The sequence below is a fragment of the Pseudomonas sp. LFS044 genome (genome assembly GCF_047978245.1).
Taxonomy (GTDB): Bacteria; Pseudomonadota; Gammaproteobacteria; order Pseudomonadales; family Pseudomonadaceae; genus Aquipseudomonas.
Map to the genome: position 1 here is coordinate 1 of NZ_JBFPFX010000011.1, position 56,045 is coordinate 56,045.

Consider the following 56,045-nt stretch of genomic DNA (forward strand, 5'->3'; position numbering starts at 1 on the left):
CCCACAGGTACAGCGCATGCCTTCAGGCCGGTGGTGTACCTGTAGGAGCCGGCTTGCCGGCGATAGGGCCGGTACAGGCGGCCCGAGTGTCAGACCAGGTGCAGATGGTTGTCCCAGAACCCGGACGGCAGCTCCATCGGCTGGCCGATCAGTTCTTGCTTGCGGCAATCATAGAAGCGGCAGCGCCCCTGCCCGGAAGTCACCACAAAGCCGTCCTTCACTGCGCCAACCCCCGCACAATCCGGCATCGGCGCATCGAGCTTCACCGCGCCACTGTCCAGGTCCCAGACAAACAGGCGATTGGCCCGCGGTGCGGTCAGTGCGACCAGGCGCAGGTCGCTGTGGATGGCAACGCTGGCAGTGTATTGCGCCATCGACTGCAATTGCCGCTCCGGTACCGGGAAGGCCTTGAAGGGCTCGCCCGGGCGCTTGATCGCCAGCAGCTCGGCTGTTTCATCGGCAGCGCCCATGAACTGCTGGCAGGCGGCGATGGTGCCGTCGCTACCCACGGCCAAGTGGCGCACGCTGTTCATCTGCTGAGCCAGGGTTTCCTTGCTCAGCAGCGTGCCGTCGCGCTGCATCAGCACCAAGCTTGGCTGCATGGCGTTGAGGTTCATTTCGACCCGGCTCTCGGCCTCGGTGCGGATCCCGCCGTTGGCCACGATCAGGGTTTCGCCATCCGGCAGCCATGCCACTTCATGCGGGCCGATGCCGTGGGTAGGAATCTCGCCGGTGTGCACCAGGCGTTCGCCTTCGAAGCGGTACACACCGAGCACGCCACGGCCTGGGTCGGTGGTGTCGTTCTCGGTGGCATACAGCCACTCACCGCCTTTATGGATTACCGCATGGCCGTAGAAGTGCCGGTCTGGCTGCGAGCTGACAGTCTGCAGCAGGCGCCCGTCGCGCAGGTCGACCAGGTAACTTTCGGTACCGGGGCGGCGGGCGACGAACAGGGCGATCGGCAGTTCGGGGTGGTTGATGATGGCGTGGCAACGCTGGGCCACCTGGGTGCTGAACACCTGGGTGCCGTCCAGGCGGAACCCGACCGCATAGTGCTTGCCGTCGCCATCGTCACGCGCCGACAGCAGCAAGGGTTCGCTGCCTTTGTTGCGGAACAGGCTCCAGCCCCCCAGGGTCAGGGCGCTGAGCAATACGCTACCGAGTTTGATGGCCTGGCGTCGCAGCATGATCAGTCACCGTCGTTGGCATTGAAGCCCAGCTGGATGTTCAACGCCTTGGCCAGTTCGCCTTCGTGCAGGCGGTGGACGACGTTGAGGCTGTCGTAGATCTGGTTGAGGGTTTGCTGGCCGGCGTCATCGGCCAGCAGCTCGCCCAGCGTCTTCTGGTTGTCGGCCAGCAGTTTCAGCGAGGTAGCGTAGGCGTCGTCGATCTTCTGCGCCAGGGCTTTCTGGTCGCTGCCCAGCAGGCCGCGCAGGCCCTGGTTGTCGACCCCTACCCAGACCGCCTGGGCAGCCTTGAGGGTGGCTTCCAGGCTCTTGATCGACGAATGGCTGCGCCAGGCTTCGGCCTGCAGCGGCTGCGGGATGCCCTTGCTCTGGCGGCCCATCGGCGCGCCAAGCTTCTTCTTCAGGGTATCCAGGGCAGTCACCTGGGAGCGCAGCAGGTCGGCGATGGCCTCGTGCGAGTCGGCGTAGCGCTGGTTGGGGAACTTGGTCATCTGCGAGAGCATGCCGTCGGTGCTGTTCCAGCCCTTGAGAATCTCTTCGGCCAGGGCTTTCTGGTGTTCACCGATGGCGACCAGCAGCGGGCAGTAGCGGGCTTTCTGCTCGGCAGTGGCGATGTCCGGCTTGCTGTCGAACAGGATGTACTCGTATGCCGAAAGGCCGCGTACCACGACGCTGGCTTTGCCCAGCGCGGCGGCGTCGACCGGCTTGTCACCGTTCACCAGCTGCTCGACCTGGCGGCCGACCAGGTTTTTCTTGTCGGGCCAGAACTGTACCTGCCAGGCGCGGTTGCCCTCGGCCAGCGGGCCGACCAGCAGCGGCTGCAGTTCAGCCCAGGCTTTTTGCGCGTTGAGGAAGTCGGCGCGGGCGGTGTCCAGGCTTTCCTTGCCTTCGCAGTAGGCCAGGGCGCTGACGGCCAGCTGACGGTCGGCTTCGACCCAGCGGCTGTAGGTCGGCAGGATCACCTGCTTGGCGATGGCGGCGGAGGTCACCGCCTGCGGGTCCTGCGGCGAGCAGGCACCGAGGGCGAGTGCGGCGAGGCTGGTGAACAACAGTTTGGGTCGGAACATGCCCGGCTCCTTGCGCGTTTAAAGTGAGTTCAGAAACGCCAGCAGCGCGGCGCGCTGCTCGGCATTGAAGGTCAATACATGGTCGCGCGCCGCCTGTGCTTCGCCGCCGTGCCAGAGCACGGCTTCGAGCAGGTTGCGGGCGCGGCCATCATGCAGATACTGGGTGTGGCCACTGACCGTTTCGGTCAGGCCGATGCCCCACAGCGGTGGCGTACGCCAATCCTGGCCATTGGCGGCGAATTCGGTGCGCTCATCGGCCAGGCCCGGGCCCATGTCGTGCAGCAGCAGGTCGCTGTAGGGGCGGATCACCTGGCCGGCCAGCTCGGGCTCGGTGGTGTCGGCGGCGGTGGTGAACTGTGGCGTGTGGCAGCCCTGGCAGCCGGCCTTGAAGAACAGGTTCTTGCCGGCCAGCACCTGCGGTGCGCCGACATCGCGCCGGGCGGGTACGCCGAGGTTGCGGGTATAGAAGGTCACCAGGCGCAGAATGTTGTCGCTGACTTCCTTTTCGCCGTCGGCGCCGTCGCCATTGGGTGCGGCCAGGCAGTCGCGCTGCGCCGCGGTGCAATCGTCCTTGGGCTGCAGGGTGCTGGTCAGGCCCATGTCACCGTTGAAGGCATGCACATTCTGCTGGTTGACGTTGGGCTGCCCGGCCTTCCAGCCGAAGCGGCCGACCACGGTGGTGCCCTGGGCGTCGTCCCAGACCCGGTTGGCCCGCCCGCGAATGCCGTCGCGGTTGCGATCGTCCGGGTCTTCGTTGGCGAGGATGTCGGCTTCGGGGATGGCTTCGAGCAGGCCCAGGCCGATCATCGGCGGGGCCACGCGCGCAGAGAAGCGCGTGTCGGGGTGCATCGGGCCGTAGCCGAGCTGGGTGATCTGCAGGTTCGGGCGGCGCAGTTCGACCTCGTGGCCATCCTTGAAGGCAACGGTTTGGTTGCTGTAGCTCACGCGTACCTTGCCTTCGGGTGCGACGCCGGGGACGGCCATGTCCTGCAGTTGGGTGCCGTAGACCGGCTCTGGGACCACGCCCAGGCGCTCGATCTCCTTGGCCAGGTAAGGCTGGTCGGGGATCGACAGGCGCACCAGCATCGACACGGCATTGCTGGCGCCTGGCTCTGGCGGATGGCCACGGCCATCGCGCACGTGGCAGTTCTGGCAGGCGTTGGTGTTGAACAGCGGGCCGAGCCCATCACGCGCGGTGGTGGTGGATGGCGCGATTACCCAAGGGTTGCGAAAGAAGCTGTTGCCGACGGCAAAGTCCAGGCGCCGCTCGGGCGACAGGTTGGCCGACGGCAGTGAAAAGGCGTTGCGGTCGCTGCGCTGGACGGTCGCCTGGCCACCGGACAGCGCTTCGCCGGGCTCGGCCTGGGTGAAACGCGGGGCGTCGTCACAGGCGGCGAGGGCGAGGGCCAGCAGCAGAGGGGAGAGTCGGGACAGCGACAAGGACATGCAAAATCCTGGGCGTGGGCGAAAAACCGGCGTGCAAGCTTAGCAAAGTGGGGGAGTTTGAATAAGAGCAATTTGCAATTGCTGGATGAAATCGGTGTCATTACCGGCCCCAACGGCGGCAATCCGTCTTTCATAGAACAAACGCTAGCTTACTGATTTGGCGGGGATCCTGTAGGAGCGGCTTCAGCCGCGAACACCGGCGAAGCCGGTGCCATCCACCGCGGCGCCTCCTTCGCGGCTTTGTTCTCTGCGCGACAACGCAGCCCGAAAGGCTGGGTAATCTCCCACAGTTACTCCCCGGTGCTCACGGCCGAAGGCGCCCGGGCAGAAAAAAGGCGACCCGAAGGTCGCCTCTTTCAGCACACCATGTTGCCAATCAGAACTCGTGATCGGCCGTGTCCGGGCTCAGGTTGGCAATGCCCAGCTTGCCCGCAGCCTGCTCGATCGCACCGGTCTGCTTGACCAGGGAGGCGATGGCATCACGCACGATCTGGTTGCCGGCCGCATTGTCGGCAGCGATCAGCTGGTCGTAGTGCTCGCCTTTGAGCGCGTGGTCGACGATCACCTGGATCTTCGCCTCGGTGGCTTCCAGGTCGGCCTTGAGGGTCGCGTCGGCGGCCGGGTCGGCCTTGGCCACCAGGGACGACAGGCTTGGGCCGGTCAGTTTGCTGCCGTCGGCGCGGGTGTACTCGCCCAAATAGACGTTGCGGATGCCCTTGGCGTCGTAGAAGTGCGAGTAGTGGGTGTTGTCGCTGAAGCAGTCCTGCTCGTCTTCCGGCGAGTTGGCTTCCAGCGAGACCTTCATGCGCTCGCCGGCCAGTTCGCCCAGCGACAGGCTGCCCATGCCGAACAGCATCTTGCGCAGGCCGTCGTTGACCGGCTCGGCTTCCAGGGTGGCGCGGTAGTTGTCGGCGACGTTCGGTGCCCAGTTGCCGACCATCTCTTCGAGGTCTTTGACCAGCAGCTCGGTGACCGACTTCAGGTAGGCGCGGCGGCGGTCGTTGTGGCCGCCGGTGGCACCTTTGCCTTCGAGGTAGTCGGAGGCTGGGCGGTTGCCCGCGCCAGGGCCGGTGCCGTTGAGGTCCTGGCCCCAGAGCAGGAACTCGATGGCGTGGTAGCCCGTGGCGACGTTGGCTTCGGAACCGCCCAGCTCGTTCAGGCTGGCCAGTTTCTCAGGGGTGATGTCCTTGACGTCGATTTTTTCTTCGCCCACCTGAATCTCGGTGTTGGCGATGATGTTGGCGCCGGCGGCCGGGTTGCCCAGGGCGTGCTCGTAGCTCTTGTCGACGTAGTCGATCAGGCCCTCGTCCAGGGGCCAGGCGTTCACCTGGCCTTCCCAGTCGTCGATGATGGTGTTGCCGAAGCGGAAGGCTTCGCTCTGCAGGTAAGGTACACGTGCGGCGGCCCAGGCAGCCTTGGCGGCTTTCAGGGTGTCGTCGTTGGGGGTTGCCAGGAACGCGTCGATGGCGGTCTGCAGGGTCTTGGCGGTGCTCAGCGAGTCGCTGTACACGGCGTAGACCATGTCGGCGTAATGCTTGACCACGGCCTTGCCGGCCGCTTCGTCGACAGCCCCGGGCGCCGCAGCGGTGGTGCTGGCGGCAGCAGGTGCCTGAGCTTGCGGAGCGGCAGCCTTGTCGTCCTTGCCTTCACCGCAACCGGCGAGAGCGATGGCGATGGCCAGCAGACTGGCGGAGGCCAGAGGCATTCGAATCATTATTGGTTTCCCTGCGTCGTGTGGTTGGACAGTGCGGCGTGGCACGTAAAACCGCCACATCATGCGAAAGATTTGCATTTGCTGTAAAGGGGCGACGGCGCAATTCATGTAAATGCAGGTCACGGCTTGTAACCCGCAACGGCAGGGGTCAGAAGGCGGAAACCTGATTGCGCTGCGCCTGGCGCAGGTAACTGGTCAGCTCGCGCGCCGACAGCGGCTTGCTGTAGTGGTAACCCTGACCTTCGTGGCAGCCCTGGGCGATGATGTAGGTTTCCTGTTCGGCGGTTTCCACGCCTTCGGCGATCACCTGCATGCCCAGGCTTTTGCCCAGCTGGATGATCGCCCGCACGATGGTGGCATCGTCGTCGTCGTCGAGCAGGTCCTGGACGAAGCTCTTGTCGATCTTGATCTTGTCCAGCGGCAGCGACTTCAGGTAACTCAGCGACGAGTAGCCGGTACCGAAGTCGTCGATGGCGATCATCGCCCCTGAGCGGCGCAGGCTCAGCAGGTGTTGCGCGGCGGTGCTGATGTCCTCCATCAGGCCGGTCTCGGTCACTTCCAGCTCCAGGCTGCGCGGGGGCAGGCGGTACGCCTGCAGCAGGTTGTTGACCACTCGCGGCAGTTCGTTGTGGTGCAACTGCACGGTGGACAGGTTGACCGCCATGCGCAGTTCGCTGAAGCCCAGGTCGTGCCATTCGCGCAGTTGCCGGCAGGCCTGGTCGAGCACCCATTCGCCGATGGTAATGATGTAGCCGTTCTGTTCGGCCAGCGGGATGAACTGGTCCGGCGGCACCATGCCCAGCTCCGGGTGCTGCCAGCGCAGCAACGCCTCGACCCCCACCACACGGTGGTCGCGGTAGCTGATCTGCGGCTGGTAGACGAGGTACAGCTGGTTGCGCGGCAGGGCTTCGCGCAGGTCCTTTTCCAGCTCGCGGCGGCGGCGCATCTCGCTATCGACGCTGGCGATGTAGAACTGGTAACGGTTGCGCGAGCGAGCTTTGGCCAGGGTCATGGTCTGCTCGGCCTTTTGCAGCAGCTTCTCGGTGCTGTCGCCGTCTTCGGGGAACAGGGTGATGCCGATGGTGGCGCGCAGGCGGATCTGCTGGTGGCCGAGGCCGAATGGCGCTTCCAGGTCGTCGAGGATGCTCTGGGCCAGCTCCGCGGCTTCGTAGGGCTGTTCGATGTTGGCCTGGACCAGGGCGAACTGATCGCCGCCCAGTCGCGCCAACGCGCCCAACCGGCCACTGTGGGCGCGCAGGCGGTCGGCCAAGGCCAGCAGCAACTGGTCGCCGACCTGGTAGCTGAACTGCTCGTTGATGCCTTTGAAATCGTCCAGCCCCACGCACAACACGGCGACGCGGTGCTGCAGCCGGCCGCCATCGACCAGGATCTTGTCCAACTGCGCCTGCAACTGCTGGCGGTTCGGCAGGCCGGTGAGAAAGTCATACTGGGCCATGCGCTGCAGGCTGTTCTCGGCTTCGTGGCGCAGGTGAGTATTGCGCTCGATCGAGGCCAGCAGCTGGTTGGCGGTGTTCACCCAGATGCCCAGCTCGTTCTTCTCATGGCCTTTGAGCAGGGGGATCTGGTGCTGGCTGGGGCGGTCGGGGTTGATCTGGGTGAGGTGCTCGATGATCTTCGACAGCGGCTTGGTCAGCAGCCAGTGGTAGACCAGGTACAGCACCAGGCCCATGGCCAGGGCGCGCAGCACGCCGGAAATGAAAATGATGATGGCGTTGACCAGAAAGCCTTCACCGTAGGCGGCCGTATCGAGGGTAATGCTCAGGTCACCGTAATACTCACTGTACGGGCCGCGGCCGACCAGCTGGGTGGTGTAGGTGCGTTCCTGGCCGAGGATCAGGTCGGTCAGCCAGCGCATGGGCGAGTCCTGCAGCGGGCGGGACTTTTCTGCCAGCATGGTTTCGTTGGGGTGGCCGATCGAGGCCTGGCGTACCGATTCATCCTGGAACAGGCCTTCCATCACCTGCATGCCCATTTCCCGGTCGAGGCTGTAGACCGCCTGGGTTGATGGGTCGCGGAACATGTCGAGGATGCGCTGGGCGTCATTGTTGACGGCCTGGCGGGTCTTGTAGGTGTCGTAGACGATCTGCGCGCAGCTGAGGACAACGCCGACCGCCAGCGCCGACAGGAGCACGACCCTGAGCAACTTGACCGATAAGCTGTTCCGCAATTCCAGCTTCAATGGGGTTTCCTTAATCCATGCGCATGGCATCATTTTGCCATTAACGTTGGCAATACACTATCGGCCGGTAGGGCTGTCCTGAGCAGTGTATCGGTTGCCTGACCCTGCAACTTGAGCGCGCTTAGCGAACTTCCAGACGTTTGATGTTAGCGCGCTATACGGGGTGAGCAAGAGGTGCGCGGAAAACTGTCGATTGGCCCCTTGAGGCATAAAAAAACCCGGCACATGGCCGGGTTTTGTTCAGGGCGTGAGTCATCAGGCCTTGAAGGTCTTGCCTTCGAACTGTTCGGCAACGAAGGCCCAGTTGACCAGGTTCCAGAATGCCTCGACGTACTTCGGACGCAGGTTGCGGTAGTCGATGTAGTAGGCGTGTTCCCAGACGTCGCAGGTCAGCAGCGGGGTGTCGCCGCTGGTCAGCGGGCAGCCGGCGCCAATGGTGCTGGCCAGGGCCAGGGAGCCGTCGGCTTTCTTCACCAGCCAGCCCCAGCCGGAACCGAAAGTGCCAACCGAAGTCTTGGTGAACTCTTCCTTGAACTTGTCGAAGGAACCGAACGCGGCGTTGATGGCTTCAGCCAGGGCACCGGTAGGCTGGCCACCGCCGTTTGGCGACAGGCAGTTCCAGTAGAAGGTGTGGTTCCAGACTTGAGCGGCGTTGTTGAAGATGCCGCCCGAAGAGCTCTTGACGATCTCTTCCAGGCTCTTGCCTTCGAATTCGGTGCCTGGGACCAGGTTGTTCAGGTTCACGACATAGGTGTTGTGGTGCTTGTCGTGGTGATACTCCAGGGTTTCCTTGGAGATGTGCGGCTGCAGGGCATCGTGGGCGTACGGCAGCGGCGGCAATTCAAAAGCCATGGTGGATCTCCTGATTCAGGTCTAGTTCGCGGTTTGCGCAGGGCCGATCACGGGCGGCCCTATGTGCGTCGGCGAGTTTGTACTCTTTGCGACGCAAGGGCTGGATCATAGCACCAGCCCCGGCGCATAACCACGCAACAAAGATAGGGAATAGAGGTTCCAGAGCGCTTGGCCGGCGCCGACGGGTGGGCGTCAATTGAAGATCAGCTGCGCCGCCACGGCGAACATCATCACCGCCACCATCAGGTCGAGCATCCTCCAGGTCGCCGGGCGGGCCAGCCAGGGCGCGAGCCACGCGGCACCGATCGCCAAGGTCGAAAACCACACCAGCGATGCACTGGCGGCCCCGGCCACATACGCCCCGGGCACGGTCTGCTGGGCACCGAGCGAACCGATCAGCAGCACGGTGTCGAGGTAGACATGCGGGTTGAGCAGGGTGACCGCCAGGGCGCTGAGCAGCACCGCACGGCGCGAGCGCATGCCTTGGCCTTGCTGGTGCTGCAGGCTCTGTTTGGAACAGGCGCTGCGCAGTGCCTTGGCGCCGTACCAGATCAGAAACACTGCGCCACCCCAGCGGGCGACCGCCAGCAAGGTCGGGTTATGCGCCAGCACCGTTGCCAGGCCGAACACCCCGGCAGCTACCAGCAGGGCGTCACAGACGATGCACAGCGCCGCCACCGGCAGGTGATGCTCACGGCGCAGGCTCTGTGCCAAAACAAAGGCGTTCTGTGCGCCGATGGCCATGATCAGGCCGAAGGCCACCAGCATGCCGTTTAGATAGCTTTGCCACATGGCAGGCTCCAGGGAAGGTTCAGAAGAAGATGCTGGCTATTGTGATGCTCTGCGCTGTATAAGAAAAACAAATAAAGCTGATCCCTCATTAGGAAAATCGATGTTCGACTACAAGCTGCTGGCTGCCCTTGCGGCGGTCATCGAGCAAGGTGGGTTCGAGCGGGCCGCGCAGGTACTCGGGCTTTCGCAATCGGCAATCTCGCAACGTATCAAGTTGCTCGAAGCGCGGGTTGGCCAGCCAGTACTGGTGCGCGCCACGCCACCGAGCCCCACCGAGGTCGGCCGGCAGTTGCTCAACCATGTGCAGCAGGTGCGGTTGCTTGAGCGCGACCTGCAGCGCCAGGTGCCGGCCCTGGACGAGGAGGGCCTGCCGGAGCGCCTGCGCATCGCCCTCAACGCCGACAGCCTGGCCACCTGGTGGGCGGCCGCGGTGGGCACGTTCTGCGCCGAGCAGCAGGTGCTCACCGACCTGGTGGTGGAAGACCAGGAAGTCGGCCTCAAACGCATGCGCGCTGGCGAGGTGGCGGCCTGCCTGTGCGGCAGCGAGCGGCCGGTGGCCGGTGCCCGCAGCCTGCCGCTTGGCGCCATGCGCTATCGGGCGCTGGCCAGCCCGGCGTTCATGGCGCGGTATTTTCCGCAGGGGTTCGATGCCAAGCGCCTGGCGCGTACACCGGCCATCGTGTATGGCCCGGATGATTTCCTGCAGCACCGTTACCTGGCGTCGCTGGGCATCGATGGCGGTTTCCTGCACCACCTGTGCCCGTCGTCCGAAGGCTTTTTGCGCATGACTGAAGCAGGCCTGGGCTGGGGCTTGGTGCCGGAGCTACAGGCCCGTGAACAGTTGGCGGATGGCAAACTGGTGGAAATATGTGCCGATACCCCTATCGATGTGCCGCTGTACTGGCATCATTGGCGCAATGGCGGGCATCTGCTCGCGCAACTGACCGAACACTTGCGGCACACGGCACGGCATTGGCTGGTGCCGTTGTAAAGGTGGCCGGCGTCTGTTGCATCTGAAATCTGAGGCGGGGTGTTACATGCAAATTCTGGTCACTGGCGCGAGCGGCTTCATTGGCGGGCGCTTTGCGCGCTTTGCCCTGGAGCAGGGCCTGGACGTGCGGGTCAGCGGCCGGCGCGCCGAGGGGGTCGAGCACCTGGTCAAGCGCGGCGCGCAATTCATCCCTGGCGACCTGGGTGACGCCGAACTGGCCCGGCGCCTGTGCCAGGGCGTCGATGCCGTGGTGCACTGCGCGGGTGCGGTGGGCAACTGGGGGCGCTATCAGGATTTCCACCAGGGCAATGTGGTGGTTACCGAGAACGTGGTCGAAGGGTGCCTGAAGGAGCACGTGCGCCGCCTGGTGCACCTGTCGTCGCCGTCGATCTACTTCAATGGCCGCTCACGCCTGGATATCCGCGAGGACCAGGTGCCACGGCGTTTTCACGATCACTATGGGCAGACCAAGTACCTCGCCGAACAAAAGGTATTCGGTGCCCAGGAGTTCGGCCTGGAAGTGCTGGCGCTGCGCCCGCGCTTCGTTACTGGTGCCGGCGATGCCAGTATCTTCCCGCGGCTGATGCAGATCCAGCGCAAGGGCCGTGTGGCGATCATCGGCAACGGCCTGAACAAGGTCGATTTCACCAGCGTGCACAACCTCAACGAGGCGCTGCTCAGCGCGCTGTTCGCTGAGGAACGTGCCTTGGGCCAGGCCTACAACATCAGCAACGGCCAGCCGTTGCCGTTATGGGACGTGGTCAACTACGTGATGCGCCAGATGCACCTGCCCCAGGTGACCCGCTACCGCTCCTACGGCCTGGCCTACAGCATGGCGGCGCTGAACGAGGCGGCCTGCATGCTCTGGCCCGGGCGACCGCAGCCGACCCTGTCGCGCCTGGGGATGCAGGTGATGAGCCGCGATTTCACCCTGGACATCAGCCGTGCCCGGCAGTACCTGGACTACCAGCCCAAGGTCAGCGTGTGGACAGCACTGGATGAATTTTGCGGTTGGTGGAAGCACCAGCCACTTGGCCAGTGAACCTGGGGCAGGGATGATGGTCATCAGTGCGCCGCGCGAGCGGTTTATACTCATGCCTTTTTGCTACTACCGCGGTTGAACCTACCCATGCGCAACGATGCCCACGACGATTTCGATGATGTGCCAGCTCTGCGGGCCGGTACCCCTGATGATGACGAACTGTTGCCGGCGCACGTGTCGCGCAGCCGGCAGAAGGCCGTCAGGCCCGCCAGCACCGGCCCTTTGTGGGCGCTGCTGGGCGCCGCTTTCATAGCCTTGGCCGGGCTTGGCTGGTGGAGCTTCCAGCAGATTTCGCTGATGGAGCAGCAACTGGTTGCCACCCAGGAAAGTTTTGCACGCATCAGCGAAGAAGCGGCGGGGCGCCTGCAGGCCATCAGCGGCAAGGTCGATGCCAGTGAGTCCTCGACCAGCACCGGCAGCGAGGCCCTGAAGCTGCAGATCCGCCAGCTGCAGGCCAGCCTGGCCGAGCAGGGCAAGCAACAGCAGGGCGTGGTCGGGCAGACAGGGGATCTGGGCAAGCGCCTGGAACAGGTGTTGGCCGATACGCGCGAGCAGCAAAAAGTTGTGACTGAACTGCAGACTCAGCTGCAGGCGCAGTTGAAGGCGGTGAACGGCGAACTGGCGGCGTTGAAGTCAGGCCAGGTGGATGGCGGCAAGCTGGACGGGCAGCTCAAGAGCCTGAGTGACGAGGTGGCGGCGCTGAAGAAGCAAGGCAACCAGAAAGCGGCCATCGAGAGCCTGGAACAGGACATGCTGGTGTTGAAGAGCCAGGCGGACAACCGCCCAGCTGCGGCGGCCGGTGGTGCTTCAGTGCAGGAATTCGATGCGTTCCGTGGGCAGACCACGCGTAACTTCAATACGCTGCAGAGCCAGATCCAGAACCTGCAGCAGCAGATCAACGCCCGGCCTTGAGGCCGCAGGGGAGGGCTTTGCCCTCCTTACGCGACACCAGGTCGCGCCTACAGATGACCGCGAGCGTCTACAGGCATGGCCGGGTGTTCGATCACAGCCGTGGGTAGTCGATGTACCCCACCGGCCCTTTGGCGTAGAAGGTTTCCGGATGGGCCTGGTTCAATGGTGCATCGGCCGCCAGCCGGGCCGGCAGGTCCGGGTTTGCAATGAACGGCACGCCAAATGCCACCGCATCCGCCTTGCCACTGGCCAATGCAGCGTTGGCGCTGGCTTTGTCGAACCGTTCGTTGACGATGTACGGGCCACCGAACGCTGCCTTGATCAGCGGACCGATGCTGTCGTCGGCCTCTTTCTCCCGCGAACAGATGAACGCGATGCCGCGCTTGCCCAGTTCCTGCGCCACATAGGTGAAGGTTTCGGCACGGTTGGCGTCGCCCATGTCATGGGAGTCGGCACGCGGCGCCAGGTGCACGCCCACACGGCCTGCGCCCCAAACCTCGATGGCCGCGTCGGTCACTTCCAGCAGCAGGCGTGCACGGTTCTCCAGCGAGCCACCATAGCGGTCGGTACGCTGGTTGGTGCTGCTCTGCAGGAACTGGTCGAGCAGATAGCCGTTGGCACCATGGATCTCCACGCCGTCGAAGCCGGCGGCCTTGGCATTCTCGGCGCCACTGCGGTAAGCCTCGACGATGTCGGCGATTTCTTCGCTTTCCAGGGCGCGCGGGGTCGGGTACTCGGTGATCGGGCGCACCAGGCTGACATGGCCCTTGGGCTGGATGGCGCTGGGTGCCACAGGCAACTCGCCATTCAGGTAGCTGGGGTGCGAGATGCGGCCAACGTGCCACAGCTGCAGGAAGATCCGCCCGCCAGCGCCATGCACGGCCTTGGTGACATTGTTCCAGCCGCGGACTTGCTGGTCGTTCCAGATGCCAGGCGTGTCCGGGTAGCCGACACCCATGGCGGTAACCGACGTCGCTTCGCTGAGAATCAGCCCGGCGCTGGCGCGCTGCACGTAATACTCGGCCATCAGCGCGTTGGGCACCCGGCCTTCATCGGCGCGGCAGCGGGTCAGCGGGGCCATGATGATGCGGTTGGGCAGTTGCACGTCACCCAGTGTGATCGGATCGAAAAGCGTGGTCATAACGGTTACCTGCCTTGTCAAAGTGCTTGGCGCAGTTGTTCGAGGAACGCTTGAATGGTGGCTTCGTTGCGTTTGAAGAAGTGCCACTGGCCGACCTTCTGGCTGTTGATCAACCCGGCGCGCTGCAAGGTGGCCAGGTGGGCAGAGACGGTCGACTGCGACAGGCCGCAGCGCTGGTCGATCTGCCCGGCACACACGCCGTTTTCGGTGCTGTGATGCTGGGCGGGGAAGTGCGCTGCAGGGTCTTTCAGCCAGTTGAGGATTTCTCGTCGGACCGGGTGGGCCAGGGCTTTTATTATTTCGTCGAGATCAAGAGGCATGATGTGGGCTCATGGTGTAGCGGTATATCGCGATAGGACGAAATATAGATCGGTCCTTCACGATATAGAAATATGAAGTGGTTCTGAGCTGATCACGAATCGCTATATCGCGTTATAACGATATACGCAGGCGCAGTGCTAGACTGCGCTCATGAACTACCTCGCACACCTGCACCTTGGCGGCCCCGCGCCGCAACAACTGCTCGGCAGCCTGTATGGCGATTTCGTCAAAGGCTCGCTGGAAGGGCGTTTTCCGCCCGCGCTGGAGGCGGCGATCCGCCTGCACCGGCACATCGACAGCTACACCGATCGTCACCCGCTGGTGCTGGCGGCACTGGCGCGTTTTCCGCGCGAGCGGCGGCGCTTTGCCGGGATCGTGCTGGATGTGTTCTTCGATCATTGCCTGGCGCGGCATTGGGGCGACTATGCCGAACAGCCGCTGGAGCAATTCACCGGGTCGTTTTACCGCGTGTTGCTGGCAGAGCCTGAATTGCCAGGCAGGTTGGCGCGGATTGCGCCGTTCATGGCGGCAGATGACTGGCTGGGGGCGTATGGCGACTTCGCTACGCTTGAGCAGGTGTTCAATGGCATTGGCCGGCGCTTGTCGCGGCCAGAGGGCATGGTGGGGGTGATGGGCGAGCTGGAGCGGTTGTATGAGCCGTTGCTGGCGGATTTTCGCGAGTTTTATCCGCAACTGCAGGTGTTTGCCACTGAGCAGAGGTCGGCGGGCTAGACCCCAGCGTGTAGGAGCGGGCTTGCCCGCGAAGAGCCCGCCCAGACACTGGAAATCTCAAGCCGCCCGCGCCTGCCGGCGCCGCCCCCCCTCGACCTCTTCAACCCCGAACAACGCCGTTTGAATGGCCTGCTGTGCCTGAAGCGCCAACATCGCGCGCTCCTTGCCGGCGCTGCTGATCGGCTGCAACAGGTGAATGCAGACTTCGCCCCGCGGCTCGGCAAACAGCCGCATCAGGTGTGACACCAGGTCATCGTCACCAATGAACGGCGCAATCGGGTCAGCCTCGCCATTGCGCAGGTATTGAATGGCCACCGGCTGCACCGCTGCGCCCTGATCGATGGCACCGGCCAGCAAGCGCCCATGAAAGGTGCGCACCTGGCGCCCGTCGGTGGTGGTGCCTTCGGGGAAGATCAACAACGGCCGGGCATCACCCAGTTGTTCGCTTATCTGTTCGCGCAAGCGCTGGCTGTCGCCGCCGCCGCGGCGGATGAACAGCGTGCCCGCCTTCTCCGCCAGCCAGCCGGCCACCGGCCAGTGGCGCACCTCAGCCTTGGACAGGAACGACAGCGGCCGCAGCATGCCGAGTAGCGGGATATCGGCCCAGGACACGTGGTTGCTGACCCACAGCATGGGCCGCTTGGGCAGCTCGCCAATCACCTGCACCTCGAAGGGCAGGGCGGCGACCAGGCGTTTCATGAACAAGCACGCCCAGCGTTGACGGCGTTCGAGGGGGGCGTTGACGCCCAGGCGCTCGCCGACGGCGATCACGCTGGCCATGAGCATGCCGAACAGCAGCACCAGCAACAGCCTGGCAAGGCGGGCGACCACCCGCAGCCTGGGCATCAGACCGCCGCCTTGAAGTGGCGGGCGTAGCGCGGGCAGAGGTCGTCGCGCTTGAGCAGGATGAACACGTCGGCAACCTGGAAGTCCTTGTCCCAACACGGCTCGCCACAAATCTTCGCACCCAGGCGCATGTACGCCTTGAGCAACGGCGGCATCTCGGCGATGACGTTGGTGGGCAGGGCCAGGGTTGGCAGCGGGTTTTTTGGTTCGGCGCGCAGGTGCTCGGTGCACAGGTAGCGCTCGCGCAGGCGTTGCATGATGGCGTGGGCCTGGACGCCGCCATCCTGCATGGGGATGCTCGCGCAGCCCATCAGGTAGCTGTAGCGGCCCTCGTTGAGTACTTCGGCCAGTTCGCCCCAGAGCACGGCGATGGTGCCACCGTTACGGTAAGCGGGGGCCACGCAGGTGCGGCCGAGTTCGAGTATCGGGCCTTGCAGTTGCAGCAGGCCGTGCAGGCTGAACTCTTCTTCGCTGTAGAAACGCCCCAGGCTGCTGGCAGCCTGGTGGTCGAGCAGGCGGGTGGTGGCGACCAGTTCGCCGGTGCTCAGGTCGCGTACGCCGATGTGCTGGCAGTGGACGTCATAGTCATCCATGTCCAGGCCCTGTTCGGCGCCTTTGAGCTTGGCCTTGAATTCTGCGCTGAACACGTTGAAGCGCAGGGCCTGTGCTTCCTTCAGGGCTGCGGCCCCGACCAGGCGTTCGGCTTGCAGACGGCGTTCAGTGCTGTTGTCGCCAGAGCGAGCGATCCGAGTCATTGCGAGTCTCCATAAGCCAGCCATGAAGGGTTGCGGCCGGTCGGCTTTGTTGTGCAAAGTCAGCCTAGGTAGGCGCGGTGTCACCCCTGTGAATCTTTGGTGATGCTTGCGTGACACCCCCGACAAGCGCCTATCAAAGGAGCGCCCCATGGCTTGGCTACAACGACTCAACGACCCCCTCCGCCAGCCCCTGGCCGGCACCCTGGGCGAGACCTATGCCGCGCAGCTCGAGCACCTCGGCGCCGTCGCGCCCTTCGAGCTGGCGGTGTTGGGCGGGCGCGCCATGGCCACGCCGGGCCTCGCCTTTCTGATCGGCTACCAGGCGGCCCTGCGTGCGCTCTGGCCCAGCGCGCCGGCCAGCCTCGGCGCGCTGTGCGCCACCGAGCGGCGCAGCGTGCGCCCGGCGGACATGCAGACACGCCTGGAGGGTTTGCGCCTCACCGGCAGCAAGGATTTCGTCACCGCCGGGCTCGACGCCGAATGGCTGCTGGTGGCGGCGCGCAGCGAAGGGCAGGGTGAAGCGCCACGGCTCAACTTGGCGGTGGTGTATCCGGGAGAGGCGGGTGTGACCCTCGAGGCATTGCCGACCCTGCCACTGATGCCTGAGGTGGGCCATGGTCGGCTGCTGCTGCAGCACGCTGCCTGCGAGCTGTTGGCGGGGGACGGCTGGGACGCCTACGTCAGGCCGTTCCGCTCGCTCGAAGACTTGTATGTGCTCGCAGCCATGACCGCCTGGCTGTATGGCGTGGGGCAGGAGTGTGACTGGCCGCAGCCGCTGCGATTGCGTCTGATCGCTTTGCTGGCGGGCTGTGCCGAGGCCAGCCGCCAGTGTGCCGACAGCGTCGGTTGTCATTTGCTGCTGGGCGGGTTGTTTGCGCAGTTTGAGGAGCTGAAAGGGGCCATCGACAAGGCGCTGATGGCGGGGCCGGAGCAGTGGGCGCAGCTTTGGCAGCGCGATCAGGGGGTCATGGCGCTGGCTACCGCTGCCCGGGAAAAACGCCTGGCAAAAGCCTGGAGCGCCGCCGGATTGTCATGAGCGTTTGCCAGGATTGAGGGCACTATTGAAATTTGGGGGCGCTCACCATGAAGGCATGCTTGCTGGCCCTGGCGTTGGCCGTCAGCTCGGCCAGGGCAGGGAGCTGGCCGATACCGGACTGGCAGGTCGACCCCGTCAGCGTCGATTGGCAGGCCGTCGACAGCTATGCCTTCCCCGAACGCAGCGCCAGCCAGCGCAACGGTATCCGCAGTGACGCCCTGCTGATCATCCGTGATGGCCGCATCCTGCATGAGCGCTACGTCGCCCCCACCACCGCGAGCACTGCCCACCTCACCTGGTCGGTGAGCAAGAGTGTGCTGGCCACGGTACTGGGTGTGGCTCAGGGCGAGGGACGCTTCCAGCTGCACGACCCCGTAGCACGCTTTTACCCGCCGATGCAGGCGCACCCCGATGTGCGCCTGGCCGATCTGCTGCACTGGGCCAGTGGCCTGGCGTGGCAGGAGGACTACGAATACGCGCCGGTGAAATCCTCGGTGGTCGCCATGCTCTACACCCGTGGGCGCAACGACATGGCAGGCTATACCGCCGCGCAACGTGCTACGCAAAAACCCGGCCAGCAATTTCTCTATTCCAGTGGCGACAGCAATATCCTGGCCGCCGCGTTGCGCGGCATGCTCGCAGCCGACGCCTATGCCGAATATCCCTGGCAGGCCCTGTTCACGCCGCTGGGTATCGACAGCGCCGTCTGGGAGCGTGACGCCAGCGGCACCTTTGTCGGTTCCTCCTACCTTTACCTCAAGGCGCGCGACCTGGCGCGTATCGGCCTGTTGATGCAGCGTGAAGGGCGCTGGCGTGAACGGCAGGTGCTGCCGGCGAGCTGGGTCAGCTTCAACCGTACGCCGTTCAGCCAGGCGCGGCCCACGCCCGGCCAGGCCAACCCAGGCGGCCACTGGTGGCTGAACCTGCCACTGGCGGGCAGCGGGCTGCCTTGGCCCGATGCGCCGGCGGACACCTATGCCGCCCTCGGCCACTGGGGCCAGGCGCTGTACATACTGCCCAGACACAGGCTGGTCATCGTCCGCTACGGCGATGATCGCGACGGTAGCTACAGCCATAACGAATTGCTCAAGCGCGTGCTGGCGGCGTTGCCCAAGGAGGGCGCATGAAGCGCCTTGCATGGCTGGTGGCTGTTGCCTTGCTGGGGTGGGCCTAGCTCGAGCGCCAGGCATTGGCGGATTTTCCGGGCATCCTTTCGGCCTATTCGGTCAAGGAGTATTGCTCGTGCCGGTTTGTCATGGGCTTCGACCAGGCGTATTGCCGGGGTTATGTGAAGCAGTGGCTGCCCTTGAGCTCGCTGGAGGAGGACCGCCAGCAGCGCCTGGTCAGGGCCGCCGGCCTGGGCCAGCACAATGCGGCGGCGTGGCAGTCTGCCCAGGCCGGCTGCCGCTTGCTGCCATGAAGGCGGGCGGGTAAGGTTGGCGGTCTGGTTTCACGAGATCTGTCATGTTCAAGCTGCCGCGTCTTTTGCCCGCTCTACTGCTGGCTTTATGCCTGCCCGCCCACGCCAATTGGCACCTCGATGGCGAGTCTTCACGCCTGTCATTCATCACCGGCAAGAACGGCGATACGGCCGAGGTCCATCGTTTTCTGGTGCTGCATGGCAGCGTCGACCGCAAAGGCATGGCGGGGCTGCGTATCGAGATGGACTCGGTAAGCAGCGGTATTCCGCTGCGTGACGAGCGCATGCGTGACGACCTGTTCGAAGTCGCCCGCTTTGCCGAGGCGACGGTCAAGGCCCAGCTCGACCTGCGACCGATCAACGACCTCGCCGATGGTGCACAGATTGAATTGCGCCTGCCGCTGACCGTCACCCTGCACGGCCAGTCGCACAGCTACAACGTCTTGCTGCTGGCCACCCGCCTGGATGCACGGCGCTTCCAGGTGGTAACGCTCGAACCATTGATATTGCGCGCCCAGGACTTCGGCCTGCTGCCCGGCCTGGAAACCTTGCGCACGTTCGCCAAGCTCAAGTCCATCAACCCGACGGTACCGGTCAATGCGGTGCTGATCTTCAACGCGCGCTGACATGCCGGGGCCGGTCTTCCCCTGGCGGGATGGCAATCAGTTCGAGCTGCTGGTCGACGGGCCTGAATTCTTTCCGCGTATGCTGCAGGGCATCGAGCACGCGCAGACGCAAGTTGACCTGGAGCTGTACCTGGTCGAGGCCGGTGCCTGCGCCGAGGCGGTGGTCGAGGCGCTGGAGCAGACAGCCAGGCGCGGTGTGCGCGTGCGTTGCCTGTTCGATGATTATGGCTCGCTTGCTTTCAATTCGGCCTTGCGCCAACGCCTGCTGGACGCCGGCGTGCACCTGCGCTGGTACAACCGCCTGCGCTGGCGCCGCGGCCTGCGCAACCTGTACCGCGACCATCGCAAGTTGCTGCTGGTGGACGAGCGTTGGGCGGTGGTCGGCGGTACCGGTGTCACCGACGAGTTCTGGACGCCGGGTGAGGCGACCAGCGAGTGGCACGAGGTGATGGTGCAGATGCAGGGCCCGGTGGTGGGCGACTGGCAACTGCTGTTCGATCGCCAGTGGCAGGCCAACAACCGCCGCACCGCCTGGCGCCCGCCTGAAGGATTCGGCCTGCCACGCCTGCCGAGGATCCCGGCGCAAGGGCAGGGCATGGGCCGTGTAGCCTATGCCGACGCCCGCCAGCACCGGGACATCCTGCATTCGCTGGTGCGTGCGCTCAACAGCGGCAAGCAACGCGTGTGGTTGGCCACGCCGTATTTTCTGCCGACCTGGAGCGTGCGCCGTTCATTGCGCCGGGCTGCGGGCAAAGGCGTCGACGTGCGCCTGCTGCTCACCGGCCCACGCACCGACCACCCTTCGGTGCGTTATGCGGGCCACCGTTACTACCCCCGATTGCTGCGCGCGGGTGTGCGGATCTATGAATACCAGCCATGCTTCCTGCACCTGAAGATGGCGCTGGTGGACGACTGGGTCAGCGTCGGTTCGTGCAATTTCGACCACTGGAACCTGCGCTTCAACCTGGAGGCCAACGTCGAGGCGCTGGACCCGCCGCTGACGGCAGCCGTCAGGGCCAGCTTCGAACGGGACTTCGCCTTGAGCGAAGAAGTCGACCTTGACCACTGGAACGCCCGGCCGTTGTGGCGCCGGGTCAAGCAGCGGGTATGGGGCTGGCTGGACCGGCTGGTGGTCAACCTGCTCGACCGTCGCGACTGAAGCAGACTATCGTGCAATGGCTGTTCCCTATCACCGAAGGAGTGGATGCGATGACGGCGAAGAAGATTCTCATGCTGGTGGGCGACTACGTCGAGGACTACGAGGCGATGGTGCCGTTCCAGGCCTTGACCATGGTTGGCCATACGGTACACGCGGTGTGCCCGGAGAAAATCGCCGGGCAGACCGTGCGCACGGCAATCCATGATTTCGAGGGCGAGCAGACCTACAGCGAGAAGCCTGGGCACAACTTTGCGTTGAACCATGACTTCGTCCAGGTCCGGCCCGAAAGTTACGACGCGTTGCTCATCCCGGGTGGGCGGGCGCCAGAATACCTGCGCCTGGATGAGCGGGTGCTGGCGCTGGTCAGGGCCTTCGACCAGGCGGGCAAGCCGATTGCGGCGGTGTGCCATGGGGCGCAACTGCTGGCGGCGGCCGGGGTGCTGGAAGGGCGCGAATGCAGTGCGTACCCGGCGTGTGCACCGGAGGTGCGGCTGGCCGGCGGGACGTTCATCGACATCGCGGTGGACCAGGCGCATGTCGATGGCAACCTGGTGACGGCGCCAGCGTGGCCGGCGCATCCTGCCTGGTTGGCGGCTTTCCTGAAGGTGCTTGGGACGCGTATCGCCTGATCTACTCGGCCCGTGGTGTCACTCCACTTGCTCGACCCAGTCATTGAGGTTGTAGTAATTGGTCACCCGGGCAATCTTCCCGCAGTGGATGTAGAAGAACGCCCCCGCCGGCAGCACATAGGTCTGCCCATTGGCGGCCGGCAAACCTTCGTCATCGGCCACATATTCGCCATGCACGGTGAACTCCGCCGCCGCCCGGCTGCCATCGGCGTTCTGCATCACCACGATGTCGGCCAGGCGCTCGCGGTAGCAGCGGTTCATCTTGCCCATGAATGCAGCGAACTTCGCCTTGCCCATCTGCCGCTCGCCTTGGTTGATGTCATGGATCACGTCCTCGCTGAGCAAGGCCAGAAAGCTCGGCATGTCACCGGCATTGAAGGCGGCGTAGTAAGCATTTACCAGTTCGGTAGCGGTCATGGAACAATACCTGTCGTGTAGGGAAAAGGCGCAGCGTTGGTTCGGATGATAGGGTTTCCCCTCAAGCCCGGCTTAGCCGAGCGCGTCATCCACATCGACAAAACGACCGCCAAGCATGGAAATCCGCCTGTTGCACGGCGCCGCTATCGCGCCTTACATCGATGACCTCGCTCGCCTGCGCCTTGCTGTACTGAGCGAGTTTCCCTACTTGTACGACGGCAACCCGGACTACGACGCCGACTACCTGGCCAGCTTTGTCCATTCCGCGCGCAGCCTGGTTGTGTTGGCCCTGGACGATGGCCGGGTGGTCGGAGCCTCGACCGCCTTGCCGCTGATGGATGGCACCCCCGCGTTCCGTCAGTTGTTCAGGGCTCAGGGTCGCGACCCTGCCAGCGTCTATTTCTTTGGGGAGTCGCTTGTGCTGCCGCAGTACCGTGGGCAGGGCCTGGGGGTGCGCTTTTTTATCGAGCGTGAATCCTATGCGCACACGCTTGCCGAGTTCGATTACTGCGTTTTCTGCGCCGTCGAGCGACCCGGCGCGCACCCCAGGCGCCCCCCCGACTACAAGCCCTTGCAGGGTTTCTGGCGCAACCGGGGTTTTCTGCACGAACCGTCGTTGCGCACCACCTGTGCCTGGCGAGACCTGGGTGAACAAGCAGCGTCCGAGAAGATCATGTCGTTTTGGCTGAAAGAGCTGATGACATGAAAAGGTCGGCAGCGCGGCGCTACCGGGGGCAATCGGCCAGGCTCCGTGTACCCAACATTGGCAGGGGATCAGAGGCACGCCCCAGCTGACGGTTTTCAGCCCCAGGTTTCATACCTCGTTTTCGCCGACATGGTATTTCAGCGCGTGGCCGCCATCGCTGACGAGAAACTCGACGTAGTACTCGTTGCCGTGCTGGTCAAGTAGCAACCACGCACTGGGGGCCTCATTGAGCGAGTTGTAATGCCTTACGTAAAAGCGCCTGTAGTACTGATGAATGATCATGTGGTTGGGTCGTTCTACAAACGCTTCGCCTGAATCAGGGGAGATCGCTTCGAAGTCGTCCCCCACGCCCAGGGCTGTCACTTTCGATTCCTGGCTGTAGTCGTTGGTCAGCTCGAATGAGATAAGGGCGTCGTCATGATTGTGCCGCTCATAGAAAGGTGTGTTCGAAGGCGTCACCAGTGCGGTGCTCTCGACCAGGATGAGCTTGGGATCGGCAAAACCAAAGTAGCTGACCGTCTCTTTGACCTCGTCGTCCCAGTGGCTATTCGCATTGGGCGACTTGTAGGTGAAGGAGGCGCCCGGTTCAAGGTGGAACGCCTTGTCATGCGGGGGCGGTGGTGTGATGGACTCAATGACCACCGATGAGACGAAGGGGCTGGTGTTGGTTATGGCGTAACTGCTCTCATCCTTGAACATCATTGCGTAGATCTGGGTGAGCGTACCGCCAGGGCGTTTGGATGTGACGTAGAAGATACGGCGAATGCTGTTTGCGGTTTTTTCGGTGAGCGCGCTGGGGACGCCCCCGTACGCAGCATGATAAACAAACCGCTTATCTCGCTCCTTGTACGCGAACAGGTCGGGGTGATCCAGCAGGCGGGGTTCGCCGTCTTCATCAATCAGCACCAGCGACAGGCTATCGAGGCTCTCCTCGCTGATGGTTTCCCCTTTGCGCGGCTCCAGGGTGACAGTCACCTCGACTTGCTGCCGGCCATTGGCATACAGGCGGTTGGAGCTGGAGGTGATATCAAGGCGAAAGCGGGTGAGCCAATGATTGTCGATCTTTAAGGCGTTCATTTCGAGACACTCTTTGATGGAGGAGTGTCCAGTGAAATGGATTCTGATCGCTGCCTGACGGTATATAAATGAATCAGATCAGCGATTGCAGGGACGCTGCAGCACCAGCGGATGACGGTGTGTTCGCCAATGTCCTGCGGAAAAAAACACCCTGCGAAAGCGTAGCCATCGCAGGGTGTTGGTTTGAAGCGCTGGCAACCGATCCATCGAGAAACGGTTTCTCTTGCCTCAATGCTGCTTCACTTCACTTCCACTGCCAGGCTCTCGGCAATCTTGCTCTGCCACAGGGCAGGGCCAGTGATGTGCACCGACTCACCGTTGCTGTCTACGGCGACGGTAACCGGCATGTCCTTGACCTCGAACTCGTAGATCGCTTCCATGCCCAGCTCGGCGAAGGCCAGGACCTTCGACTTGCGGATGGCCTGGGCCACCAGGTAGGCAGCGCCACCAACGGCCATCAGGTACACGGCCTTGTTGTCCTTGATCGCTTCGATGGCGGTCGGGCCACGCTCGGACTTGCCGATCATGCCCAGCAGGCCGGTTTGCTCAAGGATCTGGCGGGTGAACTTGTCCATGCGGGTAGCGGTGGTCGGGCCGGCAGGGCCTACCACTTCGTCACCGACCGGGTCGACCGGGCCTACGTAGTAGATGAAGCGGCCTTTCAGGTCCACCGGCAACGCTTCGCCACGGTTGAGCATTTCGACCATGCGCTTGTGCGCGGCATCGCGGCCGGTGAGCATCTTGCCGTTGAGCAGGATGGTTTCGCCCGGTTTCCAGCTGGCGACTTCTTCCGGGGTGATGTCGTCGAGGTTGACGCGGCGGGCACTGGGGCCGGCTTCCCAGACGATTTCCGGGTAGGCGTCCAGCGACGGCGCTTCCAGTTCGGCCGGACCGGAGCCATCGAGCACGAAGTGAGCGTGACGGGTGGCGGCGCAGTTGGGGATCATGCACACCGGCAGCGACGCGGCGTGGGTCGGGTAGTCCATGATCTTGACGTCGAGCACGGTGGTCAGGCCACCCAGGCCCTGGGCACCGATGCCCAGCTGGTTGACCTTCTCGAACAGCTCCAGGCGGATTTCTTCCAGGCGGTTCTGCGGGCCACGGGCTTTCAGTTCGTGGATGTCGATGGATTCCATCAACACTTCCTTGGCCATGACGGCGGCCTTCTCGGCGGTACCGCCGATGCCAATGCCGAGCATGCCAGGCGGGCACCAGCCAGCGCCCATGGTCGGAACGGTCTTCAGCACCCAGTCGACAATCGAGTCGGACGGGTTGAGCATGGCCATCTTCGACTTGTTCTCCGAGCCGCCGCCTTTGGCTGCGACATCGACCTCGACCTTGTCGCCAGGGACGATGGAGTAGTGGATCACCGCCGGAGTGTTGTCCTTGGTGTTCTTGCGGGCACCGGCCGGGTCGGCCAGGATCGAAGCACGCAGCACGTTTTCAGGCAGGTTGTAGGCGCGACGCACACCTTCGTTGATCATGTCGTCGACGCTCAGGGTGGCGCCGTCCCAGCGTACGTCCATGCCCACGCGCACGAACACGGTAACGATACCGGTGTCCTGGCAGATTGGGCGGTGGCCGGTGGCGCACATGCGCGAGTTGATCAGGATCTGGGCGATGGAATCGCGCGCAGCAGGCGACTCTTCACGCAGATAGGCCTCGTGCATGGCCTGGATGAAATCGACGGGGTGGTAGTACGAGATGAATTGCAGGGCGTCGGCGACGCTCTGAATCAGGTCGTCTTGCTTGATCACGGTCATGCAGCGCGCTCCTCTTAAAGACGGGAACATTCATAAAGACGCTCGACGGTGCCGACCAGCATGTCGAAACGCCTTGCAAGGCGCCGGCAGGTCAGGCCGGCGGAAAAAGGCGCGGCAGTATAGCGCGCATCTGTGCCGGGCACACCTTCGGCCGGTCTGGACCATGGTCGGCCGCGGGCAGGCACTGTTCTTGCTGTCTGGCTGAAGAGATAGGATGCTTGAGGGGGCCGCAAGGCAGCCCCGTCAAGATAAAGAGCCAGGAGAGATAGCTGACAATGCCCGAAATTTGCGTGGGCGAGCGCCGCTGGGCGGTGCCGACCGGCAGCAACCTGCTCGATGCCTTGAACGAGGCCGGGTTGAATGTGCCCTATAGTTGCCGCGCCGGTAGCTGCCATGCCTGCCTGGTGCATTGCCTGGACGGGCTGCCTGCGGACGCCTTGCCCGAGGCATTGGCGCTGGAGAAACACGCCCAGGGCTGGCGACTGGCTTGCCAGTGCCGGGTAGTGGGTGACCTGCGTGTGGCAGTGTTCGACCCGCAGCAAGATGGCATTCCCGCACAGGTTTGCGCACTGGACTGGTTCGGTGACGTGCTGCGCCTGCGCCTGCGGTCAGAGCGCGTACTGCGTTATCAGGCAGGTCAGCATGTGCTGCTGTGGAACGGTTCGCTCGCCCGGCCTTATTCACTGGCAAGCCTGCCGGGCGAAGACGACTTTCTCGAATTTCATATCGACTGCCAGCGCCCTGGTGTGTTTTGCGACAAGGCCCGCTGCCTTGAGGTCGGCGACGTGCTGCACCTGGGTGAGCTGCGGGGTGGGGCGCTGCATTACGAGCTGGACTGGCAAGCGCGGCCGCTGTGGTTGCTGGCTGCAGGTACCGGCCTGGCGCCGTTATGGGGCATCCTGCGCGAAGCGCTGCGTCAAGGCCATGAGGCTGACATCCGGGTCCTGCACGTGGCCGCGACGGCGCAGCAGCACTACCTGACGGGGCCCCTGGCCGCTTTGGCCGGGCAGCACCGGAATGTCAGCGTGGAGTGGATCGTTGCCGACCAGCTGCAAGCCTGGCTGCAAGGCTTGCGCCTGTCGTCCCGGCACACCGTGGCCTTGGCGTGTGGTGCGCCGGCGCGGGTCGAGCAGTTTGCGCGGCGCTTGTTCATTGCCGGGTTGCCGCGAAATCAATTGTTTGCCGATCCATTCGTCGACCGGGCGCCGCAGTGATACCAGCAGGCTATTGAGGGAAATACAGCCTGCCAGTCGCCAGCTCCTTGTCGGGGGCCGCGGAAAACGGCCCGGTGTGGCCCATCAGCTGGCGCCATGTGGATATCTGCTGCCTGGGCAGATTGCTGGTCTGACTCGTCACTTCAAGTGATTGCATGAAACCTGCGTGATGCACCCAGATGGGTTTGTCATAGCCGTGTACCGGCCGCTGCAGCACATTGGCAATGCGCTGTGCTGCACCACTCTTGCCGCCATAACAGGCCAGCAGGACGATGGGTTCGTTGTCGGCCATGCCGGCGAGGCGCGGTGCTATTTCCCGCAGGGCAACACGTACGGCATCTTCCACCTGGCCTGCGCCGTTCATCAATTGGCCAGCTTTGCTGCCGTGGGTTTCGAAGGCGCGGATGCCTTGCCCCAGGAAGTTGTAATGCATGGCAACGTCGTTGGCCACACCGTTGGCCGAGTAGATCACGGCGGTGTTTTGTACCTGCCGGGTGGCGGGCGTCATCGGGCTGGCGAATGCCCGCTTGGCATTGGCTCGGCCAGGTGAGCGGAGCGCTTTGCTGGCGACTTTGGCCGAGCCGGGCGCCATGCCGATAACGGCGCTGGCCAGGCCAGTACCCAGTGATATCCAGCCCAGTACGCTGGCGGCCTTTTCATCCGCGCCACTGGCTTGCATGGCCATGCTGGCGATGCCGGTGCTCAGGGAAATGGCGTTCAGTGCGGCATTGCCGATGGCCAGCGCTGCACTGCCGGTCAGCGCGCTGCCGCCATACAGGGCGACAACGGCGGGCACGGCGGCGCCTAGCGTGCTGATCGCGGCCGCTGCGCCAACCGCCAGGCCCACGCCTGCGATTGTCCAGCCGACCCAGCTGTGGCCATCGGGGTCGATGCGGTTGACGGGGTCACCGGCGCAGTACGCGTAGGCATTGAGCCCACCACGGTCGAATGGGCTGTCACTGTCGGGGCTGAGGAAGGTCATCAGCACGGGGTCGTATGGACGGTAGCCGGCAGGGATGTACCAGCCGGTCAGAGGTTCGCGGCGCAGCCCGGCAAAGCCGAACGGAACTTGCTGGTCGTTGTCGGGCTCGGCGCCATGCGGGCTGTAGGGGTGCTGGCGCAGTTGCTCGTCGGCGTGCAAGCGTACGCTGCCCTGGCCATCGCAGCCAATCAGGCGGGTAGTGCACTCGCCATCAACCTTGCAGCGCAAGGCAAACACTCCGGCGCCTTCGCCGATCAGTCCCAGGCGCTGCTCACCGTGCTGTTCGTGGGTCAGCTGGCCGGCGCTGTAGAAGCTGCGTACCCGGCTACTGTCCAGTTCACGTTGGCAGAGGTTACCGCTGGCGTCGTAGTGATACTGGCAGCTAGACCCGCTGTGTTCGACGCGTACCAGGCGGTCGAGGCTGTTCCAGGTCAAGTTGCGGCCCAGGCTGTCGGCGATGAGTCGGCCGCAGGCGTCGTAAGTCAGTTCGATCTGGGCCGGCCAGCTTGGGTGGGTATGGGTAATCGTGCTGATCTGGGTAGGGTCGTGCGCAGCGTAGCGGAACTCAGCTTCGTCCTGGCTGCCGTCGGCGAAGGTGCTGACGACTCGCTGATAACCGTCCAGCGGGTTGAGGATGTAGCGCTGTTCGACGATGGGGTTGCCGAACGGATCGAGTGGCGCCCCCTCGGGGCTGGCGCGGTAGCGTACCAGGCGGCCCCGCAGGTCGTAGTCGAAATACTCTTCGGCGCCGTCGACGCTGCGCTGGATCACCTGATCGAGGGCGGAATAGGCCAGGGTCAGGGTGATGCTTCGCTCCCCGGCGGCATCGCTTACGGTGTAGACGCTGCGCTGTTCGCGGCCCATGGTGTCGTAGCTGATCCACCTGGTCAGGCGCCGTGCGCGGGCCGGGTCGTGGGTAGTAATGCTAAGCGGGCGGGAGAGGGCGTCGTAGCTGAACTCGGTTTGTATGCCGTCAACCTCGAGGCGCTGCAGGCGCCCGAACCGGTCGAGATGGCGGTGGTGTTCTACCCCCGCAGCGTCGATGAAACCCACTGGCAACCCGTTGAGCGAATGGCGCCAATGGGTGCTGTGCTCGACCTGGTCGACGTTCCAGCCATCGCGCAGGGGCAGCCCGGAAGGCGTGCGTTGCCAGCTGAGGCTGCCGAGCCCGCCGCTGGCACCGGTCGGAATGCCGAGCGTCGTGTGATAGGTCAGCTGCTGCTCGGCTTCGCCCTCGGCTGCGGTGCCCAGCAGGGCATTGCCCAGCAGAGGTTCGTAGCGGTAGGTCACGCGCTGGCCGTCGGCCAAGGTGTTGGCGACGGGCGGCAGTTGGGCTGGCCGGTAGTGGTAGTGGGTGGTGCGCCCGGCAACCTGAACCGAACGTTGCCGGCCAAGGCCATCGAAGGTCTGACGGCCGAGTATCCAAGTGGTATCGCTCATGCGTGTGCCTCCCCGGTGTCCAAGCTGACGGCAATGCTTTGCGGGTGATGGCCATCACTGTGCTCGGCGAAGGTCCAGGTCACCACGGTATTGTCCGGCAGGCGCTTTTCGATGATGCGTGAGTAGGCGTCATGGCGCATGCGCGTGACGATGTCGGGTGAACCTTCGACCTGGATGCGCTGCTCGATGACCCGGTCGAGGCCGTCGCGAAGCAGTAACAAGGTGCGGGTGCGTTGCCCGCGCGTATCATAATCCTGCTGTTCCACCAGGCTGCCTGCGGCGTTGCGCAAGGTTACCTGGCGCGGCCCCATGAGCTTGCCTGCCGCTTGCCACTGTTCGCTGCGGCGGGTGATGGGGTCGTGACGCAGATGCTGCTCGATGCCTTCCAGGCTGGTGACCTGGCAGGCCTGGCCCCAGTCGTCGTAGCGGGTGGTACGGGTCAGGGTTAGCAGGTTGTCGGCCTTGAACCAGTCCAGCGAGGTCTGGCTGACCAGGCGGCCGAGCGCATCGTATTGGTTGCGGCTGGTTTCGTGGAATACGCCTGGGCTGTTGTCGAGGTCCTCGAGCTGGACGCTCACAACTCGGCCTTCGCCATCGAGCCATTGGCGCTGTCGGCGGCCGGTGATATCGACCTGCTCGATCAATACCGGGTTGTATTGATCGCTCGGCCTGGCTTGTCTGGCGAACGGGTCGTTGAGGTGATAACGGGCTAGACGCTCGGTCTGATAAGTGCTGTCTGCGGCAGCCCTGGTACGCACCACCCGGCCTAGTCGGTCATATTCATAACGGGTGATGGCACCACTGTCGTGCCGCTCCCAGAGGGTCTGGCCGGTGAGCAGCGATTGCGCATGAGCTGTGCACGAGCGGTTTTCTTCATCGTTCTCGAAGCCCTGGAGGGACACTTCGGTGACCAGTTCATGCTCTGTGGCACTGTAGCTGTAAAAGATGGTCGTGCACTTGCCGCCAATTGTGACGACGCTCTTTTCTTCCCGGCCATAGGTGGCACCTGCAGTGGTCAGATAGAACTGCCGGGTGTGTTCGATCACCCGGCCCTCCGGGCCTTCAAGCTGCTCGCTGGCCACCAGCACGTGTGGCAATGCGCCTTCGATCAGCGACGGCAGCGCCTGGTAGGTATAGGTGGTGCTCAGGACAGGCGCCGCGCCCTTGGCAATGATGGGAACAACGGTCTTCTTCCTGAGCAAGCGCACTCGGCCGAGAGCGTCTGCGGGGCAGCCTTCGGCACCTTCTGCCGGGTAATACTCGTAGCGTTCCTGAACGCCGCTGGGGAAAAGCACGCGCAGTGGGTTGCCAAAGTCATCATAGGCATAGCGGGTGCTCTCGCTGCGGCTTTCGCCGGGGCGGGAATGATCCAGATAGGTGACCGATACTTCGTGGGGCAGCTGGCACCAGGCCGGTTGCTCCTCCCAGCTGAGCGCCGGGTCGACGCCGTACAGCGTCCGCTCACGTGTTTCGCATTGCCCCCGGCGGGTCACTTCACTTACCTGCAGGTGGAAACGGTCCCAGGTGCGCTCGACTGTGCCCAGAACTCTACCTTGGCCATCGGTCTGTTCTTCCACCACCTGGTACAGGTAGTCGCTGTTGACCTGGTAGAGGTTGTCCCGCCCGCTCTGCCATTCGAACGCCTGGTCACTGCCATAGCCCAGGTGGTTGTGATCCCCTATCCACTGGTAGCTGCGCTGGAGTTCACTGCCCGGGCCAGCGCTGGTATGGGTCCAGGACATGACGCGTGGCAGGAAGGCCAGAGGGCCGCCCTCGGGCATGCGCAGGCCTTCGCTGTTCTGGGACCAGTGGACGATGTCGCGGGCACCGAGTGGGCCGACAAAGCTGCGTGGCAACAGAAGCTGCCCTTGACCTGGCAGGTTCAGGGCGTCGTACTCTATTTCGAACGGCTGGTCGATGTCAGGCAGGTACAGGTGGCTCAGGCACTCATTGCTCATCAACACACGCACAGTAGCGGCCTGGGCCGTTTGAGGATTGAGCACGAAACGCAGTTCACTGGCTTCGTTTTCCAGGGCCAGCAACGTACGGGTTTCATCGCGGATCCTCGCCAGCATCGATATGCCGTCGCTGAAGGGTCGCCAGTCGAAATACAGGCGGCGCCCTTCGGGGGAACGCATCTCCTCAAGCAAGTAGCGGGCGCTGTCGTCCTGTTGGCGAAGAATCTCGCTTTCGCCGGTTTGCTTGTCCACCCGCAGTGCGCCATCGGCTTGCCGGGTCACCGTGAAGGTAGGCAGTTTCTGATCGAAGAACACCAGCCGGCCCCCGCTACCTGGGTCGGAATTCATCAGGTCGATTGCAAAATGCTCGCCTGAAGCCAGGCTCAGGCGCGGTCTATCCTGATCAAGGTTGATCTCCGACAGCCCCAGGTTCCAGCCCAGGCCATAGCCACGGTTACTGGAGGAGGCCAGGGTGCTGAAGGCCAGTGTCACGCTCAGCGCAGGCCCGCACAGCTGGTTGGCGGGGGGCAGTGGCAGGGCTATGGCCAGGGAGAACTGGCCCGTTCGGTTGTCGACGGCGGTCTTGAAGCAATCAATAAAGTTGCCGGCTTGGGAGTGTAGGGGAGCGTCACTCATGATCAGGTTCTCGTCATCGAGGTGAAGAGAACCCATTCAACGACACGCGGCGCATGAGCTGGCGATAGATAAGTCTTTGAGCGCAGGCGTCGCTTTAAAAAAAAGCCCCGACAGAAACTGTACGGGGCTTTTGCACCATGCGATCAGCGATCAACCGACCAGCGGATCACCGACATGCAGGATTTTCATGCCGTTGGTGCCACCGATGGTGTGGTAGCTGTCACCTTTGGTCAGGATGACCCAGTCGCCTTGCTCCACCAGCCCACGCTTGAGCAGTTCGTCGACCGCCGCCTGGCTCACCTTGTCGGCCGGCAGCGATGCCGGGTCGAAAGCGATCGGGTAGACGCCGCGGAACATCGCGGTACGGGCCTGGGTGGCGCGGTGCGGGGTCAGTGCGTAGATCGGCACGTGCGAACGCAGGCGCGACATGATCAGCGGGGTGTAGCCACTTTCGGTGAGGGCGATGATCGCCTTGACGCCGGGGAAGTGGTTGGCGGTGTACATGGCCGCCAGGGCGATGCTTTCGTCGCAGCGCTCGAAGGTGGTGTGCAGGCGGTGGCTGGACTTCTGGTTGGTCGGGTGCTTTTCGGCACCTTGGCAAATACGCGCCATGGCCTGTACGGCTTCGATCGGGTAGGAACCGGCGGCACTTTCGGCCGACAGCATCACCGCATCGGTGTTGTCGAGCACGGCGTTGGCCACGTCGGACACTTCGGCGCGGGTCGGCATCGGGTTCTGGATCATCGACTCCATCATCTGGGTCGCCACGATCACCGCTTTGTTGTTGCGGCGGGCGTGCTGGATGATCTTCTTCTGGATGCCGATCAGCTCGGCGTCGCCGATTTCCACGCCCAGGTCGCCACGGGCAACCATGACTGCGTCGGAGGCGGCGATCAGGCCGTCGAGGGTCTCGTCGTCGGCAACGGCTTCGGCGCGCTCGATCTTGGCCACCAGCCAGGCGCTGCCGCCGGACTCGTCACGCAGCTTGCGGGCGTATTCCATGTCCTTGGCGTCACGCGGGAACGACACGGCCAGGTAGTCCAGGTCCATTTCCGCGGCCAGCTTGATGTCGGCCTTGTCTTTTTCGGTCAGGGCCGGAGCGGTCAGGCCGCCACCTTTGCGGTTGATGCCTTTGTGGTCCGACAGGGGGCCACCGACGATCACCACGCAGTGCAGGGCATCAGCGGTGGCGGTCTCGACGCGCATGACCACGCGGCCATCGTCGAGCAGCAGTTCGTCGCCGACGCCGCAGTCCTTGACCAGGTCCGGGTAGTCGATACCGACGATGTCCTGGTTGCCTTCGGTCAGCGGGTGAGCGGTGGAGAAGGTGAACGTGTCACCGACTTTCAGTTCGATGCGCTTGTTGCTGAATTTGGCGATGCGGATCTTCGGACCCTGCAGGTCGCCCAGCAGTGCGACGTGGCGACCATTCTTGGCAGCGATCTCACGGATCAGGCGGGCGCGCGCCTTGTGCTCGTCCGGGGTGCCGTGGGAGAAGTTCAGGCGTGCCACATCCAGGCCGGCGAGGATCAGTTGTTCGATCACTTCCGGCGAGTTGCTGGCGGGGCCAAGGGTGGCGACGATTTTGGTACGGCGGATGGTCATGCACAGACTCCTATAGTGAAGCGCAGCGAAAGGCTACTCCTGAATCGCGCTGTAGTCATTGTTCCGTTGCACTACCTGCAAGCAGTGCAGGGTGGCATTTGAACGGGCGGGGTATCCTTGCAAAAGCCTGTGAAGATTTGGCGGCAAAGGCCGATACACTGGCATCAAAGGAGATCCCCCATGCGAGCCCTGATCGTTTTAGCCTTGGCGGCCAGCGCCGTCGGCTGCACCCGTTGGTCCATGGACCACCATTTGAACAACGCCTACCGCGCCTACGACCGTGGCGACTGCCAGCAGGTCATGCTCGAGCTGTCGCAGGTCGACCGTACCAGCCGCGCGCGGCCGTTCATCCATCCGGAAGTGTCACTGCTGCGGGGCCAGTGCCTGGAGCGCCAGCAACTGTTCGTCGATGCTGCGCAAACCTACGAATACCTGATCCAGCAATACCCGCGCAACGAATACGCCTACCGGGCCAAGGCGCGGCTGCAGACACTGCAGCAGCTGGGCCACTACCGCGGTGGCGAGGCGGCCGTGGCCATCCCGGTGAAGGCCTCTCCTTGGCGTTAATACCAAGGTATCGTTTATTTCACGGGATTTGCCGCCGACGCTGCGCTAACCTGTAACTTAGCTGTTACAACAACCGCCAGTACCTCGCATTCCTGGCATCGGGTACGGACTGCACTGTGACCATGTTCAACCAGCGTCATATCGAACGCCATCAGTTGCCTTGTGTTCTCAAGGTCTTCAACCGTTTTACCGATCAGCCGATCGGGCAGTTGGGTAATGCCTCTGAAGATGGCCTGATGTTGATAAGCCAGCTACCTGTGCTGGTCGGGCCCGATTTCGAGCTGCAATTGCGCCTGCCGCTGGCCGGTGGCGGTTTTCAGTTCATCAACCTGACCGCCAGTTGCCTGTGGTGCCGCGAGGATCAGACCCCAGGGCATTACGACTCGGGGTTCATGCTGCTGCAAGCCCCGCGCGAGTACGACGAATTCGTCCGCTCGCTGCGTGACTATTTCAGTTTCCACCCAGCCAACGCTTCCGTCTGAGGGCAGGTCCGCTAGAATCGGGGCGACCTTGAATCAGGACGCTCCCGTGACCTCCAGCATCTTCTGGCACGACTACGAAACCACTGGCATCAACCCACGCTGCGATCGGCCGCTGCAGGTCGCAGGCCTGCGCACCGACTTCGACCTCAACGAGATCGACGAGCCGATCAGTCTTTATTGCCGCCCCTCCGACGATATCCTGCCGCACCCGGCAGCCTGCCTGGTAACCGGCATCACGCCCCAGCAATTGGCCAACCAAGGGCTGTGCGAAGCCGAATTCATGACGCGAGTGCATGAGCAACTGGCGCGCCCTGGAACCTGCGGGGCGGGTTACAACACGCTGCGTTTTGACGACGAAGTTACCCGTTACAGCTTGTACCGCAACTTCTTCGACCCCTACGCCCGTGAGTGGCAGGGCGGCAACAGCCGCTGGGACTTGATCGATGTGGTACGCACGGCGTATGCCCTGCGCCCGGAAGGCATCCAATGGCCGCAACAGGACGGGCGCACCAGCCTGCGCCTGGAACTGTTGAGCAAAGCCAATGGCATTGACCATGGGCATGCACACGAGGCACTTTCCGACGTGCGGGCCACCATCGCATTGGCCCGCCTGATACGAGAGAAACAACCGAAGTTGTTCGAGTGGCTGTTCCAGTTGCGCAGCAAGCACAAAGTGATGGAGCAGATCCGTTTGTTGCAGCCGATGGTTCATATATCGGGGCGCTTCTCGGCGGCGCGCAATTACCTGGGCGTGGTCTTGCCGTTGGCCTGGCACCCGCGTAATCGCAATGCACTGATTGTGTGCGACCTGCATCAGGAAACCCTACCGTTGATAAGGGAAAGTGCCGAGCTACTTCGTGAACGCTTGTACACGCGCCATGAGGAATTAGCTGAAGGGCAATTACCCGTGCCATTGAAGTTGCTGCAGATCAATCGCTGCCCGGTGGTGGCGCCGCTTTCGGTTTTACGCCCGGCGGATCAGCAACGCCTCGGCATCGATTTGCCACTGCTGCAATCACGCGGTGAGGCGTTGGCCAATCAACAAGAAGAATGGCAACACAAGCTGGAGCACATCTACAGCAAGGATGACTTCACCCCAAGTGAAGATCCGGAACAACAGTTGTATGACGGTTTTCTGGGGGACCGTGACCGGCGCTTGTGCGAGCAAGTGCGCACGCTGGACCCTGCACAGTTGGGGCAGGGGCATTGGATGTTCGATGACCCGCGCATGCCCGAGTTGTTGTTCCGTTACCGGGCCCGTAACTTCCCCGAGACCTTGAACAGTGAAGAGCGTCAGCGCTGGTATGGCTTCTGCCAGCAACGCCTGAGTGACCCGCAGTGGGGCGCACCGAACACGCTAGGGGACTTCGAGCAGGCCCGGCAGAGCGCCTGGGCCAGCGCCGACGAGGCGGGGCGGCGGGTACTGGATGCCTGGCAGGCCCATGCGCGGCAATTGGCTGAGCAATTTGCAATCGGCGCTTGAGTGTTGATGCATGCGCAAACAAGAACGCCGGCATTGAGCCGGCGTTCTTGTTACAAGCAGTAGCAGCAGGGCTGCGGACAATCAGTCCAGCAGAGTCGCCCAGCTTTCAACCACATCACCACCCCACTTGGCTTTCCATTCTTTCAGGGTTTTGTGGTTGCCGCCTTTGGTTTCGATTACTTCACCGTTGTGCGGGTTCTTGTATTGCTTGACCTTGCGCGCACGCTTGGTGGCGGTGGCCTTGACTGCGCCACGTGGGGCTTTGCTCAGTTTCGACTCTGGGTCGAGCAGGGCAATGACATCACGCAGCGACTTGGAGTATTCGCCCATCAGCGTGCGCAGTTTGCCTTCGAACTCCAGTTCTTTTTTCAGCTTGTCATCCTGCGACAGGTTGGCCAGGCGGGCCTGAAGTTCCTTGATGGCTTCTTCGGTGGCGCGGTACTCGTTGATCAGAGACATGGAGTGTTCCTTGATGCATGTTCAGAGAATGTGTGGGGCAATAATAGACAGGCGAAAGTCTCAAGTAAACATATTAATCAATTGATCAAGTGTTAATACGGCTGTGACAAAATATCTCAAGGTTAAGAAAAATTTACATAAGCCCTGCAGTTCGTCATGTTTTTCATCTGTTGCTAGCGACAGGCTGCCGCAGCCCGTTGGCCAAGGGGGGCGCTACCGGTGGGCGCAATGATTACTGCGTTTTTTCGAGCGGGCCGCTAGAATGAGCGCCTTTGCGAAGTTCTGGAGTCTTATTCATGCGCACCTATCGTCTGGTGATCGCCTGCCCCGACCGTGTTGGTATCGTGGCGAAAGTCAGTAATTTCCTGGCTTTGTACAATGGCTGGATCAACGAAGCCAGCCACCACTCCGATGAGCAGAGTGGTTGGTTCTTCATGCGCCATGAAATTCGTGCTGAATCGCTGCCGTTCGGTATCGAGGCCTTCCGCGAAGCATTCGCGCCGATTGCCGAAGAGTTCTCCATGATCTGGCGAGTGACGGATTCTGCGCAGAAGAAACGTGTTGTGCTGATGGCAAGCCGCGAATCCCACTGCCTGGCCGACTTGCTGCACCGTTGGCACACGGCCGAGCTGGATTGCGAGATTCCTTGCGTGATTTCCAACCACAACGACCTGCGCAGCATGGTGGAGTGGCACGGTATTCCGTTCTTCCACGTACCGGTCGACCCGAAAGACAAGGCACCGGCGTTTGCCGAAGTGTCGCGCCTGGTTCAAGAGCACGCGGCTGACGTCGTGGTGCTGGCGCGCTACATGCAGATCCTGCCGCCGCAGCTGTGCCAGGATTACGCCGAGAAGGTGATCAACATCCACCACAGCTTCCTGCCTTCGTTCGTCGGCGCCAAGCCGTACCATCAGGCCGCCCTGCGGGGTGTGAAGCTGATCGGTGCGACCTGCCACTATGTGACCGAAGAGCTGGACGCCGGCCCGATCATCGAGCAGGACGTGGTGCGTGTTAACCATGCCGACAGCATCGAGGACATGGTGCGCTTTGGCCGTGATGTCGAGAAGATGGTGCTGGCGCGTGGCCTGCGTTACCACCTGGAAGACCGCGTGCTGGTGCATGGTAACAAGACGGTGGTATTCGACTGATACACCCAAGGGGGCTGCCACGCAGCCCCCAATACCGATGGGGAGCAATGATGGCAACTTCCCGCAACAAGCCCGCCGTTTCACTGCCGCCGACCCTCGGCGAGGGCTGCCTCGCGCGTTACGACCCCGAAGCCCTGAGTGAAGAAGACGGCACTGACTTTCCCGATGCCGCCGAACTCTGGCGCCAGCTCAACTCGCCTGACGCCGCCAGCGCTCCAGCAGCGGGCGCGCCAGCAGGCAGACAAACACCGGCCCGCCCGCCAGCAGATAAAAATAGTAAGTAACCGCGCGCCAGATCAGGATCGCTGCGGCAGCTGTCGAGCTGCCCACCAGTGGCGTCAGCAGGCTTGCCGACGTCAGCTCGGCGGCGCCGGCGCCGCCGGGTAGCAGGCTGAACTGCCCAGCGCTGAGCGAGAGCATCTGCACCAGAAAGCTCGGGATCCACGAAAGCTCCACGCCCAGGCCTTGCAGCACCAGGTACAGCACGCTGTAGCGCAGGCTCCAGTGCACACAGGTGAGTGTAAACACCAGCGCGAGGGTGCGTTTGGGCAGTTGCCAGGTCTGCGCCAAGGCATCGATGAAATGCAGCACCTTGCGGGCCCAGCGCCGTTTACGCCGTGGCGCCGTGCCCAAGCGCTGCAGAAGTCGGCCGTTGAAGCGCATGACTGCGCGCCGATAGCGCAGCAGCGCCACTATCGCCGCCAATGCCGAGCACAGCAGCAGGGCACTGCCCAGCAACATGCTCTCCTGGCTGCGGCCCAGGCTGTGGAACAACGCGTAGCCGGCAATTGCCAGCATGGCGCAGAAGAAGAACAGCAGGTCATTGAGCTGGTCCATGGCGAACACCGCACCGCTGCGCGCTGGGCCGATACGGTCGCGGGCCAGCAATGCCATGAGCGTCAGTGGGCCACCGCTGCCCCCCGGGGTGGTGCAGATGGCGAACTCAGTGGCCATCACCACGCCGAGGCTGCGCATGCGCCCCAACGTGGCCCCATGCTGACCCAGCAGCAGGCGCAACCGGATAGCGTTGATGACCCAGCACAGCAGGATCATGCCTAGCAACGTCAGCATCAGGCCGGGGTCGAAGGCCTTGAGCCTGGGTAGCAGCTCATTGCCGCCCAGCACTGCAGGGACCAACACGGCAAACAGCACCGCCACGGCCAGCCAGCCCAGGCGGTTCATGCGCTCACCTGGCGCTCCAGCCAGGCCGATTTGGTCAGCGGCTCACGGCCTTGCAACAGCAGTTTGTCGAGGGTGTGCAACCAGTAGTTGCGCGAAGAGCGGTGGCGCATGTCTACCGGGTGCAGTCCCAGGCGCAGGGTTTCCGCCGCCCCCCAGCGCTTGCACTGCCAGTCGCAGACTACCCTGGACAAGCTTCGGCGCCAGGCGCTGCGCGCGCTCCAGACCAGGCCCGGGGCATCGAAGGCGGTAAAGTCTGGCAAACGGTACAAATGCTGGGGGGTGCTGGTGTAGCGCAGCGGCAGTTGGCGCAAGGCCTGGCGCGTGCCCTGGCTCATCAGCCAGGCGGGGGCGACGAAGCCTGCGACTGGCCAGCCTTGGCGGTCGAACAACGCAAGCCCGGCCTCCAGGCGCTGCATCGCCTGCGCCTGGTCAAGGGCATAGAACTCCCCTTCATGGGTATAGATGCGGCGCATGAAGTAGTCGCCGAGGTTGCGCGGCGTTGGCCCGTCGTCGGCATGGTAGAAGCCATGCAGCGCCAGCTCATCGCCGCGCGCCAGGCGCCGCTCCAGCAGGCGGCAGAAGGCCGGGGAGTGCGCCAGGGGGTTACGGTGATGGAAGTCCGGCACTACCAGCCAGGTCATGGGCACGTCGCCCATTTCGTCCACGGCCTCGATGAAAGGCTGATAGTCCGGCCAGGTTTCGGGGGCGACGTCGTGCAGCACCAGCATCAGGCTGGCCCGTGTGGCGTTGGCCTCAGCCATGGGCGCGCACCAACGGCTGGTGGCCCAGCACTGCCTGGTAGTGCTGCAGCAAACCGTTGACCACGTTATCCCACGAGTAATGCTGCTCGACATGGTTACGCGCCTGCGCCCCAAGCGTGCGTACGCCCGCCTCGAACGCTTCGCGCACTGCAGCCGCCATGGCCAGGCCATCGTTGGCGCGGCAGAGGCGCCCGCACTGCTCGTTGACGATCTCGCCGAACGCCCCGGCGCGCACGGCCACCACGGGCGTGGCACTGGCCATCGCTTCAAGGATGACCAGGCCGAAGGTTTCCTGGTCGCCGGCATGCACCAGCAGGTCGGCGCTGGCCACCAGCCTGGCGACCTCGTGGAGGGGGCAGAAGTGATTGATCACGCTGACGTTGTCAGGAACGTTGGCGGGCATGTTCGAGCCCACCAGCAACAGATGGTAGGGGCGGCCCAGGCGCTGCATGCAGTCGAGCAGCACTGGCAGGTTCTTTTCCCGCGAACCGCGGCCAGCGAAGATCAGCAAGCGGCTGGTATCGGGGATGCCCAGTTCGGCGCGTAGCTGCGGGTCGCGGTGGTTCGGGTTGAAGGTCGCGAGGTCAACGCCCAGGCGCTGCACATGCACATCGCGCACGCCCAGGCGGCGCAGCTTGTCGGCCATCACCTGGCTGGGGGCCAGCACCCGGTCGAAATTGCCGTACAGCTTGCTGACGTAGGCTTCGACGTTGGGCGTGAACCAGTTGCCCATGCGGTTGCTGACCAGCAACGGCAGGTCGGAGTGGTAGAAGCCGATCACTGGTACATCGAGCTGACGCCGCGCCTCCAGGGCTGCCCAGGCGGTCAGGTAAGGGTCGCCAACCTCGATCAGGTCTGGCTTGAGGCCGCGCAGCACATTGCACCAGGGCGCCAGGCGCACCGGGAAGCGGTAGCCTTTGCCAAAGGGCAGGGGAGGTGCGGGGACATGGTGGACACCATCGGCGTGGTGCGCGCTGGCACCGGGAATCAAGAGGCTATGGCGCACCCCCTGAATAGCGCCGAGGCGGTGATGTTTGGCATCAAGATAAGTCCGTACGCCGCCGCTGGCCGGGGCGTAGAACATGGTGATGTCAGCGATGTGCACGATCAGCATCCCTCCGGGATCGTCTTCGGGTCTGTCACCCGGCTGTAAAGAGCCGGCGATGACACGCCTAAAGGTTGACCTCTCTGAAGGATAGTTTGTTCGGTTGAGTTAGCGGCAAGCAGCTTTGCTGCTTGCCGCCTGAGGTCAGATGCGGAAGCTGCCCACCAGGTGCTTCAGGCGGGTGGCCTGCTGCTCCAGGTCCGCACACGCCCGCAGGGTGGCCTGAAGGTTTTCGACGCCTTCCTGGTTGAGCAGGTTGATCTCGTTGATGTCCATGTTGATCGAGTCGACCACGGCGGTCTGCTCTTCGGTTGCGGTGGCTACCGACTGGTTCATGCCGTCGATCTCGCCAATGCGCACGGTGACGCTGTCGAGGCGTTCGCCTGCCTGGTTGGCGATGGCGACGCTGTCCTGGCTGTGGCGCTGGCTCTGGCCCATGGTGTCGACCGACTCGCGGGCACCGACCTGCAGCTCTTCGATCATGCTCTGCACCTGTTGCGCCGACTCCTGGGTGCGGTGCGCCAGGTTGCGCACTTCGTCCGCCACCACGGCGAAACCACGGCCGGCCTCACCGGCTCGGGCGGCTTCGATCGCGGCGTTGAGCGCCAGCAAATTGGTCTGCTGGGAAATACTGGTGATCACCTCGAGGATCTGGCCGATGTTCACCGTCTTGCTGTTGAGCGTTTCGATGTGCGCGCTGGAGGTGACGATCAGGTCCGACAGGCGGTTCATTGCCGCGATGTTGCGCTCCACCACCTGCTGCCCTTCTTCGGCCAGCAGGCGTGCCGAGCTGGCATGCTGCGAGGCCTGTGCGGCATTGCCGGCGATCTCCTGGGCGGCGGCGCCCAACTCGTTGATGGCGGCGGCGACGCTGTTGGTGCGGTTGGACTGCTCGTCGGAGTTGCTCATCGACGAATTGGAGGCACTGATCACCTGCAAGGCCACTTCATTGACGCGTTCGGTGGCCGAAGACACTTCGCGGATCGAACTGTGGATGCGCTCGACGAAACGGTTGAACGCCGTGCCCAGAATGCCGAACTCGTCGTGGTTGTGAATGTTCAGGCGCTTGGTCAAGTCGCCTTCGCCTTCGGCGATGTCTTCCATGGCGCGGGTCATGGTCAGCAGCGGTTGCATGAGCACGCGGATCAGCAGGCCGAGCAGGCCAATGATGATCACCACCGCCACCACGGTGGCGATCACCGCAGAAGTGCGGAAAGTGCTGAGCATGGAGAAGGCTTTGTCTTTATCCACCGACAGGCCGATGTACCAGTTGGCCGACGGCAGGCCTTTGATCGGGGCGAAGGTCAACAGGCGGGTTTGCCCATCGGCCTGGACTTCGGTGAGCTGGCTGGACAGTTTCGGCGTGTGCTGCGGGAACAGGTCCGACAGCGACTTCATGACCAGTGCCTGGTCCGGGTGCACCAGGACCTTGCCCTGGTCGTTGACCAGGAAGGCGTAGCCCATGCCGCCGAAATTCAGCGAGTTGATGATCTGTACCAGGCCATCCAGGGCCAGGTCGCCACCGACCACGCCAACGCTGCTGGACACCTTGCTGAGGATGCCGATGACCATCTTGTTGGTGGTCATGTCGATGTAGGGCTCGGTGAGGATGGCGCCCTGGGCGTTCATGCCGTCCTTGTACCAGGGGCGGGTGCGCGGGTCGTAGCCTTCGGGCATGGGCGAGTAGGGGCGCACGCTGAAGCCGCCGTCGACCTTGCCCAGGTACACGGTCAGAAAGCTCGAGGTCAGGGCATTCTGGCCCATCAGTGTTTCGGCGTTGGCAGGTTGCTGGGCGATGTTTTGCGCCAGGTTTTCCACCAGCTTGATACGGCCTTCGAACAGGTTGCGAATGTTGGTTGAAGTGGACGCGCCCATTTCAGCCAGATAATTCTCCAGATCTTCGCGGATGGCATTACGCTGGAGATAATCGTTGTAAAGGGTGAACAGGCTGAAGGCGAGTATCACGATCAGTGATGCGGCCAAGAGGATCTTGTGGCTGAAACGAAGGCTTTTATTCATGGCGTAATCGGTTCCGCTAAGGTTTTTATCGGGCGTTCGCACGAGTACCGCTATAAAACAGTGCAACATCCCGAAAGTCCTTCCAGGGGTGTTCTGTCTTTTAAGGCGAATATCATCCAGACGTATCGGCCGACGGGTGGTCAAGCTTGAGCAGGGGATTAAAAAGATGCCGGAATCTTCGACCATAGTTGTAGGCGCTGGCCTGGATGGCCAGCCTGTCAAACAAGCCATGCGCCTGGCCAACCGCCACGGGCTGGTCGCCGGTGCTACCGGCACAGGCAAGACCGTGACCTTGCAGCACTTGGCGGAGGTGTTCAGCGACGCCGGCGTGGCGGTATTCGCCGCCGATGTCAAAGGCGACCTGTGCGGTGTCGGTGCTGCCGGTGCGCCGCAGGGCAAGGTGGCCGAGCGGATCGCCGGTATGCCATGGCTGGGGTACAAGCCGCAGGCATACCCCTTGAGCCTGTGGGACATCGCCGGGCAAACCGGCCACCCGCTGCGCACCACGCTCAGCGAGATGGGGCCGCTGTTGCTCGGTAACCTGCTGGAGCTGACCGACAGCCAGCAGGCGGCACTTTATGCCGCGTTCAAGGTGGCTGATCGAGAAGGCCTGTTGCTGCTCGACATCAAGGACCTGAAGGCGCTGCTCGCTTACTTGAAAGACCATCCGCAGCTGTTGGGCGAAGACAGCGCGCTGATGACCACGGCCTCGACCCAGGCCTTGTTGCGCCGCCTGGCAACGCTTGAGCAGCAGGGCGCCGAGGCGCTGTTCGGCGAGCCGGCGTTGCAGCTGGAAGATTTGTTGCGGCTGGACGGCGATGGGCGCGGGCGAATCCACCTGCTCGATGCCAGCCGGCTGGTGCATGAAGCGCCGAAGGTCTACGCCACGTTCCTGTTGTGGCTGCTGGCCGAATTGTTCGAACAGCTGCCGGAGCGTGGAGATGCCGACAAACCGGTGCTGGCATTGTTCTTCGATGAGGCGCATCTGTTGTTCAACGGCACCCCCAAGGCCCTGCAGGATCGCCTGGAGCAAGTGGTTCGGCTGATTCGCTCCAAGGGTGTCGGGGTGTTCTTTGTCACCCAGTCGCCAAGCGATCTGCCGGACAGCGTGCTGGCCCAGTTGGGTTTGCGTATTCAGCATGGCTTGCGCGCGTTCACCGCCAAGGAGCAGAAGGCACTGCGGGCCGTGGCTGACGGTTTCCGCCCGAACCCGGCGTTCGATACGTTGGCAGTGTTGACTGAGCTTGGGATCGGTGAGGCGCTGGTGGGTACGCTCGAAGAAAAGGGCACGCCGGCGATGGTGCAGCGGGTATTGATAGCGCCGCCACAATCGCGGATCGGGCCGTTGAGTGCGGGCGAGCGCAGTGCCTTGATTGCCGGGTCTGCATTGGCGGGGCGCTACGACAAGCCGATCGATCGTGAGTCGGCCTATGAAATGCTGACCCAGCGCAAAGGTGAACCGGTCGAGCCCGTACCAGTGCCGAAGGCGGACGAAGAGAGCCTGGCCGACAAGGCCGGGGATTTTCTGCAGAGTGCGGCAGGGCAGGCGATCAAATCGGCGGTGCGCCAGGCGGCCAATCAGTTCGGGCGGCAGTTGGTGCGCGGGTTGATGGGGTCGTTGCTCGGAGGCAAGAAGCGCTAGCGTGCCTGTAGGAGCGGGCTTGCCCGCGAAGGGGCCATTACTGACACATGAAAAAGGCGCCTGCTGAAGGCGCCTTTTTCATTGCAGCAAAATCACTTAGCCAATCGCTTTCGACGCCAGCCAGAACAGGCCAGCCGCCAGGCCCATCGATGCTGGCAGGGTCAGCACCCAGGCCAGCAGGATGGTTTTGACCGTGCCGCCCTGCAGGCCGCTCTTGTTGGCAACCATGGTGCCGGCCACACCGGACGACAGCACGTGTGTGGTCGAAACCGGCAAGGCGAAGACGTTGGCCAGGCCAATGGCGCAGGCCGCAGTAATCTGCGCCGACATGCCCTGGGCATAGGTCATGCCCTGTTTGCCGATCTTCTCACCCACGGTCAGTACCACGCGCTTCCAGCCGACCATGGTACCCAGGCCCAAGGCCAGGGCTACCGCCACGATTACCCAGAACGGGGCGTATTCGGTGGTGGCAGTGAGGTCCTTGCGCAGCTTGTCGAGGTCGGCTTTTTCACGCGCGTCCAGGCCTGGCAGTTTGCCGACCTTCTTCGCGGTGTCATCCAGGCACAACAGGTAGCGACGCACTTCCACGCGTTTTTCGGCATCCAGTGCGCGGTAATCGGTCACACCCTGCAGCGAGGACTGCAGTGCGGCGATGGTTGGCTCGGTCTGCTGAGGGTTGCAGCTGAACTGCTCTGGCAGGTCGCTGGCCTGTGCCTTGCCGAGCGCCAGGAACTCGCCCAGGGTCGGGGCGTTGCGCTCGTAGAACTGGCTCAGGTGCAGGGTCGCGTCGCGGGTGCGTTCGATCTGGTAGGTGGTGCTGTTCAGGTCAAGCACGAACTTGGCCGGGACGATACCGATGAGTACCAGCATGATCAGGCCGATGCCTTTCTGGCCATCGTTGGAGCCGTGCACGAAGCTCACGCCCATCGCCGAAATGACCAGCACCAGGCGGTTCCAGAAAGGCGGGTGTTTTTTGTCGTCGAGCTTGCGACGCTGCTCTGGCGTCTTGTGCATCTTCGACAGCGGGCGCCACCATTTCAGGCCGATCAATACCAATGCTGCAACAGCGAAGCCAGCCATGGGCGAAACCACCAGCGACATGGCGATGTCGATCGCCTTCTGCCAGTTGACGCCGTCACCCAGTGGGATGTCGTTGATCATGGCATTGGCCAGGCCCACGCCGAGGATCGAGCCGATCAGGGTGTGCGAGCTGGAGGCCGGGATGCCGAAGTACCAGGTACCCAGGTTCCAGGTGATGGCCGCAGCCAGCAACGAGAAGACCATGGCCAGGCCATGTCCGGTATTCACATTGATGAGCAGTTCGACCGGCAGCAGGTGAACGATGGCATAGGCCACCCCGACACCCCCGAGCAAAACCCCAAGGAAGTTGAACACCCCGGAGAAGAACACGGCCAGGTGTGGCGGCATGGCTTTGGTATAGATGACGGTGGCTACCGCGTTGGCGGTGTCATGAAAGCCATTGATGAACTCGAATGCGAGCACGAAGGTCAAGGCGAGCAGCAGGCTCACCAATACCCATGCATCCAGTCCGCTGAATAAATCGATCATGAAGGTTGTCTGGCGGTCATTTGGGGGGCGGGATTATGCCAGAAAACAATGGCAATCGATGCACCCGCAGCTGACCGATGGCAGCTTTGTGAACCGCATCCAAACGCTATCCCAGACGTAAAAACACAGGAAAGGTTCCGTTAAAAGCTACTAAAAAAGCCAAAATCCGCCAAATGTCTGAAAAACGGTCAGGTTGCCTGGCGTTCAAACGGTCGTATGAAATTTGTGTAATTCCATTTCATCCTCGGCCTTTCGGTCAGGATTTTCCGCGTCGAGGGTGCGCTGCCCGCGACGCGAGTGAGCACGGGGGCGGCTGCTCAGGGTTCGTCGCTGCGCAGCTCCTTTTCCATCTTTTCCAGTTCTTGGTTAAAGGCCTGGTCCTGGACCGTGGCCCTTTTTCGCCAAGGCTTGCGCTCCGGCTCCGGTTGAGCGGCGTAGGTGGTGACTTCACCGCCGTAAACTTCCTTGTAACGTTCAGCCTGGCGCTCGAGTTCCGCGCGCAGTTCATCTTTCGTCACAGTAGTACCTGAATGTAAAAGTGCTGGTGTTGCGTGCAGGTGCAAGTTGCCCATGCACAGGATGTGCTGGTTTTCGGATAGGGGTCAGGCCAGTGTTGCCATGCCGGAGTACCGATCCGGGCCAGCAGAATCGATTATAGCAATCGATAAAACGCCAAACAGTCTTATTTACCCAACCCTGACGTGTAATGTCAAAGTTTGCGACTTTAGTCGGCGGTGTATTCTTTTGAACGGACCTGGCGGCGGAAGTTCGCTGCGGTAAAGAGGCCGGGGCGTACAAATAAAACGGCCTCGCACGAAGGCGAGGCCGTTGCCTGGGGACTTCTACGGTGGGTACCTGACCAGTCTCTCCAAAGAAGCCACAAGTGGCAGGAGAAAGGTATAAGCAAACGTGTCAGCGGTCAATTGCGATTATCGGCCGTTTGTTCGATAATCGCACGAAGCAGGGTTTTTTTTGAGGTGAGCGATGAGTGACGAAATCCCGGGCAACGAATCTGCCAGCCCAGAGTCGGCACGCCCGACGACACCGGCAATGGCGCCGCCCATCGTGGCTTCACCCGCCAAGCGCATACAGGCCTTTACCGGCGATCCAGACTTCATGACGTCGCTGGCGCGGGGGCTTGCCGTCATCCAGGCATTTCAGGAGCGCAAGCGCCACCTGACCATCGCCCAGATCAGCCACCGCACCGAGATCCCGCGTGCGGCCGTGCGCCGTTGCCTGCATACGCTGATCAAGCTGGGCTACGCCACCACCGACGGGCGCACGTATTCGTTGCTGCCCAAGGTACTGACCCTGGGCCATGCCTACCTTTCGTCGACGCCGCTGGCGGTGTCGGCCCAGCCTTACCTGGACCGTATCAGCGACCAGTTGCACGAGGCCGCCAACATGGCCACCCTCGAAGGCGACGACATCCTTTATATAGCCCGTTCGGCCACTGTCGAACGGCTGATATCGGTGGACCTTTCGGTTGGCGGGCGGTTACCGGCCTACTGCACGTCGATGGGGCGCATCCTGCTGGCGGCGATGGACGACACCAGCCTGCGCGAATACCTCGATCGCGCCGACCTCAAGGCTCGTACAAGCCGTACCCTGCATGATGCCGAGTCGTTGTTCGCGTGCATCCAGCAGGTACGCGCTCAAGGTTGGTGTGTTGTCGATCAGGAGCTCGAGCAGGGTCTGCGTTCCATCGCGGTGCCTATCTATGACGCCTCGGGGCAGGTGCTGGCGGCGCTGAATGTCAGTACCCATGTGGGGCGCGTCAGCCGCAGCGAGCTCGAGCAACGGTTCCTGCCGATCCTGCTGGCATCCAGCCGTGATCTTTGTCATCAGCTGTTTGGTTGATCAAACGGGCGCTGCCGTGCACCACTGTCGAGCACGGCTACCGTTTCCTGTTCGATAAACGCACAGTGTCGCTCTGGGTGAATTGCGCCCCCTTCATTCGCTGATTAATGTCTCTCGCAACGGTCGGCTTTGCCGACCGCACAAGAACAACATTAGAGGCGCACACCATGACCACTGTCACTTCGCGGCCGCACCCGCACGCAGTACCGTTGTATCCAGGCTGACCCAGGCCACACTTCATCGACGCTGAACCCTGTACTGGTTGCTCTCGTGCAGTGGCCCGACCGTGCCCCATTTCTGGATAACAACAATGAACAAACCACAATCCGTCGGGACCTGCCTCGACGTCCAGTCGTTCATCAATGACCAGCCGCTGTCGCGCTTTCAATGGCGCGTGGTGATCCTCTGCTTCCTGATCGTCTTCCTCGATGGCCTGGACACCGCCGCCATGGGCTTCATCGCCCCGGCCCTGTCGCAGGAGTGGGGGATCGACCGCGCCAGCCTCGGCCCGGTGATGAGTGCCGCCTTGATTGGCATGGTGTTCGGTGCCCTGGGTTCTGGCCCGCTGGCCGACCGATTCGGCCGCAAGGGCGTGCTGGTCGGCGCGGTATTGGTGTTTGGCGGCTTCAGCCTGGCCTCGGCCTATGCCAGCAACGTCGACCAGTTGCTGGTGCTGCGCTTTTTGACGGGCCTGGGGCTGGGCGCGGGGATGCCCAACGCCACCACGCTGCTCTCCGAATACACGCCTGAACGCCTCAAGTCGCTGCTGGTCACCAGCATGTTCTGTGGCTTCAACCTGGGCATGGCCGGTGGTGGGTTCATTTCCGCCAAGATGATCCCGGCCTACGGCTGGCATAGCCTGCTGGTGGTCGGCGGGGTGCTGCCGCTGTTGCTGGCGGTTGTATTGCTGGTCTGGCTGCCAGAGTCGGCGCGCTTTCTGGTGGTGCGCAACCGCGGCACCGACAAGGTACGCAAGACCCTGGCGCCAATTGCCCCGGCCGTGGTGGCGCAGGCGGCCAGTTTCAGTGTGCCGGAGCAGAAAGCGGTCGCTGCGCGCAACGTGTTCGCGGTGATCTTCTCCGGCACCTATGGCCTGGGCACGATGCTGCTGTGGCTGACCTATTTCATGGGCCTGGTAATCGTCTACCTGCTGACCAGCTGGCTGCCGACGCTGATGCGCGACAGCGGTGCGAGCATGGAGCAGGCCGCCTTCATCGGTGCGTTGTTCCAGTTCGGCGGGGTGCTCAGTGCCGTGGCGGTCGGTTGGGCCATGGACCGCTACAACCCGCACAAGGTCATTGGCATCTTTTACCTGTTGGCCGGCGTGTTTGCCTACGCGGTAGGGCAGAGCCTGGGCAACATCACCGTGCTCGCCACCCTGGTGCTGATTGCCGGGATGTGCGTGAACGGTGCGCAATCGGCCATGCCGTCGCTGGCGGCGCGCTTCTATCCAACCCAAGGGCGCGCCACCGGCGTCTCCTGGATGCTCGGCATCGGCCGTTTCGGCGCGATTCTCGGTGCCTGGAGTGGTGCGACGCTGCTGGGCCTGGGCTGGAACTTCGAGCAAGTGCTGACGGCGTTGCTGGTACCGGCAGCCCTGGCGACCGTAGGCGTGATTGTGAAAGGCCTGGTAAGCCACGCGGACGCGACCTGAGCGCGCCTCCAGGGGCTGCGCTGCAGCCCGCTACGGAGATGGATAGCAAGGCAACATACAGTTCGATAATCGCACAAAGAGTCGATTATCGGATTGTAAGCGACCCACCACTCTCCTTAATCTGAGCGCAACGTAGCACCCTGACCAGGAGTCTCCCAATGGCTGCCATTCGGCCTATTCGCTTCGCCGACGATGTACAGACCACCGCCGAGCCGACCGATGTCGAACTTGGCGCCCTGCGTGACCTCGAATCCCGTACCGCCGCAGCCCATGGCCAAGTGGCAGGAGAAGCATAATGCGCGACGTATTCATCTGTGACGCCATCCGCACCCCCATCGGCCGCTTCGGCGGGGCCCTCGCTGGCGTGCGTGCCGACGACCTGGCAGCAGTACCGCTCAAAGCGCTGATCGAGCGCAACCCAGGCGTGCAGTGGGACCAGCTCGACGAAGTGTTCTTCGGCTGCGCCAACCAGGCCGGTGAAGACAACCGCAACGTGGCACGCATGGCCCTGCTGTTGGCCGGCCTGCCCGAGAGCGTTCCGGGTGTGACCCTCAACCGCCTGTGCGCTTCGGGCATGGACGCCATTGGTACGGCATTCCGTGCCATCGCCAGTGGCGAGATGGAGCTGGCCATTGCTGGCGGCGTCGAGTCCATGTCACGTGCCCCGTTCGTCATGGGCAAGGCTGAAAGCGGCTATTCGCGCAACATGAAGCTCGAAGACACGACCATCGGCTGGCGCTTCATCAACCCGCTGATGAAGAGCCAGTACGGCGTGGACTCCATGCCCGAGACCGCCGACAACGTCGCTGACGACTATCAGATTTCCCGTGCCGACCAGGATGCCTTCGCCGTGCGCAGCCAGCAGAAAGCAGCTGCAGCGCAGGCTGTCGGTTTCTTTGCCGAAGAGATCGTGCCGGTGCGTATCGCCCACAAGAAAGGCGAAACCATTGTCGAGCGCGATGAGCACTTGCGCCCGGAAACCACCCTTGAGGCACTGGCCAGGCTCAAGCCGGTCAATGGCCCGGACAAGACCGTTACTGCGGGCAACGCCTCGGGTGTCAACGACGGTGCTGCGGCGCTGATCCTGGCCTCGGCAGAAGCGGTCAAGCAGCACGGCCTGACCCCGCGTGCCCGCGTGCTGGGCATGGCCAGTGGCGGCGTGGCACCTCGGGTGATGGGCATCGGCCCGGTCCCGGCGGTACGCAAGCTGACCGAGCGCCTGGGCGTGGCGGTGAGCGATTTCGATGTGATCGAGCTTAACGAAGCCTTTGCCAGCCAAGGCCTGGCGGTATTGCGCGAGCTGGGTGTGGCCGATGATGCGCCGCAGGTGAACCCCAACGGCGGCGCGATCGCCCTGGGGCACCCGCTGGGCATGAGCGGTGCGCGCCTGGTGCTGACTGCGCTTCACCAGCTGGAAAAGAGCGGCGGGCGCAAAGGCCTGGCGACCATGTGCGTGGGTGTCGGCCAAGGTTTGGCGCTGGCCATCGAGCGAGTTTGACCAGTAACGGCCTCTTCGCGGGACAAGCCCGCCCCACAAGGGACCACGCCTCCTTTGTGGGCGCAGGCTTGTCCCGCGAAGAGGCCGTATCTGTAAGACCCAAGGCTAATGGCCAGCCCCAAAGCGGAACGAGTGTGTTACTAGGTATGTCTAGACTTACCTAGGACCCTCCAGGAGTAAAATCGTCATGACCTCAGCCTATTACACCGGCGAAGAGCGCAGTAAGCGCATCTTCGCCATCGTCGGTGCCTCTTCAGGCAACCTGGTGGAATGGTTCGACTTCTACGTCTACGCCTTCTGTGCGATCTACTTCGCCCCGGCCTTCTTCCCCTCCGACGACCCGACCGTGCAGTTGCTCAATACCGCCGGCGTGTTCGCTGCGGGCTTTTTGATGCGCCCGATTGGTGGCTGGATTTTCGGCCGCCTGGCCGACCGCCATGGCCGCAAGAATTCCCTGATGATCTCGGTGCTGATGATGTGTTTCGGCTCCTTGATGATCGCCTGCCTGCCCACCTATGCCAGCATCGGCACCTGGGCCCCGGCACTGCTGTTGCTGGCCCGCCTGATCCAGGGCCTTTCGGTGGGTGGCGAGTACGGCACCACCGCTACCTACATGAGTGAAGTAGCACTGCGCGGCCAGCGCGGTTTCTTCGCCTCGTTCCAGTACGTCACCCTGATTGGCGGCCAGTTGCTGGCAGTGCTGGTGGTGGTGATCCTGCAACAGCTGCTGACCGAAGACGAGCTGCGCGCCTGGGGCTGGCGCATCCCCTTCGTGGTCGGCGCCATTGCCGCCCTGATCTCGCTGATGCTGCGCCGTTCGCTGCACGAAACCAGCAGCGCCGAAACCCGCAACGACAAGGACGCAGGCTCGGTCAAAGGCCTGTTCCGCAACCATGCTGCAGCCTTCATCACCGTGCTCGGCTACACCGCCGGCGGCTCGCTGATCTTCTACACCTTCACCACCTACATGCAGAAGTACCTGGTGAACACGGCCGGCATGACCGCCAAGAACGCCAGCTACGTGATGACCGGGGCGCTGTTCCTGTTCATGGTGCTGCAGCCGTTCTTCGGCATGCTTTCGGACCGTATCGGCCGGCGTAATTCGATGCTGCTGTTCGGTGCCCTTGGTACGCTGTTCACCGTGCCGTTGCTGATGGCGCTGAAGACCGTCAGCAGCCCGTTCATGGCCTTCGTGCTGGTCAGCCTGGCGCTGTGCATTGTCAGTTTCTACACCTCGATCAGCGGCCTGGTGAAGGCTGAGATGTTCCCGCCACAGGTGCGGGCACTGGGTGTGGGCCTTGCCTATGCGGTAGCCAACGCGATGTTCGGCGGTTCGGCGGAATACGTAGCCCTGGGTTTGAAAACCCTCGGCATGGAAAACACCTTCTACTGGTACGTGACGGCGATGATGGCGATCGCGTTCCTGTTCAGCCTGCGCCTGCCGAAGCAGGCGGCGTACTTGCACCATGATGATTAAGGACGTGGCATGACCAACCAGCTGTTCGACGCCTACTTCACGGCCCCGGCCATGCGCGAAATTTTCTCTGACCGCGGCCGCCTGCAGGGCATGCTCGACTTCGAAGCCGCTCTGGCCCGCGCCGAGGCCGCCGCCGGGCTGGTGCCGCACAGCGCGGTCGCCGCCATCGAGGCTGGCTGCCAGGCTGAGCGCTATGACGTGCGTGCGCTGGCCGATGCCATCGCCACCGCCGGCAACTCGGCGATCCCGATGGTCAAGGCGTTGGGCAAGGTGATCGCCAGCGGCGTGCCCGAGGCCGAGCGTTATGTGCACCTGGGTGCGACCAGCCAGGATGCGATGGATACCGGCCTGGTGCTGCAGCTGCGTGATGCCCTGGCGCTGATCGAGGGTGACCTCGCCACATTGGCCGAGACCTTGTCGCGCCAAGCCCTGCTGCATGCCGACACGCCGCTGGTGGGGCGTACCTGGCTGCAGCACGCCACCCCGGTGACCCTGGGCATGAAGCTGGCGGGTGTGCTTGGCGCCTTGACGCGCCACCGTCAACGCCTTCAGGAACTGCGCCCGCGTTTGCTGGTGCTGCAGTTTGGCGGTGCCTCAGGCAGCTTGGCGGCCCTGGGCAGCAAGGCGTTGCCGGTCGCCGAAGGCCTGGCCGAACAGCTAAAGCTGACCTTGCCCGAGCAACCCTGGCACACCCAGCGCGACCGCCTGGTGGAGTTCGCCTCGGTGCTGGGCCTTGTGGCCGGTAGCCTGGGCAAGTTCGGCCGCGACATCAGCCTGCTGATGCAGACCGAGGCAGGTGAAGTATTCGAGCCTTCCGCACCTGGCAAAGGCGGTTCATCGACCATGCCGCACAAGCGCAACCCGGTGGGCGCGGCGGTGCTGATTGGCGCCGCCACCCGTGTGCCGGGCCTGCTTTCGACGCTTTACAGTGCCATGCCCCAGGAGCACGAGCGCAGTCTCGGCCTGTGGCATGCCGAGTGGGAAACCCTGCCGGATATCTGCTGCCTGGTTTCAGGCGCCTTGCGCCAGGCCCAGGTGATCGCCGAGGGCATGGAAGTGGACGCCGAGCGCATGCGCCGCAACCTCGACCTGACCCAAGGCCTGGTGCTGGCCGAGGCGGTAAGCATCGTCCTGGCCCAGCGCCTTGGCCGCGACCGCGCCCACCACCTGCTGGAACAATGCTGCCAGCGCGCCGTCGCCGAGCAGCGCCACTTGCGCGCCGTGCTGGGTGACGAGCCGCAGGTCACGGCCGAGCTGAACGAGCAAGAGCTCGACCGGCTGCTCGACCCTGCCCATTACCTCGGCCAGGCCCGCGTCTGGGTGGCGCGCGCCGTGGCTGAACATCAACGTTTCACTGCCTGAAGGAGACCGCTGTGGCGCAATTGCAACTGGCCGATGGCGTATTGAACTATCGACTCGATGGCCCGGACGATGCCCCGGTGCTGGTGCTGTCCAACTCGCTGGGTACCGACCTTGGCATGTGGGACAGCCAGATCCCGATGTGGACCGAGCACTTCCGGGTGCTGCGTTACGACACCCGTGGGCACGGCGCTTCGCTGGTTACCCAAGGCCCTTACAGCATCGAACAGCTGGGCCGCGACGTGCTGGCGTTGCTGGATGCGCTGGATATCCCCCACGCGCACTTTGTCGGCCTGTCGATGGGCGGCCTGATCGGCCAGTGGCTGGGCATCAATGCGGGCGATCGCCTGCACAGCCTGACCCTGTGCAACACTGCGGCGAAGATCGCCAATGACGAGGTGTGGAACACCCGTATCGACACCGTGCTCAAGGGCGGCCAGCAAGCCATGGCCGACCTGCGCGATGCCTCCATCGCCCGCTGGTTCACCCCCGCGTTTGCCCAGGCCCAACCTGAGCAGGCGCAGCGCATCTGCCAGATGCTTGCGCAGACTTCCCCTGAAGGCTACGCCGGCAACTGCGCGGCCGTGCGCGATGCCGATTTCCGCGAGCAACTGGGCCGTGTCCAGGTGCCAACGCTGATCGTCGCCGGCAGCGAAGACGTGGTGACCACGCCGGAGCATGGTCGCTTCATGCAGGCCGCCATCATCGGTGCTACCTACGCCGAGTTCCCGGCCGCGCACCTGTCCAACGTCGAAATCGGCGAGGCGTTCAGCCGCCGCGTGCTCGACTTCCTGCTGGCTCGCTGAGGATTACGCCATGGATGAGAAACAACGTTACGACGCCGGTATGCAGGTACGCCGCGCGGTACTTGGCGATGCGCACGTGGACCGCAGCCTGGAGAAGCTCAATGACTTCAACGGCGAGTTCCAGGAGATGATCACCCGGCATGCCTGGGGCGATATCTGGACCCGCCCGGGCCTGCCGCGGCACACCCGCAGCCTGATCACCATCGCCATGCTGATCGGCATGAACCGCAACGATGAGCTCAAGCTGCATTTGCGCGCCGCCGCCAACAACGGCGTGACGCGTGACGAGATCAAGGAAGTGCTGATGCAAAGCGCGATCTACTGCGGCATTCCGGCGGCCAATGCCACGTTCCACCTGGCCGAGTCGGTGTGGGATGAGTTGGGGGTAGAGTCTCGCCAGCACGATTGACTGCACCGGCCTCATCGCCGGCAAGCCGGCTCCCACAGGGATTGCAGCGCTGCCAACGATGAGGCCAGTGACGACTAGATGGCTGCCTTCTTCTGCCGCAGCGCCACCGGGCCGGCATTGGCCTCCACGGCGCGTTTGAGCTCCGGGCACAAGCCCAGCATGAATGCCACTTCCGCCACCACGAACAGCGGGCCGATGATCAACCCGCTGATGTCGTCGACGAACGCCGGTTTGCGGCCTTCGTAATGATGCCCGACGAACTGGATGATCCAGCCCACCACGAACGCCCCCAGCCCGGCGCTGAGCCACAGCGCGGTGGTTTGCACTGCCAGCACTTGGCCAACCCACAGGCACAGGCCCAGCAGCAGGCCCATGACCAACCCGAAGCGCAGGTCCAGGCGCAGGTAGAACCACACTGCGGCCGCCGCCGCCAGCAGGGCAGGGGACAGCCACATGCCCGCCACGTCCCAGCCCGGGCGCGACAGCAAGACGGTCACTGCCACCACGATCAGCGGAATGCCGATGAAATGCGTGCCGATGTTGCGCGGGTCGCGGTGGTAATTGGCGTATTGGCTCAGGTGTTCGACGAGGTTTTTCATTGTTGTTCCTCCCTGGTTTACCTGTTCAGTTGTGCTGGCTGTGCCCGCAGGCCCGCTCCCGCAGCGTGGGCGAAGAGGCCAATACTGATCAGAATAGCGCGTAGCTCACCATCATCATCCGTTCAGCGAATGGCAGCACTGCGCACGGGCGCATCCAGCCCAACCAGGGTCTCGATCATCGCCCGTGCGGCCGGTGACAGGCGGTAGCCGCTACGGCTGACCACACCGCAACGAACACTCAGCACCTCCAGAGCCGGCGGCAGGTTGCGCCAGTGCAGGCGCACCAGGCGCCCTGCGGCCAGGTCGTCGGCCACGGCTTCCTCGCTGGCGGTGCCGATGGCATCGGTGGCTTGCACCACGCTGCGCAGCACCGCCAGGTGTTCGGTCTGCAGGTGCGGGGTGAAGTCGCTGCGCCCACTGAGGTTGGCCAGGCGCTTGCGTACCCCGGGGGCGAGCAGAGCGCTGGCCAGGGGGTAGGCGAACAGGTCGTTGGTCGACAAGCTGTCCTTTGCCAGCAGCGGGTGCCCGGGGCGGCAGAAGAACAGCCCCGGGCGCGGGCTGAGCGGTTCGGTGTGGAAGTTGGCGTCGGCTTCGAACGGGCGGATGTCATCGACAAAGAATTCGATCTGTTCGCGGCGCAGGGCCTGGCCGAGGCGTTCGGCATTATCGACCAGCAGCGCGGTGCGGATGCCAGGGTGGGTACCGATGAAGTGCCGCAACGCTTCCGGCACCAGGCGCACGGCCAGGGCGGGGCCGCTGCCGAAATGCAGTTCGCCGGCGTCGAGCTTGGTCATCTGCAGCACTTCGTTGCTCAACTGCGCGGCGCCCTGTACCAAGCGCCGAGCGTGTTGCAGCACCACCAGCCCTTCAGGCGTCGGTGGCAGTGCCTTGCTGGCGCGGTCGACCAACGGGCAGCCGAAAGTCTGCTCCAGGCCCTGGATAGCGCGGCTGAACGCGGGCTGGGTGATACCCATGGCTTCCGCGGCACGGACGAAACTGCGGTACTCGGTGAGGGCAATGAAGTAGCGCAGTTGGCGAAGGTCCATGTCGAGGCTCTGCGGCGGATCGGACGTCGATTTAAGCTGTTACCGCATATGTCGTCAATGAAGGATTATGTAGGTTGTTATTCGATAAAGTTATTTTAGGTTTGTCCGCCTCTTCGCGGGCAAGCCCGCTCCTACAGGAAATGCGCAGACTTGGAGTGAGCGCAATCCCTGTAGGAGCGGGCTTGCCCGCGAAGAGGCCGGTAAAGTCACAGCAGATTCAGCGGATAACTCACAATCAACCGGTTCTCGTCGAA

At 63.3% G+C, this 56,045-nt stretch carries 50 protein-coding genes and 3 pseudogenes (1 of these 53 running past the window's edge); 25 read left to right on the top strand and 28 right to left on the bottom strand.

Features of this window, described 5'->3' with window-relative positions; translation table 11 throughout:
- Positions 1–89: 89 nt before the first annotated feature.
- From ACNQPL_RS11520 to ACNQPL_RS11550, 7 genes are all read right to left on the bottom strand, one after another.
- Entirely contained in the window at positions 90–1,187 is a 1,098-nt protein-coding gene (locus ACNQPL_RS11520) for a DUF1513 domain-containing protein (RefSeq protein WP_346615725.1), read from the bottom strand.
- 2 nt (positions 1,188–1,189) lie between these two features.
- Positions 1,190–2,254, bottom strand: coding sequence for an imelysin family protein (locus tag ACNQPL_RS11525; protein ID WP_346615726.1), 1,065 nt, complete (start codon positions 2,252–2,254; stop codon positions 1,190–1,192).
- A gap of 18 nt (positions 2,255–2,272) precedes the next feature.
- Complete coding sequence (locus ACNQPL_RS11530; RefSeq protein WP_416466781.1) at positions 2,273–3,700, bottom strand: di-heme oxidoredictase family protein; 1,428 nt, start codon at positions 3,698–3,700, stop codon at positions 2,273–2,275.
- Positions 3,701–4,076: 376 nt separating this feature from the next.
- Positions 4,077–5,414, bottom strand: a complete 1,338-nt coding sequence (locus ACNQPL_RS11535; RefSeq protein WP_346614566.1) for an imelysin family protein — start codon at positions 5,412–5,414, stop codon at positions 4,077–4,079.
- 148 nt (positions 5,415–5,562) lie between these two features.
- Positions 5,563–7,614, bottom strand: coding sequence for a putative bifunctional diguanylate cyclase/phosphodiesterase (locus ACNQPL_RS11540; protein WP_346614565.1), 2,052 nt, complete (start codon positions 7,612–7,614; stop codon positions 5,563–5,565).
- Positions 7,615–7,869: 255 nt separating this feature from the next.
- A complete protein-coding gene (locus tag ACNQPL_RS11545) occupies positions 7,870–8,466 on the bottom strand; it encodes a superoxide dismutase (protein ID WP_346614564.1) in 597 nt (198 codons plus the stop codon).
- 192 nt (positions 8,467–8,658) lie between these two features.
- Positions 8,659–9,258, bottom strand: a complete 600-nt coding sequence (locus tag ACNQPL_RS11550; RefSeq protein ID WP_346614563.1) for a LysE/ArgO family amino acid transporter — start codon at positions 9,256–9,258, stop codon at positions 8,659–8,661.
- A gap of 100 nt (positions 9,259–9,358) precedes the next feature.
- On the opposite strand from ACNQPL_RS11550, the gene ACNQPL_RS11555 reads away from it, so the two are divergent.
- The 3 genes from ACNQPL_RS11555 (at position 9,359) to ACNQPL_RS11565 (ending at position 12,203) form a co-directional block, all read left to right on the top strand.
- Positions 9,359–10,249 (top strand): LysR family transcriptional regulator ArgP, encoded by an 891-nt coding sequence (locus ACNQPL_RS11555; protein WP_416466782.1) that lies wholly within the window; start codon positions 9,359–9,361, stop codon positions 10,247–10,249.
- Positions 10,250–10,295: 46 nt separating this feature from the next.
- Positions 10,296–11,291: an NAD-dependent epimerase/dehydratase family protein gene (locus ACNQPL_RS11560; RefSeq protein ID WP_416466783.1), complete on the top strand. Its 996-nt coding sequence runs from the start codon at positions 10,296–10,298 to the stop codon at positions 11,289–11,291.
- A gap of 87 nt (positions 11,292–11,378) precedes the next feature.
- Entirely contained in the window at positions 11,379–12,203 is an 825-nt protein-coding gene (locus ACNQPL_RS11565; RefSeq protein ID WP_346614560.1) for an ATPase, read from the top strand.
- A gap of 91 nt (positions 12,204–12,294) precedes the next feature.
- On the opposite strand, the gene ACNQPL_RS11570 is transcribed toward ACNQPL_RS11565, so the two are convergent.
- Together ACNQPL_RS11570 and ACNQPL_RS11575 are read right to left on the bottom strand one after the other, a co-directional pair.
- Positions 12,295–13,344: an alkene reductase gene (locus tag ACNQPL_RS11570; RefSeq protein ID WP_346614559.1), complete on the bottom strand. Its 1,050-nt coding sequence runs from the start codon at positions 13,342–13,344 to the stop codon at positions 12,295–12,297.
- A 17-nt stretch (positions 13,345–13,361) separates the two neighbouring features.
- Complete coding sequence (locus tag ACNQPL_RS11575) at positions 13,362–13,664, bottom strand: ArsR/SmtB family transcription factor (RefSeq protein WP_346614558.1); 303 nt, start codon at positions 13,662–13,664, stop codon at positions 13,362–13,364.
- A gap of 151 nt (positions 13,665–13,815) precedes the next feature.
- Here ACNQPL_RS11575 and ACNQPL_RS11580 point away from each other — a divergent pair, with 151 nt between their 5' ends.
- Positions 13,816–14,397 (top strand): ACP phosphodiesterase, encoded by a 582-nt coding sequence (locus tag ACNQPL_RS11580; RefSeq protein WP_387525612.1) that lies wholly within the window; start codon positions 13,816–13,818, stop codon positions 14,395–14,397.
- Positions 14,398–14,454: 57 nt separating this feature from the next.
- Here ACNQPL_RS11580 and ACNQPL_RS11585 read toward each other — a convergent pair whose 3' ends face one another.
- Together ACNQPL_RS11585 and olsB are read right to left on the bottom strand one after the other, a co-directional pair.
- Complete coding sequence (locus ACNQPL_RS11585) at positions 14,455–15,243, bottom strand: lysophospholipid acyltransferase family protein (RefSeq protein WP_416466784.1); 789 nt, start codon at positions 15,241–15,243, stop codon at positions 14,455–14,457.
- Complete coding sequence (gene olsB, locus ACNQPL_RS11590) at positions 15,243–15,998, bottom strand: L-ornithine N(alpha)-acyltransferase (RefSeq protein WP_416466785.1); 756 nt, start codon at positions 15,996–15,998, stop codon at positions 15,243–15,245. Before olsB ends, ACNQPL_RS11585 begins: the two co-directional genes overlap by 1 nt.
- 148 nt (positions 15,999–16,146) lie before the next feature.
- Here olsB and ACNQPL_RS11595 point away from each other — a divergent pair, with 148 nt between their 5' ends.
- The 6 genes and pseudogenes from ACNQPL_RS11595 (at position 16,147) to ACNQPL_RS11620 (ending at position 20,868) form a co-directional block, all read left to right on the top strand.
- Positions 16,147–17,034, top strand: a complete 888-nt coding sequence (locus tag ACNQPL_RS11595; protein ID WP_416466786.1) for an acyl-CoA dehydrogenase — start codon at positions 16,147–16,149, stop codon at positions 17,032–17,034.
- 47 nt (positions 17,035–17,081) lie between these two features.
- Positions 17,082–18,161, top strand: a complete 1,080-nt coding sequence (locus ACNQPL_RS11600; RefSeq protein WP_416466787.1) for a serine hydrolase domain-containing protein — start codon at positions 17,082–17,084, stop codon at positions 18,159–18,161.
- Positions 18,158–18,454, top strand: a pseudogene (locus tag ACNQPL_RS11605) (amidase). The gene ACNQPL_RS11600 and the pseudogene ACNQPL_RS11605 overlap by 4 nt, the downstream one beginning before the upstream one ends.
- Before the next feature lie 44 nt (positions 18,455–18,498).
- Complete coding sequence (locus tag ACNQPL_RS11610) at positions 18,499–19,080, top strand: YceI family protein (protein ID WP_416466788.1); 582 nt, start codon at positions 18,499–18,501, stop codon at positions 19,078–19,080.
- Between the two features lies 1 nt (position 19,081).
- Positions 19,082–20,239, top strand: coding sequence for a phosphatidylserine/phosphatidylglycerophosphate/cardiolipin synthase family protein (locus tag ACNQPL_RS11615; protein WP_346614550.1), 1,158 nt, complete (start codon positions 19,082–19,084; stop codon positions 20,237–20,239).
- A gap of 50 nt (positions 20,240–20,289) precedes the next feature.
- Positions 20,290–20,868 (top strand): DJ-1/PfpI family protein, encoded by a 579-nt coding sequence (locus tag ACNQPL_RS11620; RefSeq protein WP_346614549.1) that lies wholly within the window; start codon positions 20,290–20,292, stop codon positions 20,866–20,868.
- Between the two features lie 18 nt (positions 20,869–20,886).
- On the opposite strand, the gene ACNQPL_RS11625 is transcribed toward ACNQPL_RS11620, so the two are convergent.
- Positions 20,887–21,285: a nuclear transport factor 2 family protein gene (locus ACNQPL_RS11625; protein ID WP_416466790.1), complete on the bottom strand. Its 399-nt coding sequence runs from the start codon at positions 21,283–21,285 to the stop codon at positions 20,887–20,889.
- Positions 21,286–21,400: 115 nt separating this feature from the next.
- Between ACNQPL_RS11625 and ACNQPL_RS11630 the strand changes: the two genes are divergently transcribed.
- Positions 21,401–21,991: a GNAT family N-acetyltransferase gene (locus ACNQPL_RS11630; protein WP_416466791.1), complete on the top strand. Its 591-nt coding sequence runs from the start codon at positions 21,401–21,403 to the stop codon at positions 21,989–21,991.
- Positions 21,992–22,099: 108 nt separating this feature from the next.
- On the opposite strand, the gene ACNQPL_RS11635 is transcribed toward ACNQPL_RS11630, so the two are convergent.
- On the bottom strand, positions 22,100–23,068 hold the full coding sequence (locus tag ACNQPL_RS11635) for a hypothetical protein (protein ID WP_416466792.1): 969 nt from the start codon (positions 23,066–23,068) through the stop codon (positions 22,100–22,102).
- A gap of 239 nt (positions 23,069–23,307) precedes the next feature.
- On the bottom strand, positions 23,308–24,831 hold the full coding sequence (locus ACNQPL_RS11640) for a fumarate hydratase (RefSeq protein WP_016488901.1): 1,524 nt from the start codon (positions 24,829–24,831) through the stop codon (positions 23,308–23,310).
- A gap of 275 nt (positions 24,832–25,106) precedes the next feature.
- Here ACNQPL_RS11640 and ACNQPL_RS11645 point away from each other — a divergent pair, with 275 nt between their 5' ends.
- Positions 25,107–26,045 carry an iron-sulfur-binding ferredoxin reductase gene (locus tag ACNQPL_RS11645; protein WP_416466793.1) on the top strand — a complete coding sequence of 313 codons (939 nt, stop codon included), beginning with the start codon at positions 25,107–25,109 and terminating at the stop codon, positions 26,043–26,045.
- A 10-nt stretch (positions 26,046–26,055) separates the two neighbouring features.
- Here the strand turns inward: ACNQPL_RS11645 and ACNQPL_RS11650 are convergent, their stop codons facing one another.
- From ACNQPL_RS11650 to pyk, 3 genes are all read right to left on the bottom strand, one after another.
- Positions 26,056–28,467 carry an RHS repeat domain-containing protein gene (locus ACNQPL_RS11650; RefSeq protein ID WP_416466794.1) on the bottom strand — a complete coding sequence of 804 codons (2,412 nt, stop codon included), beginning with the start codon at positions 28,465–28,467 and terminating at the stop codon, positions 26,056–26,058.
- Positions 28,464–31,097 carry a hypothetical protein gene (locus ACNQPL_RS11655; RefSeq protein ID WP_416466795.1) on the bottom strand — a complete coding sequence of 878 codons (2,634 nt, stop codon included), beginning with the start codon at positions 31,095–31,097 and terminating at the stop codon, positions 28,464–28,466. The genes ACNQPL_RS11650 and ACNQPL_RS11655 overlap by 4 nt, the downstream gene beginning before the upstream one ends.
- A gap of 114 nt (positions 31,098–31,211) precedes the next feature.
- Positions 31,212–32,666 carry a pyruvate kinase gene (gene pyk, locus ACNQPL_RS11660; protein ID WP_346614543.1) on the bottom strand — a complete coding sequence of 485 codons (1,455 nt, stop codon included), beginning with the start codon at positions 32,664–32,666 and terminating at the stop codon, positions 31,212–31,214.
- A gap of 180 nt (positions 32,667–32,846) precedes the next feature.
- On the opposite strand from pyk, the gene ACNQPL_RS11665 reads away from it, so the two are divergent.
- The 3 genes from ACNQPL_RS11665 to sbcB all read left to right on the top strand — a co-directional run bounded on the left by ACNQPL_RS11665 (position 32,847) and on the right by sbcB (position 35,198).
- Positions 32,847–33,233 (top strand): tetratricopeptide repeat protein, encoded by a 387-nt coding sequence (locus tag ACNQPL_RS11665; protein ID WP_416466797.1) that lies wholly within the window; start codon positions 32,847–32,849, stop codon positions 33,231–33,233.
- A gap of 122 nt (positions 33,234–33,355) precedes the next feature.
- A complete protein-coding gene (locus tag ACNQPL_RS11670; protein ID WP_346614569.1) occupies positions 33,356–33,715 on the top strand; it encodes a PilZ domain-containing protein in 360 nt (119 codons plus the stop codon).
- A gap of 46 nt (positions 33,716–33,761) precedes the next feature.
- Positions 33,762–35,198: an exodeoxyribonuclease I gene (gene sbcB / locus ACNQPL_RS11675; RefSeq protein WP_416466799.1), complete on the top strand. Its 1,437-nt coding sequence runs from the start codon at positions 33,762–33,764 to the stop codon at positions 35,196–35,198.
- Between the two features lie 81 nt (positions 35,199–35,279).
- Here the strand turns inward: sbcB and mvaT are convergent, their stop codons facing one another.
- Entirely contained in the window at positions 35,280–35,657 is a 378-nt protein-coding gene (gene mvaT / locus ACNQPL_RS11680; protein ID WP_346614540.1) for a histone-like nucleoid-structuring protein MvaT, read from the bottom strand.
- 296 nt (positions 35,658–35,953) lie between these two features.
- On the opposite strand from mvaT, the gene purU reads away from it, so the two are divergent.
- On the top strand, positions 35,954–36,805 hold the full coding sequence (gene purU, locus ACNQPL_RS11685; RefSeq protein ID WP_346614539.1) for a formyltetrahydrofolate deformylase: 852 nt from the start codon (positions 35,954–35,956) through the stop codon (positions 36,803–36,805).
- Positions 36,806–36,994: 189 nt separating this feature from the next.
- Here purU and ACNQPL_RS11690 read toward each other — a convergent pair whose 3' ends face one another.
- The 5 genes and pseudogenes from ACNQPL_RS11690 to ACNQPL_RS11710 all read right to left on the bottom strand — a co-directional run.
- Entirely contained in the window at positions 36,995–37,987 is a 993-nt protein-coding gene (locus ACNQPL_RS11690) for a lysylphosphatidylglycerol synthase transmembrane domain-containing protein (protein WP_346614537.1), read from the bottom strand.
- A complete protein-coding gene (locus ACNQPL_RS11695) occupies positions 37,984–38,748 on the bottom strand; it encodes a DUF2334 domain-containing protein (protein WP_416466801.1) in 765 nt (254 codons plus the stop codon). The genes ACNQPL_RS11690 and ACNQPL_RS11695 overlap by 4 nt, the downstream gene beginning before the upstream one ends.
- Positions 38,741–39,862, bottom strand: a complete 1,122-nt coding sequence (locus ACNQPL_RS11700) for a glycosyltransferase family 1 protein (RefSeq protein ID WP_346614535.1) — start codon at positions 39,860–39,862, stop codon at positions 38,741–38,743. The genes ACNQPL_RS11695 and ACNQPL_RS11700 overlap by 8 nt, the downstream gene beginning before the upstream one ends.
- A gap of 135 nt (positions 39,863–39,997) precedes the next feature.
- Positions 39,998–40,762 carry a methyl-accepting chemotaxis protein gene (locus ACNQPL_RS11705; RefSeq protein ID WP_416466864.1) on the bottom strand — a complete coding sequence of 255 codons (765 nt, stop codon included), beginning with the start codon at positions 40,760–40,762 and terminating at the stop codon, positions 39,998–40,000.
- A gap of 93 nt (positions 40,763–40,855) precedes the next feature.
- Positions 40,856–42,103: pseudogene (locus ACNQPL_RS11710) on the bottom strand (cache domain-containing protein); the annotation flags it as partial.
- Here ACNQPL_RS11710 and ACNQPL_RS11715 point away from each other — a divergent pair.
- Positions 42,039–43,514 carry a helicase HerA-like domain-containing protein gene (locus ACNQPL_RS11715; protein WP_416466802.1) on the top strand — a complete coding sequence of 492 codons (1,476 nt, stop codon included), beginning with the start codon at positions 42,039–42,041 and terminating at the stop codon, positions 43,512–43,514. The pseudogene ACNQPL_RS11710 and the gene ACNQPL_RS11715 sit on opposite strands and share 65 nt — an antisense overlap.
- A 96-nt stretch (positions 43,515–43,610) precedes the next feature.
- Here ACNQPL_RS11715 and ACNQPL_RS11720 read toward each other — a convergent pair whose 3' ends face one another.
- Positions 43,611–45,083 (bottom strand): inorganic phosphate transporter, encoded by a 1,473-nt coding sequence (locus ACNQPL_RS11720; protein WP_346614532.1) that lies wholly within the window; start codon positions 45,081–45,083, stop codon positions 43,611–43,613.
- A gap of 317 nt (positions 45,084–45,400) precedes the next feature.
- On the bottom strand, positions 45,401–45,601 hold the full coding sequence (locus ACNQPL_RS11725) for a hypothetical protein (protein ID WP_346614531.1): 201 nt from the start codon (positions 45,599–45,601) through the stop codon (positions 45,401–45,403).
- 466 nt (positions 45,602–46,067) lie between these two features.
- Here ACNQPL_RS11725 and pcaR point away from each other — a divergent pair, with 466 nt between their 5' ends.
- The 8 genes and pseudogenes from pcaR (at position 46,068) to pcaC (ending at position 54,146) form a co-directional block, all read left to right on the top strand.
- The gene (pcaR, locus tag ACNQPL_RS11730; RefSeq protein ID WP_387525556.1) at positions 46,068–46,943 is read left to right on the top strand and encodes a pca regulon transcriptional regulator PcaR; all 876 of its coding nucleotides are present in this window, start codon (positions 46,068–46,070) and stop codon (positions 46,941–46,943) included.
- A gap of 310 nt (positions 46,944–47,253) precedes the next feature.
- Complete coding sequence (locus ACNQPL_RS11735; RefSeq protein ID WP_346614529.1) at positions 47,254–48,597, top strand: MFS transporter; 1,344 nt, start codon at positions 47,254–47,256, stop codon at positions 48,595–48,597.
- A gap of 176 nt (positions 48,598–48,773) precedes the next feature.
- Positions 48,774–48,893 (top strand): annotated as a pseudogene (locus ACNQPL_RS11740) (CoA-transferase subunit beta); the annotation flags it as partial.
- On the top strand, positions 48,890–50,095 hold the full coding sequence (gene pcaF / locus ACNQPL_RS11745; RefSeq protein ID WP_416466865.1) for a 3-oxoadipyl-CoA thiolase: 1,206 nt from the start codon (positions 48,890–48,892) through the stop codon (positions 50,093–50,095). The pseudogene ACNQPL_RS11740 and the gene pcaF, both read left to right, overlap by 4 nt.
- Before the next feature lie 187 nt (positions 50,096–50,282).
- Complete coding sequence (locus ACNQPL_RS11750) at positions 50,283–51,572, top strand: MFS family transporter (protein WP_387525553.1); 1,290 nt, start codon at positions 50,283–50,285, stop codon at positions 51,570–51,572.
- Between the two features lie 9 nt (positions 51,573–51,581).
- Positions 51,582–52,934: a 3-carboxy-cis,cis-muconate cycloisomerase gene (locus ACNQPL_RS11755; RefSeq protein ID WP_416466805.1), complete on the top strand. Its 1,353-nt coding sequence runs from the start codon at positions 51,582–51,584 to the stop codon at positions 52,932–52,934.
- A gap of 11 nt (positions 52,935–52,945) precedes the next feature.
- Positions 52,946–53,737, top strand: a complete 792-nt coding sequence (pcaD, locus tag ACNQPL_RS11760) for a 3-oxoadipate enol-lactonase (RefSeq protein WP_416466806.1) — start codon at positions 52,946–52,948, stop codon at positions 53,735–53,737.
- 10 nt (positions 53,738–53,747) lie between these two features.
- Positions 53,748–54,146 carry a 4-carboxymuconolactone decarboxylase gene (gene pcaC, locus ACNQPL_RS11765; protein ID WP_346614525.1) on the top strand — a complete coding sequence of 133 codons (399 nt, stop codon included), beginning with the start codon at positions 53,748–53,750 and terminating at the stop codon, positions 54,144–54,146.
- Positions 54,147–54,220: 74 nt separating this feature from the next.
- Here the strand turns inward: pcaC and ACNQPL_RS11770 are convergent, their stop codons facing one another.
- From ACNQPL_RS11770 to ACNQPL_RS11780, 3 genes are all read right to left on the bottom strand, one after another.
- Positions 54,221–54,745 (bottom strand): DUF962 domain-containing protein, encoded by a 525-nt coding sequence (locus tag ACNQPL_RS11770; RefSeq protein ID WP_416466807.1) that lies wholly within the window; start codon positions 54,743–54,745, stop codon positions 54,221–54,223.
- A 122-nt stretch (positions 54,746–54,867) separates the two neighbouring features.
- Positions 54,868–55,791, bottom strand: coding sequence for a LysR family transcriptional regulator (locus ACNQPL_RS11775; RefSeq protein ID WP_346614523.1), 924 nt, complete (start codon positions 55,789–55,791; stop codon positions 54,868–54,870).
- Between the two features lie 206 nt (positions 55,792–55,997).
- Positions 55,998–56,045 carry the 3' end of an OprD family porin gene (locus ACNQPL_RS11780; RefSeq protein WP_416466809.1) on the bottom strand. 1,206 nt of this gene lie beyond the right edge of the window, so the window shows 48 of its 1,254 coding nt (coding positions 1,207–1,254); its start codon lies beyond the right edge, outside the window; the stop codon is at positions 55,998–56,000.

Coding starts and splice junctions, on each gene's coding strand:
- ACNQPL_RS11695 (WP_416466801.1), bottom strand. CDS start 38,748: ATGGCTGAGGCCAACGCCACACGGGCCAGCCTGATGCTGGTGCTGCAC.
- ACNQPL_RS11650 (WP_416466794.1), bottom strand. CDS start 28,467: ATGAGCGATACCACTTGGATACTCGGCCGTCAGACCTTCGATGGCCTT.
- ACNQPL_RS11705 (WP_416466864.1), bottom strand. CDS start 40,762: ATGAGCAACTCCGACGAGCAGTCCAACCGCACCAACAGCGTCGCCGCC.
- ACNQPL_RS11585 (WP_416466784.1), bottom strand. CDS start 15,243: ATGCCCAGGCTGCGGGTGGTCGCCCGCCTTGCCAGGCTGTTGCTGGTG.
- ACNQPL_RS11560 (WP_416466783.1), top strand. CDS start 10,296: ATGCAAATTCTGGTCACTGGCGCGAGCGGCTTCATTGGCGGGCGCTTT.
- ACNQPL_RS11700 (WP_346614535.1), bottom strand. CDS start 39,862: ATGCTGATCGTGCACATCGCTGACATCACCATGTTCTACGCCCCGGCC.
- purU (WP_346614539.1), top strand. CDS start 35,954: ATGCGCACCTATCGTCTGGTGATCGCCTGCCCCGACCGTGTTGGTATC.
- ACNQPL_RS11620 (WP_346614549.1), top strand. CDS start 20,290: ATGACGGCGAAGAAGATTCTCATGCTGGTGGGCGACTACGTCGAGGAC.
- ACNQPL_RS11575 (WP_346614558.1), bottom strand. CDS start 13,664: ATGCCTCTTGATCTCGACGAAATAATAAAAGCCCTGGCCCACCCGGTC.
- ACNQPL_RS11775 (WP_346614523.1), bottom strand. CDS start 55,791: ATGGACCTTCGCCAACTGCGCTACTTCATTGCCCTCACCGAGTACCGC.
- ACNQPL_RS11655 (WP_416466795.1), bottom strand. CDS start 31,097: ATGGGTTCTCTTCACCTCGATGACGAGAACCTGATCATGAGTGACGCT.
- ACNQPL_RS11555 (WP_416466782.1), top strand. CDS start 9,359: ATGTTCGACTACAAGCTGCTGGCTGCCCTTGCGGCGGTCATCGAGCAA.
- ACNQPL_RS11635 (WP_416466792.1), bottom strand. CDS start 23,068: ATGAACGCCTTAAAGATCGACAATCATTGGCTCACCCGCTTTCGCCTT.
- ACNQPL_RS11770 (WP_416466807.1), bottom strand. CDS start 54,745: ATGAAAAACCTCGTCGAACACCTGAGCCAATACGCCAATTACCACCGC.
- ACNQPL_RS11550 (WP_346614563.1), bottom strand. CDS start 9,258: ATGTGGCAAAGCTATCTAAACGGCATGCTGGTGGCCTTCGGCCTGATC.
- ACNQPL_RS11645 (WP_416466793.1), top strand. CDS start 25,107: ATGCCCGAAATTTGCGTGGGCGAGCGCCGCTGGGCGGTGCCGACCGGC.
- ACNQPL_RS11545 (WP_346614564.1), bottom strand. CDS start 8,466: ATGGCTTTTGAATTGCCGCCGCTGCCGTACGCCCACGATGCCCTGCAG.
- ACNQPL_RS11520 (WP_346615725.1), bottom strand. CDS start 1,187: ATGCTGCGACGCCAGGCCATCAAACTCGGTAGCGTATTGCTCAGCGCC.
- mvaT (WP_346614540.1), bottom strand. CDS start 35,657: ATGTCTCTGATCAACGAGTACCGCGCCACCGAAGAAGCCATCAAGGAA.
- ACNQPL_RS11670 (WP_346614569.1), top strand. CDS start 33,356: ATGTTCAACCAGCGTCATATCGAACGCCATCAGTTGCCTTGTGTTCTC.
- ACNQPL_RS11610 (WP_416466788.1), top strand. CDS start 18,499: ATGTTCAAGCTGCCGCGTCTTTTGCCCGCTCTACTGCTGGCTTTATGC.
- ACNQPL_RS11595 (WP_416466786.1), top strand. CDS start 16,147: ATGGCTTGGCTACAACGACTCAACGACCCCCTCCGCCAGCCCCTGGCC.
- ACNQPL_RS11750 (WP_387525553.1), top strand. CDS start 50,283: ATGACCTCAGCCTATTACACCGGCGAAGAGCGCAGTAAGCGCATCTTC.
- ACNQPL_RS11690 (WP_346614537.1), bottom strand. CDS start 37,987: ATGAACCGCCTGGGCTGGCTGGCCGTGGCGGTGCTGTTTGCCGTGTTG.
- ACNQPL_RS11580 (WP_387525612.1), top strand. CDS start 13,816: ATGAACTACCTCGCACACCTGCACCTTGGCGGCCCCGCGCCGCAACAA.
- ACNQPL_RS11570 (WP_346614559.1), bottom strand. CDS start 13,344: ATGACCACGCTTTTCGATCCGATCACACTGGGTGACGTGCAACTGCCC.
- pcaC (WP_346614525.1), top strand. CDS start 53,748: ATGGATGAGAAACAACGTTACGACGCCGGTATGCAGGTACGCCGCGCG.
- ACNQPL_RS11535 (WP_346614566.1), bottom strand. CDS start 5,414: ATGATTCGAATGCCTCTGGCCTCCGCCAGTCTGCTGGCCATCGCCATC.
- olsB (WP_416466785.1), bottom strand. CDS start 15,998: ATGACTCGGATCGCTCGCTCTGGCGACAACAGCACTGAACGCCGTCTG.
- ACNQPL_RS11720 (WP_346614532.1), bottom strand. CDS start 45,083: ATGATCGATTTATTCAGCGGACTGGATGCATGGGTATTGGTGAGCCTG.
- ACNQPL_RS11615 (WP_346614550.1), top strand. CDS start 19,082: ATGCCGGGGCCGGTCTTCCCCTGGCGGGATGGCAATCAGTTCGAGCTG.
- ACNQPL_RS11530 (WP_416466781.1), bottom strand. CDS start 3,700: ATGTCCTTGTCGCTGTCCCGACTCTCCCCTCTGCTGCTGGCCCTCGCC.
- ACNQPL_RS11735 (WP_346614529.1), top strand. CDS start 47,254: ATGAACAAACCACAATCCGTCGGGACCTGCCTCGACGTCCAGTCGTTC.
- ACNQPL_RS11600 (WP_416466787.1), top strand. CDS start 17,082: ATGAAGGCATGCTTGCTGGCCCTGGCGTTGGCCGTCAGCTCGGCCAGG.
- pyk (WP_346614543.1), bottom strand. CDS start 32,666: ATGACCATCCGCCGTACCAAAATCGTCGCCACCCTTGGCCCCGCCAGC.
- ACNQPL_RS11755 (WP_416466805.1), top strand. CDS start 51,582: ATGACCAACCAGCTGTTCGACGCCTACTTCACGGCCCCGGCCATGCGC.
- ACNQPL_RS11525 (WP_346615726.1), bottom strand. CDS start 2,254: ATGTTCCGACCCAAACTGTTGTTCACCAGCCTCGCCGCACTCGCCCTC.
- ACNQPL_RS11565 (WP_346614560.1), top strand. CDS start 11,379: ATGCGCAACGATGCCCACGACGATTTCGATGATGTGCCAGCTCTGCGG.
- ACNQPL_RS11715 (WP_416466802.1), top strand. CDS start 42,039: ATGCCGGAATCTTCGACCATAGTTGTAGGCGCTGGCCTGGATGGCCAG.
- ACNQPL_RS11640 (WP_016488901.1), bottom strand. CDS start 24,831: ATGACCGTGATCAAGCAAGACGACCTGATTCAGAGCGTCGCCGACGCC.
- ACNQPL_RS11665 (WP_416466797.1), top strand. CDS start 32,847: ATGCGAGCCCTGATCGTTTTAGCCTTGGCGGCCAGCGCCGTCGGCTGC.
- ACNQPL_RS11630 (WP_416466791.1), top strand. CDS start 21,401: ATGGAAATCCGCCTGTTGCACGGCGCCGCTATCGCGCCTTACATCGAT.
- ACNQPL_RS11625 (WP_416466790.1), bottom strand. CDS start 21,285: ATGACCGCTACCGAACTGGTAAATGCTTACTACGCCGCCTTCAATGCC.
- pcaR (WP_387525556.1), top strand. CDS start 46,068: ATGAGTGACGAAATCCCGGGCAACGAATCTGCCAGCCCAGAGTCGGCA.